The organism is Nocardioides pocheonensis, from assembly GCF_003725535.1.
Classification (GTDB): domain Bacteria; phylum Actinomycetota; class Actinomycetes; order Propionibacteriales; family Nocardioidaceae; genus Marmoricola; species Marmoricola pocheonensis.
In genome coordinates this window covers 843507-901177 of the sequence record NZ_RJSF01000040.1, presented here as the reverse complement: position 1 = coordinate 901177, position 57671 = coordinate 843507, and the positions used below count along the sequence as shown (strand labels likewise).

Here is a 57671-nt window from a genome sequence, read left to right as displayed (position 1 = left end):
TCTTGGTGAAGATCACCTCGTCGCGCGACGGCGCGTTGAGGAACGCCGCCACCTTGTCGCGCGCACCCTCGAAGGCGGCGGTCGACTCCGCCCCCAGCTGGTGCATGGCGCGGGCGATGTTCGCGTTGTGGTGCTCGAGGTGGTCGACCATCGCGTCGATCACCACCTGCGGCTTCTGGGAGGTGTTCGCGCTGTCGAGGTACACCAGCGGCTGCCCGCCCGCGAGCGTGCGCTCGAGGATCGGGAAGTCCTTGCGGATGACCTCCAGGTCGGTCAGCAGACCGTCCGGAACGGCGCGGGTCATGATCAGACCGCCGCGCTCACGAAGCGGTCGTACCCGTTGGCCTCCAGCTCCTCGGCGAGCTCGGGGCCGCCCTCCTCGACCATCCGGCCGTCGACGAAGACGTGCACGAAGTCGGGGGTGATGTAGCGCAGGATCCGGGTGTAGTGCGTGATCAGCAGCACGCCCTTGTCGCCGTTCTCCTTGAAGCGGTTCACGCCCTCCGAGACGATCTTCAGCGCGTCGATGTCCAGGCCGGAGTCGGTCTCGTCGAGCACCGCGACCTTCGGGTCGAGCAGCTCGAGCTGCACGATCTCGTGGCGCTTCTTCTCACCACCGGAGAAGCCCTCGTTGACGTTGCGGGTGGCGAAGGCGGTGTCCATCTTGACCCGGTCCATCGCGGTGTTGACGTCCTTGACCCACGTGCGCAGCTTCGGCGCCTCGCCGTCGATCGCGGTCTTCGCGGTGCGCAGGAAGTTCGACACCGACACGCCCGGCACCTCGACGGGGTACTGCATGGCGAGGAACAGCCCGGCCCGCGCGCGCTCGTCGACGGTCATCGCGAGCACGTCGGCGCCGTCGAGGGTCACCGAACCCGACGTGACCTCGTACTTCGGGTGCCCGGCGATGGAGTACGCGAGGGTCGACTTGCCCGAGCCGTTCGGACCCATGATCGCGTGCGTCTCGCCGTCCCGGATGGTCAGGTTGACGCCCTTGAGGATCTCCTTGGGGCCGTCCTCGGTCTGCACCTGGACGTGCAGGTCCTTGATCTCCAGCGTTGCCATGTCAGTCTCTCCTTCAGCCCGCGCGCAGCGGGGAGTCGATGTCTACGAGTACGTCGGCGCCGTCGAGGCGCACCGGGAAGATGGGGACGGGCTCGGTGGCCGGCGGGCCGGTCGGCTTGCCGGTGCGAAGGTCGAACCGCGACCCGTGCATCCAGCACTCGATCTCGCAGCCCTCCACCTCGCCCTCGGACAGCGCGACGGCAGCGTGGCTGCACTCGTCCTCGATGGCGTAGAAGTCGTCGCCGCTGCGGACGATCGCCACGTCGAGGCCGTCGACCTCGACGCGGATCGCCTGCCCGTCGGCGACCTCGCTGGCCGCGCAGGCTCGTTCCCAGCCCATCAGGCAGGACCCTCCCTGAGGACGTTCTTGGCCAGCTCGGCCTCGACCGTCGCGGTCAGCTGCTCCTCCAGCGACGGCACGCCGACCTTGCGGATCAGGTCGTTGAAGAAGCCGTGCACCACGAGCCGGCGGGCCTCGTGCTCCTCGATGCCGCGCGAGCGCAGGTAGAACAGCTGCTCGTCGTCGAAGCGCCCGGTGGCCGAGGCGTGCCCGGCACCCTCGATCTCGCCGGTCTCGATCTCGAGGTTGGGCACCGAGTCGGCCTGGCAGCCGTCGGTGAGCACGAGGTTGCGGTTCTCCTCGTAGGTCTCGATGCCCTCGGCGACCTTGCGGATCAGCACGTTGCCGATCCAGACCGTGTGGGCACCCTCGCCCTGGAGCGCACCCTTGTAGCTCACGTGGCTGCGCGTGCGGGGCGCGTTGTGGTCGACGAAGAGCCGGTGCTCGATGTGCTGGCCCTCGTCGGCGAAGTACAGGCCGAGCATCTCGACCTCGCCACCCGGACCGGCGTACTCGGCCGTGGTGTCGTGGCGCACGAGGTCGCCGCCGAAGCTCACGTCGATGTGCCGGAAGGTCGCGTCGCGCCCGACCTTCGCGTGGCGGTGGCCGACGTGGACGGCGTCGTCGTCCCAGTCGTCGATGGACACCACGGTGAGGTGGGCGCCGTCGCCGACGACGTACTCGACGTTGTCGGCCAGCGTGCCCGAGCCCACGAACCGGAGCACCAGGGTCGCCTTGCTGTGCGCGCCCGCGCTCACGACCAGGTGGCTGGCCGTGGCGCTCTCGCTGTCCTTGCCGGTCAGCGTGACGACCACGGGCTCCTCCGGAGCAGCCTCGGCGGGGATCGTCACCGCCCAGGCACGGGTCGCCTCGGCCCACACGCGCGCCGCGATCCGGTCGCTCGGCACGAAGCCGCTGGACCCGCGCAGCGGGCTGTCCGGGGCGATCAGCTCGATGCTCACACCGGCGGGAGCATCTGCCTCCGCGCCGACGCCGTCGCCGTCGAGCGGGGCGTCGTCGTGCAGGCCACGCAGGCGCTTGAGCGGCGTGAACCGCCAGATCTCCTCACGACCGGTCGGCACGGCGTGATCGGCGACGTCGAACGACCGGTGCGGGTGCAGGTGGGAGTCGACGTCCTCCACCTCGAGGGCATGGGACAAGGTCTCAGCCGTCACCCCACGGCTCCTTCCATCTGCAGCTCGATGAGGCGGTTCAGCTCGAGGGCGTACTCCATCGGGAGCTCCTTGGCGATCGGCTCGACGAACCCGCGCACGATCATCGCCATCGCCTCGTCCTCGGCCATGCCCCTCGACATCAGGTAGAAGAGCTGGTCCTCGGAGACCTTGGAGACGCTCGCCTCGTGGCCCATCGACACGTCGTCCTCGCGGATGTCGACGTACGGGTAGGTGTCGGAGCGGCTGATCTGGTCGACCAGCAGCGCGTCGCAGAGCACGTTGCTCTTCGACCCGTGGGCGCCCTCGTTGATCTGGATCAGCCCGCGGTACGACGTGCGACCACCGCCGCGCGCCACCGACTTCGACAGGATGCTGGACGAGGTGTGCGGCGCGGCGTGCACCATCTTCGCGCCTGCGTCCTGGTGCTGGCCCTCGCCCGCGAACGCGATCGACAGCGTCTCGCCCTTCGCGTGCTCACCCATCAGGTAGATCGCGGGGTACTTCATGGTCACCTTGGAGCCGATGTTGCCGTCGACCCACTCCATCGTGGCGCCGGCCTCGCAGGTCGCCCGCTTGGTCACCAGGTTGTAGACGTTGTTCGACCAGTTCTGGATCGTCGTGTAGCGGCACCGGCCGCCCTTCTTCACGATGATCTCGACGACCGCGGAGTGCAGCGAGTCGCTGGAGTAGATCGGCGCCGTGCAGCCCTCGACGTAGTGCACGTAGGCGTCCTCGTCGACGATGATCAGGGTGCGCTCGAACTGGCCCATGTTCTCGGTGTTGATCCGGAAGTAGGCCTGCAGCGGGATGTCCACGTGGACGCCCTTGGGCACGTAGATGAACGAGCCACCCGACCAGACGCTGGTGTTCAGCGCGGCGAACTTGTTGTCGCCCACCGGGATCACCGTGCCGAAGTACTCCTTGAAGATGTCCTCGTGCTCGCGCAGCGCGGTGTCGGTGTCGACGAAGATCACGCCCTGCTGCTCGAGGTCCTCGCGGATCGAGTGGTAGACGACCTCGGACTCGTACTGGGCCGCGACGCCGGAGACCAGGCGCTGCTTCTCGGCCTCGGGGATGCCGAGCTTGTCGTAGGTGTTCTTGATGTCGGCCGGGAGGTCGTCCCAGGTCGCCGCCTGCTTCTCGCTGGAGCGGACGAAGTACTTGATGTTCTCGAAGTCGATGCCGGAGAGGTCGGAGCCCCAGGTCGGCATCGGCTTGCGGTGGAAGAGCTTGAGGCCCTTCAGGCGCAGGTCGAGCATCCACTGCGGCTCGCTCTTCTTGGCGGAGATGTCGCGCACGACCTCCTCGTTGAGGCCGCGGCGCGCCGCGGCGCCGGCCACGTCCGAATCGGCCCAGCCGAACTCGTAGCGCCCGATGCCCTTCAGCTCCGGGTTCAGCTCCTCGATGGAGGTCATGTCGAGACCGTCCTCTCCTTGGGGGTGGTCGAGCGTCCGGCGGCCGAGCCGACCGGATGGGGGATGCAGGTGGTGCACACGCCGTCGCCGTGGGCGATCGTGGCGAGACGCTGCACGTGGCTGCCGAGGACGCGACTGATCGCCTCGGTCTCGGCCTCGCACAGCTGGGGGAACTCGTGGGCGACGTGGGAGACCGGGCAGTGCTGCTGGCACAGCTGCTCCCCCGCGCTCTGCTGGTTGACCAGCGGCAGGTGTCGTGCGGTGGCCGCGTAGCCCTCGCGCGTGAAGATCCTTGCGAGCGCCTCGGCCGGCGACAGGTGCGGGTCGTCGGCGAGCACGTCGGCGAACTGCGCCTCGATGAACGCCACCCGCCGCTCCGCGAAAGCCTTCACCGCCTCCTCGCCACCGGTCTCGGCGAGGAACCGGAGCGCCTGGACGGCGAGGTCGTCGTACTGCTGGTCGAAGTATGTGTGGCCACTCTCGGTCAACGCGAACACCTTCGCCGGCCTTCCGCGACCGCGGACCTTGGTCGAGCGGGGCTCGCGCGCCTCGACGGCACCCTCGGCCAGGAGGTGGTCCAGGTGCCGGCGTACGGCGGCGGGCGTCAGGTCGAGCCGCTCACCCAGCGCTGCGGCGGTCGACGGGCCGTTCTCCAGGATCGACCGGACCACCCGCTCGCGGGTGGGCGCGTCGCCGGCGTCGGGGCGGGGCGCCGTGACGGCGCCCAGCCCTGCTTCGCCGAGCCTGGGGTGGATTTCCACAACACCAGTGTGCCGTTAATGCTCCGGGGCTTTCAAATAAGGCTGCCCTAACCACCCGCACCGGGGTATCTGCCCGGGCCGGCGGACCTCCTGACGGGCGTCACGGTCCGCACGTCCTGACCGTCGCCGTCTCGCCAGGAGGAAGACCATGCGTCCCCTGTTCGCCGACACCATCGCGACCGCCCGGGCCGACGAGCTGCCGGACTGGCCGCAGGCTCCGGCCGCGCCCGCTCCCGCCTCGCCGACAGGTCCGGCGACGGGGCCGGCCGTGCCGACGCAGCGGCGTCCCGCCGACCGCGTCCGCGCGCCGCACACGTTCGAGGCCCAGCGCCTCCGCCGCACCGCGGGCTGACCCGCGGGGCACGGGCGCCGGCGCGGACTCCCTCCCGTTCGCCGGCGCCCGTGCCGCACGATCTCCCGTCCAACATTTGAGCGAAATGTCCGAAACGGGACCAAAGTCGCGGTTCTGATGGTTCACTCGTTCCACCACGGAGCCCTTGCCGTGGTCTCCGAGGAGGACCGGATGTCGCTGCGTGCCGTTCTGCACTCTCGCGTCCTGCTCCTGGTCTGCCTCGCCGTCACGATCGCGGTGCCGGTGTTCACCATGCCGCACCTGCAGCGGGTCAGCCTCTGGCCGATCGTCCTGGGCCTGGTGCCGTGGGTCGTCGGGAAGTACCTGCTCTGCCCGCTCCGGTGGCGCACGCTCACGCCGGCCGGCGAGGACGGGCGCCGCGGACACCGCTGGTTCCTGCGCGCGTACGCCGAGTCGGAGCTGCTCGGCCTGGTCACCCCCGGGCACATCGGGGCCGACGTCTGGCGGGTCCACCGGCTCACCCACGACGGACTCGCCCGGGGTGACGCCTTGATGAGCGTCGGGGCCGACCGGCTCGTCGGAGCCGTCGGCCTGGCCGTCTTCGTCGCGTTCGCCGCGACCACGCTCCCGGCCCGGATGCTCGTCGCCGCCGCCGCGCTCGGTCTCCTGCTCGTGGTGGCCGCCCTCGTCGTGCACCGCGTCCGGCCCGACCTGCTCCCCCGCGGCCCTCTACCCCGGCCCCGGGCGCTGCTGATCGGGCTCGTCCTCTCCGCCGGCTACCAGCTGACCATCGCGGGCCTGCTGCTGGGCACGATCGCGGCCACCGGCCACATGCTCTCGCCGCTCGCGCTGCTCGGCGCGTTCGGGGCGAGCCAGCTGGCGGCCGCCGTACCGGGTCCGAACGGCGCGAGCCCTCGCGACGGTGCGCTGGTGCTGGCCCTGGTCGCGCTCGGCCTTCCCTGGATCGCGGCGACCGCCGCGGTGGCGCTCAAGGCCGTGCTGGCCTGGCTGCCGGCGCTCGCACTCGGCGGGGTCAGCCTCCTGATCCGCCGTCGCCAGCTGCGCCTGGCCCAGGCCACCGCCTGACCCGGTCCGACGGAGGGCACTCCTCGGGACCTTCGCCTCACCACGCGCCCGCACGCAGGACGCAGGATGGAGGCATGGTGCTCGCGATCGCCCACCGCGCCGGCAACTCCCTGGCCGGCATGCACGCCGCCAACGAGCTCGGCGTCGACGTGATCGAGTGCGACGTGCACACCTACCGCGGCCGCCTGGAGGTCCGGCACCTGAGGACCGCGGGACCGTTGCCCTTCCTCTGGGACAAGGGCGAGCTCGTGTCCGCGTCGGCACCCCGGCTGGGCCTGCAGGAGCTGCTCGAGGCCGACCAGCACGGCACCCTCTTCATGCTCGACGTCAAGGGCCCGTGGACGTGGGCCGGGCGCAACGTCGCCCGGATGCTGCACGACGGCGGCCACCACCGCCCCGTGCTGGCGTGCGGGCGGTGGTGGCCCTCGATCGACGCGATGGCGCACCTGCCGTACGTGCGGCCGGTGCTGTCGGCGCGCAACCGCCTCGAGATGGCCCGCCTCCGCCGCCGGCTGTCCCGCGGCCCGCGGCCCTATGGCGTGTCCGTCCACTGCAGCCTGCTCGACCGCGACGTGGTGCGCTGGCTGCACGAGCACGTCAGCGTGGTGATGACGTGGCCGGTGAACGACCTCGACGTGCTGGACCACGTGCTCGACCTCGGCGTGACCGGGGTGATCAGCGACGAGGACCACGTGCTGGCCGTGGTCAAGACCAGGGCCGAGTGAGGGGGTTGACGAGCGGTGATGACGGGATGAGCACCGGCGCAGGACCTCTCAGCGTCGTCTCAGCGGGCGCCTTCTAGAATCCGCTGGTGCCGACCATCCCCGCCGTCGAGGTCTCCGGCCTCGTGATGAGGTACGGCGACAAGGTGGCCGTCGACGGCCTGGACCTCGCGGTCGCCGAGCACACCATCACCGCGGTCCTGGGCCCCAACGGCGCGGGGAAGACCACGACGCTCGAGACCTGCGAGGGCTACCGCCGCCCCCAGCAGGGCGCCGTGCGGGTGCTCGGGCTGGACCCGACGGCCGACCAGCGCGCGCTCCTGCCGCGGATCGGCGTGATGCTCCAGGGCTCCGGGGCCTGGTCCGGCGTCCGCGCGATGGAGATGCTGCGCCACATCGCGCGGCTCCACGCCCATCCGCTCGACGTCGACCTGCTCGCCGACCGCCTCGGCCTGCACGACTGCGGGCGCACGCCGTACCGGCGCCTCTCGGGGGGCCAGCAGCAGCGCCTCGGCCTGGCGACGGCCGTGGTCGGCCGCCCGGAGGTGGTCTTCGTCGACGAGCCCACGGCCGGCATGGACCCGCTCGCCCGACGCACCACCTGGGAGCTGCTCGAGGAGCTCCGCGCCGACGGCGTGACCGTGGTGCTCACGACCCACTACATGGACGAGGCCGAGCGCCTGGCCGACCAGATCCACATCATCGACCAGGGCCGGATGATCGCCTCCGGCACGCCCGCCGACCTGACCCGCGGCGGCACGGCGACGATCCGGCTGGTGGTGACCAAGCCGTTCCCGCCCGGCGCGCCGGCGTCGCTGCAGGAGGCGCTCGGACCGCAGGTGAGCGTCACCCCGATCAGCGACGTGAGCCTGCTCATCGCCGGACCGGCCGACAGCACGACCCTCGCGACGGTGGCCGGCTGGTGCGAGCTGCAGGGCGTCCTGCCCGAGTCCCTGAACCTCGGCCAGCGCAACCTCGAGGACGTCTTCCTCGAGCTCACCGGAAAGGACCTGCCCCGTGACTGAGGTGCGGGCCGAGGGCCGCGGCACGTTCGCACCCAGGCCCGGCGCGGCGCCGCTGACCCGGCAGGTGCTCGCCCAGGCGTCGATGGAGGCACGGCTCATGGTCCGCAACGGCGAGCAGCTGCTGCTGGCCGTCGTGATCCCGGTGCTCGTGCTGGTCGGCGGCGTCGCCGGCGCGCACCGGATCGGCATCCACTTCCACGAGCGGGCGGTCGACGCCCTCACCCCCGGCGTCCTGGCCCTCGCGGTGATGTCGACCGCGTTCACCTCGCTGGCGATCGCCACCGGCTTCGAGCGTCGCTACGGCGTGATCAAGCGCCTCGGCGCGTCCCCGCTCCCCCGCTCCGGGCTGCTCATGGGCAAGATCGGCGGCCTCCTGGTCGTGGAGCTGATGCAGGTCGTCGTCATCAGTGGCGTCGGCCTGGTGCTGGGCTGGCGACCGCACACGTCGGTGGTCGCGATCGCGGGTGCCTTCCTGGCCCTGCTGGTGGGCACCTTCGCCTTCGCGTCGCTGGGACTCTTCCTGGCCGGTGCGCTGCGGGCCGAGGCGACGCTCGCGGCCGCGAACCTCGTCTACCTGCTGCTGATGGCCGGCGGTGCCGTCGTGCTCCCGGCCGACGCGTACGGCGGCGCCGGGCACGCGCTGGGCTGGCTGCCGTCGGGCGCGCTGGGCGAGGCGATGCGCACCGCGCTCACGCACGGCAACCTGGCCGTCGGCGACCTGCTCGTGCTCGCTGCCTGGGGCGCGCTGGGCACCGTGCTCACCGCCAAGACCTTCACCTGGGAGTGACCCCTTGACCGTCCTGCCGCGTCTCGACGCGTACCTGCGCCCGCTCGCCTGGGCGACCCTCGTCGCCAACTGCGTACTGGTGGTCACGGGCGGGGCCGTCCGGCTCACCTCCTCGGGGCTCGGCTGCCCCACCTGGCCGCGGTGCCACGGCGGCGACTTCACGCCCCGGCACGCGTGGTCGGTGCACTCGGCGATCGAGTTCGGCAACCGCACGCTCACGTTCGTCCTGGTCGCGATCGCGGTCGCCACGCTGGTCGCGGCCTGGCAGTCCGGGCGTCGCGACCTCCGGATGATCGCGCTGGCGATCGCCCTGGGCATCCCGGCCCAGGCGGTGATCGGCGGGATCACCGTGAAGACCGACCTCAACCCGTGGGTCGTCTCGCTGCACCTGGTCGCCTCGCTGCTGATCATCGCGCTCTCGGTGCTGTTCCTCCGCCGGCTCGACGGACCGATGCCGGCGTACGCCGGTGGCCCGCTGGCGCTGCTCGCCTCGCTGAACTCCGCCGTCGGCTGGGTCGTGCTCTACCTCGGCACCGCGGTCACCGGTTCGGGACCCCACGCGGGCGACGCCAAGGCGCCCCGCAACGGGCTCGACCCGCTGCAGATCTCGCAGGTCCACGCGGACCTGGTGTTCCTGTTCGTCGGCCTCACGGTCGCGATGGTCCTGCTGCTGCCCGCGACCGGCCCCTCCGCCGAGCCCGCGCGTGCCGCGCGGGTGCTGCTCGGGCTCCAGGTGGCGCAGGGGGTGCTCGGGTTCGTGCAGTACTTCACCGGGCTCCCGGTCGTGCTCGTGGGCCTGCACATGCTGGGTGCGGCCCTGGTCACCGCCGCGATGACCTGGCTGCTGCTCGCAGTCCGCGAGCGACCGGCGACCCGGACGGCCGCCGCCTGAGGTTCAGAGCGCCTTCTCGCCCCACCAGCTCGCGGCCGGGTTGGCGTTGAAGTTCCCGATCGGTGTGTACCCCTCGGCCTCGTAGAACGCCATCGCGTGCTGCTGTCGCGGACCGGTGTCCATCCGGGCGACCGCGAATCCGAGCGCCCGGGCGGCGTCCTCGAGCGCGTGCAACAGCTGCCGAGCCACCCCCTGCCGGCGGGCAGCCGGCACGACGTACATCCGCTTGAGCTCGCACGCGCCGTCGGGCAACCGCTTGACGCCGCCGCAGCACACCGGAGCCTCGTCGCGGTAGCCGACCAGGAAGGCCCCGTGCGGCGGGCCGAGGTCGCGCGGCCCCGCGGTCGGCATCCCCGGCGCCTCGAGGTCGAGGCCGTCGTACAGGGCGTCCATCTCGGCGGCGAACGCCGCGAGCAGCAGCGCTCCGTCGCCCTCGTCGACGCGACCCGGACGGAAGACGACGGACATCAACGGGTGAGCAGCGGATCCAGCGCGACGGCGACGAACAGCAGCGAGAGGTACATGTTCGACCAGTGGAAGAGCCGCATCGGCTTGATCCGGCTGAGCTCGTCGCTGCGTCGGGCGCGCAGCCACATCAGGTGCGCCTCGACGAGGAACGCGCCGCCGAGCACGACGGCAGCGACCGGGTAGACCGGACCGGTGTCGGCCACCGGCCACAGGGCCAGCGACATCGCCACCATCGCCCAGGAGTAGGCGACGATCTGGCGCGCGACCGCCTCGCCGGAGCGGCGTACGGGCAGCATCGGCACGTCCACCGCGGCGTAGTCCTCGCGGTAGCGCATCGCCAGCGCCCAGGTGTGCGGCGGCGTCCAGAGGAACACCACCAGGAACAGCACGACCGGCGGCCAGGCGAGCGAGTCGGTGACGGCCGTCCAGCCGATCAGGGCCGGGAAGCAGCCGGCGAGGCCGCCCCACACGATGTTCTGCGTCGTGCGACGCTTGAGCACCATCGTGTAGACGAACAGGTAGAACGCCGAGGCCGCGAGCGCGAGGCCCGAGGACAGCCAGTTCACGAAGAAGCCGAGCACGAGGGTCGAGATCACGGCGAGCGCGATGCCGAACACGAAGGCCGCGCGGGGCGAGACCATGTGGCGGGGCAGGGCCCGGCGGCGCGTGCGACGCATCTGCTCGTCGATGTCGCGGTCGTAGACGCAGTTCAGCGCGTTGGCGCTGCCTGCGGAGAGCGTGCCGCCGACGACCGTGGCGACCACGAGCCCGAGGGCGGGCACGCCGCGCTGGGCGTAGAACATGACCGGGACGGTGGTCAGCAGGAGCAGCTCGATCACGCGAGGCTTCATCAGGCCGACGTACGCGGCGACGACGTCCTTCAGGGTCGCCCAGCCGCCGAGGTGTGCCGGGTCCACGGACGTGGTGCTCACCTGGGAGTCGACCGCGGTCACGCAGGGCCTCGATTCGGGTCGGCGGGGGCGCGCATGGCGAGGGCGCAGCAGTGGTACTGGCTCGCTGAGTCTAACGGTCCCTGAGTAGGCTCGTGGGCGGTGACCACAGGGTCACCTCTGAGCCACCTGTCCCCGTACGACCCGCGCTCGTCCGACCCCGTCCCGAGAGGACCGCCTTGAGCAAGACCCGCACCCCGTTGGAGTGGACCGAACTCGACCAGCGGGCGGTGGACACCGCACGCTGCCTGGCGATGGACGCGGTCCAGAAGGTCGGCAACGGCCACCCGGGGACGGCGATGAGCCTGGCCCCCGCGGCGTACCTGCTCTTCCAGAAGCGGATGCGGCACAACCCGGCCGATCCCGCGTGGCCTGGCCGCGACCGGTTCGTGCTCTCCTGCGGGCACTCCTCGATCACGCTCTACACCGAGCTCTACCTGGGTGGGTTCGGTCTCGAGATCGAGGACCTCAAGGCGCTGCGCACCTGGGGCAGCAAGACGCCCGGCCACCCGGAGCACGGGCACACCGCCGGCGTCGAGACGACCACCGGCCCGCTCGGGCAGGGCGTCGGCAACGCCGTCGGCATGGCGATGGCCGCGCGCCGCGAGCGCGGACTGTTCGACCCTGAGGCTGCGGAGGGCGAGAGCCCGTTCGACCACCACGTCTACGCGATCTGCTCCGACGGTGACCTCGAGGAGGGCGTGAGCGCGGAGGCCTCGAGCATCGCCGGCCACCAGCAGCTCGGCAACCTCACCCTGATCTACGACGACAACCGGATCAGCATCGAGGGCGACACCCGGATCGCGTTCACCGAGGACGTCGGGAAGCGCTACGAGGCCTACGGCTGGCACGTCCAGGTGGTCGACTGGACCCACAACGGCGACCGCACCGACGGGAAGAACTACCACGAGGACGTGCCCGCGCTGTGGGCCGCGCTCGAGGCGGCCGAGGACGTCACCGACCGGCCCAGCCTGATCATCCTGCGCACGATCATCGCCTGGCCCTCGCCGCAGGCGCAGAACACCGGAGCCGCCCACGGCTCGGCGCTCGGCGCCGACGAGGTCGCCGCGACCAAGAAGGTGCTCGGCTTCGACCCCGACCGGACCTTCGAGGTCTCCGACGAGGTGATCAGCCACACCCGCGCCCTCGTCGACCGCGGCAAGGTCCTCCAGGCGGCGTGGGAGGAGGAGTTCGAGGCGTGGGCCCAGGCCAACCCGGACCGCGCGAACCTCTTCACCCGGATGTCCACGCGCACGCTCCCCGCGGGCTGGACCGATGCGCTCCCGTCCTTCCCGGCCGACGAGAAGGGGATGGCGACCCGCAAGGCGTCCGGCTCCGTGCTCAAGGCGATCGCTCCCGTGCTGCCGGAGCTGTGGGGCGGCTCGGCCGACCTCGCGGAGTCCAACAACACCACGCCGGAGGGTGAGCCCAGCTTCACCCCCGAGGAGTTCCAGACCTCGTCGTGGAGCGGCAACAAGTACGGCCGTGTGCTGCACTTCGGCATCCGCGAGCACGGCATGGGCTCGATCATGAACGGCATCACGCTGCACGGCGGCACCCGCGTGTACGGCGGCACCTTCCTGGTGTTCTCGGACTACATGCGCCCGGCCGTGCGGCTCGCGGCCCTGATGGGGCTGCCGACCATCTACGTGTGGACCCACGACTCGATCGGCCTCGGCGAGGACGGCCCGACCCACCAGCCGGTCGAGCACCTCGCGGCCCTGCGGGCGATCCCGGGGCTGGACGTCGTACGTCCGGCCGACGCCAACGAGACCGTCGCTGCGTGGCACGCGATCCTCGAGCAGACCGACCGTCCCGCCGCGCTCGCCCTCACCCGGCAGAACGTCCCCACGTTCGCCCGCGGCGAGGACGCCGGTGAGCAGTGGGGTGGCGCCGAGGGCGTGGCCCGCGGTGCCTACGTGCTGGTCGATTCCGACGGTCTCCCCGACGTCGTGCTGATCGGCACCGGCTCCGAGGTCCAGCTCGCCGTCGCCGCGCGGGAGCAGCTCGCCGCCAAGGGGATCAGGGCGCGCGTGGTCTCCATGCCCTGCCGCGAGTGGTTCGACCGGCAGGACCAGGCCTACCGCGACACCGTGATCCCGCCCAACGTCCGCGCTCGGGTGAGCGTCGAGGCCGGGGTGGCCCAGGGCTGGCGCGAGGTGGTCGGCGACGCCGGCCGGATGGTCTCGCTGGAGCACTTCGGCGCGTCCGCGGACTACGACACGATCTACCGCCAGTTCCACATCACCGCCGAGGCCGTCACCCTGGCCGCGGAGGAGAGCCTGCGGGCGCTGGAGGCAACCACCCGCTAGGACCGCACCGCTCAGCGCGACCCGCCTGACCGGCCGAGCGCACGCAACCGAAGGAGTCTTCATGTCCGAACGTCTGAAGAAGCTGTCCGAGGCCGGTGTGTCGATCTGGCTCGACGACCTGTCCCGCGAGCGGATCGAGACCGGCAACCTCGCCGACCTCGTCAAGAACTCGTCCGTGGTGGGCATCACGTCCAACCCGACGATCTTCGCCGGCGCCCTCGCCGACGGTGAGCGGTACGACGAGCAGGTGCGCCGGCTCGCGGCCGACGGCGCTGACGTCGAGCGCACCGTGTTCGAGCTGACCACCACCGACGTGCGCGACGCGTGCGACATCATGCGCCCGGTCTGGGAGGCCACCGGCGGCGTCGACGGCCGGGTCTCGATCGAGGTCACCCCCGACGTCGCCCACGACACCGAGGCCACGGTCGCGCAGGCCAGCGAGCTCTGGGCGGCGGTCGACCGTCCCAACGCCTACATCAAGATCCCGGGCACCCCGGAGGGGCTGCCCGCGATCACCGAGACCCTCGCTGCCGGCATCGACGTGAACGTCACGCTGATCTTCGGCCTCGACCAGTACCAGGGCGTGATGGAGGCCTTCGTCGCCGGCATCGAGAAGGCCCGTGACAACGGGCACGACATCTCGAAGCTGCACTCGGTCGCGTCGTTCTTCGTCTCGCGGGTCGACACCGAGATCGACAAGCGGCTGGAAGCGGCCGGGGCAGACAAGTCCTTGTTCGGCCGCGCAGGCGTCGCGAACGCGCGCCTGGCCTACAAGGCGTTCGAGGAGTTCTTCGCGTCCGACCGCTGGGCCGCTCTCGAGGCCGCCGGCGCCCGCCGGCAACGTCCGCTGTGGGCGTCCACCGGCGTGAAGAACCCCGACTACGACGACACCATGTACGTCGTCCGCCTCGTCGTCGACGACACCGTCAACACGATGCCGGAGAAGACCCTCGAGGCGGTCGCCGACCACGGCGAGATCGCCGGCGACCAGGTCCGCCCGAACTACGCCGACGCGCAGGCCACCATGGACGAGCTGGCGGCGGCGGGCATCGACTACGACGACGTGATCGCAGTGCTGATCCGCGAGGGCGTCGAGAAGTTCGTGAAGTCCTGGCAGGAGCTGGGCGAGACGGTCCGCGGGAGCCTGGAGCAGGCCAAGGCATGACCTCGGCGGCCTCCAGCGACCCGGTGGACGCCACCAGCACGGCGGCGTGGGCGCGGCTGACGGAGCGCGCAGACGGCTTCGAGCCCGACCTCCGGGGCTGGTTCGCAGCAGACCCCGGCCGCGCCGAGCGGCTCACCTTCGACGCGGCCGACCTCCACGTCGACCTGTCCAAGGGGCTGGTCGACGACGAGATCCTCGCCACCCTGGTGGGGCTCGCCGACGAGGTCGGCCTGGAGGCCCGGCGCGAGGCGATGTTCCGCGGCGAGCGGATCAACGTGACCGAGGGCCGCCCGGTCCTCCACACCGCGCTGAGGCTGCCCGAGGACGCCGTCCTCGAGGTCGACGGGCACGACGTGGTCGCCGACGTGCACGAGGTGCTGCGCCGGGTCTACGCGTTCGCCGATCAGGTGCGGTCCGGCGCGTGGACCGGCGTCACCGGAGATCGGATCCGGACCGTCGTCAACATCGGCATCGGCGGCTCCGACCTCGGCCCCGTGATGGCCTACGAGGCGCTGAGGCCGTACGTCGCTGCCGACCTCGAGTGCCGCTTCATCAGCAACATCGACCCGACCGACTGCGCCACCACCCTGGCCGACCTCGATCCGGCCACGACGCTGTTCATCGTGTCCAGCAAGACCTTCGGGACCCTCGAGACCCTCACCAACGCCCGCCTGTGCCGCGCCTGGCTGCTCGACGGACTTGCCGATGCCGACCGGTCGGCCGCGGTCGCGAAGCACTTCGTGGCGGTGTCGACCGCGCTGGACAAGGTGGCCGACTTCGGGATCGACCCGGCCAACGCGTTCGGGTTCTGGGACTGGGTCGGCGGTCGCTACTCGGTCGACTCCGCGATCGGCACGTCGTTGGTGGTGGCGATCGGGCCGGAGCGGTTCGCCGAGTTCCTCGCCGGCATGCACGCGATGGACGAGCACTTCCGGACCACGCCGACCGAGAGCAACGTGCCCGTGCTGATGGGCCTCCTGAACGTCTGGTACACCGACTTCCTGGATGCGCAGACCCACGCGGTGCTCCCCTACGCGCAGCTGCTGCACCGGTTCCCGGCGTACCTGCAGCAGCTGACCATGGAGTCCAACGGCAAGGGCGTGCGCTGGGACGGCAGCCCGGTCACCACCGACACCGGCGAGGTCTTCTGGGGTGAGCCCGGCACGAACGGGCAGCACGCGTTCTACCAGCTGATCCACCAGGGCACCCGGTTGATCCCGGCGGACTTCATCGCGTTCGCCAACCCGGCGTACCCGCTGCAGGACAGCCACGACGGGGAGAGCACGGACGTCCACGAGCTGTTCCTGGCGAACTTCTTCGCGCAGACGCGTGCCCTCGCGTTCGGGAAGACCGCGGAGGAGGTCCGTGCGGAGGGCACGGCGGAGGCCGTGGTGCCGGCCCGGGTGTTCACCGGCAACCGGCCGACCGCCTCGATCATGGCGCCGGCCCTGACCCCGGGGGTGCTGGGCCAGCTGATCGCGCTGTACGAGCACATCACCTTCACCCAGGGCGTCGTGTGGGGCATCGACAGCTTCGACCAGTGGGGAGTCGAGCTGGGCAAGCAGCTCGCGCTCGAGATCGCCCCCGCCGTCGCGGGCGACACCCGTGCGGCGGAGCACCAGGACCCGTCCACGCGTTCGCTGATCGACTACTACCGGAGGCACCGCCGATGACCGGGCACGTCAACCCGCTGCGCGATCCCGAGGACCGCCGCCTTCCGCGCATCGCCGGGCCGTGCGGCATGGTGCTGTTCGGCGTGACCGGCGACCTGTCCCGCAAGAAGATCATGCCGGCGATCTACGACCTGGCGAACCGTGGCCTGCTGCCCCCCGGCTTCAGCCTGGTCGGCTTCGCCCGGCGCGACTGGGAGGACCAGGACTTCGCCCAGATCGTGCACGACTCGGTGCGCGACCACGCGCGCACGGAGTTCCGGGAGGAGGTCTGGAAGCAGCTCGCCGAGGGCTTCCGGTTCGTCCCCGGCGACTTCAACGACGACCACGCCTTCGACCAGCTGCGGCGGACGATCGAGGAGCTCGACGAGGTGCGCGGCACCGGCGGGAACCACGCCTTCTACCTCGCCATCCCGCCGTCGTTCTTCGGCGACGTCGCCGACCAGCTCAAGGAGCACGGTCTCGCCCAGCCGAAGGAGGGCTCCTGGCGGCGGGTCGTGGTGGAGAAGCCGTTCGGCCACGACCTCGAGTCGGCGCGGCACCTCAACCACATCCTCGACGAGGTCTTCCCGTCCGGGTCGATCTTCCGGATCGACCACTACCTCGGCAAGGAGACGGTCCAGAACATCCTGGCGATGCGGTTCGCCAACAACCTCTTCGAGCCGATCTGGAACGGCAACTACGTCGACCACGTGCAGATCACCATGGCCGAGGACGTCGGCATCGGCGGGCGCGCGGGCTACTACGACGGCGTCGGCGCGGCCCGCGACGTCATCCAGAACCACCTGATGCAGCTGCTGGCGCTCGTGGCCATGGAGGAGCCGGTCTCGTTCGACGCCGAGAGCCTGCGCGCCGAGAAGCTCAAGGTGCTCTCCTCGGTGGTGCTGCCCGACCGGCTCGACCTGAGCACGGCGCGCGGGCAGTACACCGCCGGCTGGGCCGGCGGGCAGAAGGTCCTCGGCTTCTGCGAGGAGGACGGCATCTCGAAGCGCTCGAAGACCGAGACGTACGCTGCTGTGCGGTTGAACGTCGAGACGCGGCGCTGGGCCGGCGTACCGTTCTACCTCCGCACCGGCAAGCGGCTCGGCCGTCGGGTCACCGAGGTGGCCGTGGTGTTCAAGCGGGCGCCGCACCTGCCCTTCAACGCCACCGCGACCGAGGAGCTCACCCCGAACACCCTGGTGATCCGGGTGCAGCCCGACGAGGGCATGACCATCCGGTTCGGCGCCAAGGTCCCCGGCACCGCGATGGAGATCCGCGATGTGAACATGGACTTCGCCTACGGCGGGTCGTTCACCGAGTCCTCCCCCGAGGCCTACGAGCGCCTGATCCTCGACGTGCTGCTCGGCGACCCGCCACTGTTCCCGCGCCACGAGGAGGTCGAGCTGTCCTGGAAGATCCTCGACCCCGTCCTCGCGTACTGGGCGAGCAAGGGAACGCCCGACCCGTACGGCCCCGGCACCTGGGGCCCGAAGTCGGCCGACGAGATGCTCGCCCGCGACGGCCGCACCTGGCGCAGGCCCTGATGAGGAGACGGTTGCCGTGATCGAGCTGACCCAGACCAATTCCTCGGAGATCGCCTCCGAGTTCGTCCGCGCCCGGATCCGCGCGGGCAGCCCGGCGATGGGCATGGTGATGACGCTGATCATCGTCGTCGACGAGAGCGGCGCCCACGACGCGATGGAGGCCGCCCGGAAGGCGTCCCGCGAGCACCCCGCCCGCGTGCTCGGCGTGATCCCGCGCGACGCACGCGGCGAGGCGGCGATCAACGCCCAGGTGGGCATCGGCGAGTCGTGGAGCGGTGAGACGGCGCTGATCCGGCTCAAGGGCGAGGTGGTCAAGCACGCCGAGTCGGTCGTGCTGCCGCTCCTCCTGCCCGACTCCCCCGTGGCGATCTGGTGGCCGGAGAACCCTCCCGACGACCCGGCCGCCGATCCTCTGGGCGCACTGGCGCAGCGGCGGATCACCGACGCGGCCGCGGTCACCCGCGGGAAGAGCAAGGCCATGCACACGCTGTGCGCGAACTACGCGAAGGGCAACACCGACCTCGCCTGGACACGGATCACCCCATGGCGCGCCCTCCTGGCCGCGGCGCTCGACCAGCAGCCGCTGAAGGTGCGGAGCGCCTCGGTGACCGCCGAGCGGATCAGCCCCAGTGCCGACCTGCTGCGCGCCTGGCTCAGCGACCGGCTGCACGTGCAGGTCGAGCGCGAGAACAGCCGCGGACCCGGCATCACCGAGGTCGTCCTGGACACCAAGGAGGGCCCGATCCGGATCAGCCGCCCGGACGGCAAGCTGGCGACGTTCAGCTCGCCCGGACGACCCGACCGGCCCGTCGCGCTGAAGCGCCGCGAGCTGCCCGACCTGCTCGCCGAGGAGCTGCGCCGCCTCGACGAGGACGACATCTACCGCGACACCACCCGCCGGCTGATGAAGCTCAACGGAGAGGCGTGACCGTGCCCCTGGAGCTCAGGGTCCTCGCCGAACCCGCACAGGTGGCGGCGGCCGCCGCGGAGCGCTTCCTGCAGCGCATGGCGGCGGCGCAGGGCCGCGGCGAGGAGCCGCACGTCGCGCTGACCGGCGGCACGATCGCGCACGCCCTGCACCAGCAGATCGCGCTGCAGGCGCCGGCGTACGACGTCGACTGGAGCCGCGTGGTGTTCTGGTGGGGCGACGAGCGCTACGTCACCCCGGACAGCTCGGAGCGCAACGCGCTGGACGCCCGTCAGGTCTTCCTCGACGTCGTCGGTGCCACCCAGGTGCACGAGATGCCGTCCACGGCCGGCGCGCCCGACGTCCAGGCTGCCGCGACGGCGTACGGCGACCTGATGCGCTCCTCGGGCGGAGGCGAGTTCGACCTGGTGATGCTCGGCCTCGGGCCCGACGGGCACGTGGCGTCGCTGTTCCCCGGGTTCCCCCAGCTCGACGTCGACGACACCATCGCGGTCCCGGTGACCGGCTCGCCGAAGCCGCCGCCGGAGCGGGTCAGCCTGACCTTCCCGGCCCTGAACCGCACCCGGGCGGTGTGGTTCCTGGTGACCGGTGACGGCAAGGCCGACGCCGTCCACCGGGCCCTGGCCGACGAGGGTGACGTGCACGAGACGCCCGCGCGCGGCATCAAGCCGGCGCCGCTCAGCGGAGCCGGCGAGACGGTCTGGTTCCTCGACGCGCCCGCAGCCAACCAGCTCTGAAGCCGCCGAGCGGGCGGTGCGGCTGCGCTCGAGTACGCCGAGCGGGCGATGCGGCTGCGCTCGAGTACGCCGAGCGGGCAGTGCGGCTGCGCTCGAGCACGCCGAGCGGGCAGTGCGACTCAGGGCACCCAGAAGCTGACCGAGCGCCTGGCTGCCGTGAACCCGACCCTCAGCCGGCGGGTGATGTCCGTCGTCCGGCCGTACACGTCGTCCTTGCCGAAGGCGGCGACCGTCCAGTGTCGTTCCCGGCTGATCCATTCCCGACGCTCCAGGTCGTGCGCGCGATCTGCCTCCTTGCTGTGGAACTCCTCGCCGTCGTACTCCGCCGCGTACCTCACCTCGGGTGCCGGTACGTCGAGCCGGTAGATCTCGCGCCCGTCGTCGTCACGGATCGCGAACTGCGGCTCCGGTGGAGGCAGCCCGGCGTCGTACCAGTGCAACCGCAGCGCCGACTCGCCCGGTGACTCGGCTCGGCCGTCGCCGAGCGGCGCGATCCACCGCAGCTGGCGGACCCCGCGGTGACCTCGGAACCGCTCGATCTGCTCCAGGAGATGATCCTGATCGACGCCGAGTCGCAGGACGCCATCGATGGCGGCCAACGCATCGAAGCGCCACAAGCGCCGCCCGAGGTCGAGCCCGGTCCTCATCGGGGTGGTGACGATCAGGCCGTGCAGGCTCATGACGTCAGAGTCGCGCAGCTGGCGTCGGCGACCGTCGACGCCTGCCCGGCGTACCCGGCTGTCGACTCTCTCGCACACGCTGATCGGCGGCGCTTCGAGGTGTGCGCCCCGTTCCAGCACCGGAGCTCCGTGGAGCCAGGCCGCGGTGCGGTCGGTGATCACGGCACACTCAGGTACGACGAGACCGAGGGCTCGCGCGCGGAACAGCACCGAACCGGGCGCCTGAGCTGCCGCGTAGACGCCCATCAGCACGCGGCGAAGAAGCCCCTCGCGCACCAATGTCCTGAGGTGGTTCTTGCTCACGCCGGCGTCATCCGCCATCGCCGCCGTGAACGGCGCGTCGAGGGGCAACGGAAACGTGCTTCCCAGCAGCTGCGCGTCGCCCATCCACTCCGAGGCTCTCATCGCCTCAGGATCGAGGACACCGTCCCGCTCGCGCGGACGTCCTCCACAGGCAGCAGCGCTGCCCGCTCGCCGTACAGCTAGCCAGCCGCCCTGCCCTGTCAGCGCACAGCAACGAAGCAGCAGTGCCCGCTCGGCGTCGTTGTGCGCAGCAGCAGTGCCCGCTCGGCGGTCAGAAGATGACTTCGCCGTTCTTGCGGCGGGTGCGCAGCGTCTGCAGGGCCTCTTCGAGGATGTCCTTCGCCTCGGCGTCCGAGCGACGCTCCTTCACGTAGGCGAGGTGGGTCTTGTACGGCTCGATCTTCACCGGCGGGGGCGGGTTGTCCGAGTCGAGGCTGGCCGGCAGGCCGCACCGGGGGCAGTCCCAGGAGTCCGGGACCTGCGCCTCGACGGCGAACGCGATCAGCGTGCGGTGCTCGCGGGAGCAGAAGTACGTGACGTTCTGACGAGGCGCGGCCTCACCGCGCTCGGCCTCGCCCATGGGCCCTGCACCCACACGGCTGCCACGAATGGCGTTTCCTCCGCCGGCCACCAGGTCTCCTTCTCAGTCCGCGCGAGTGCGCTTCGGGGGGTCAGTTGCTGGTCTTGAGCAGGAGCCCGAGACCGATCACGCACGCGAACCAGACCAGGCCGATGCCGATCGTGATCCGGTCGAGGTTCCGCTCGGCGACGGACGAGCCACCGAGGCCGCTCGAAACTCCGCCCCCGAACATGTCGGACAGGCCGCCCCCACGGCCCTTGTGCAGCAGCACGAGCAGGATCATCAGCAGGCTGCTGATGACGAGCAGGATCTCGAAAACGGTGATCACGCCGGGAATCCTAACTGACGCAGTGCTGAATGAGGCACTGGGCCGTCAGAGCACAGGCATGTCGTAGAACCGGCAGATCCCGCCGAACTCGTCCGCCTGGAGGCTGGCACCGCCGACGAGGGCGCCGTCGACGTCGGCCTTCTGCATGATGCCCGCGACGTTGCTCGCCTTGACCGACCCGCCGTACAGCACGCGTACGCCGTCCGCGGCGTCGGCACCGTGGACCTCGCCGATCCGCGCACGGATCGCCGCGCAGACCTCCTGCGCGTCCTCGGGGGTCGCGACCTCGCCGGTGCCGATCGCCCACACCGGTTCGTAGGCGATCACCAAGCCGGCGACCTGCTCGGCGGTGAACTCGGCGAGCGAGCCGTCGAGCTGCGCGAGCGTGTGCTCGACGTGCCGGCCCTCCTTGCGGATCTCGAGGCCCTCGCCGACGCACACGATCGGCGTCATGCCCGCGGCAAGCGCCTTGTGCGCCTTCGCGTTCACCAGCGCGTCGTCCTCGTGGTGGTACTCGCGGCGCTCCGAGTGGCCGACCACCACGTAGCTGCAGCCGAGCTTGGCCAGCATCGACGCGGCGATCTCGCCGGTGTAGGCGCCACCGTCGTGCTCGGACACGTCCTGGGCGCCGTACCGGATCTGGAGCCGGTCGCCGTCGACGAGCGTCTGCACCGAGCGCAGGTCGGTGAACGGCGGCACGACGACCACCTCGACCTTGCCGAAGTCGTGCTTCTTGTCGGCCAGCGTGAGCGCCAGCTTCTGCACGAGGTGCACGGCCTCGAGATGGTTCAAGTTGCTCTTCCAGTTGCCGGCCATCAGGGGCACGCGCGAGTTCTTCGCCATTCAGGGTCTGCTTTCAGGTCGAGGTGGTGTCGACAGGATCGACCACCCGGCGGGTGTTTCAGGCGTCGAGGACGTCGATGCCCGGGAGGGTCTTGCCCTCGAGGTACTCCAGGCTCGCGCCGCCCCCGGTGGAGATGTGGCCGAACGCGTCGTCGGCGAAACCGAGTCGGCGCACCGCCGCTGCGGAGTCACCACCGCCGACGACCGAGAGCCCGTCGACCTCGGTCAGCGCCTGGGCGACCGCCCGCGTGCCCTCGGCGAAGGCCGGGAACTCGAACACGCCCATGGGGCCGTTCCAGAAGACGGTGCGCGCACCGCGGATCGCCTCCGCGAACGCAGCGCCTGAGTCGGGACCGATGTCGAGGCCCATCATGTCGTCCGGAATCGCGTCGGCGGGGACCACCTTCGGCTCCGAATCCGCCTTGAACTCGGCGGCCACCACGATGTCGGTCGGAAGCACGATGTCGACGCCGGAGTCCTCCGCGCGGCGGAGGTACTCGCGACAGATGTCGACCTGGTCGTCCTCGAGGAGGCTCGACCCGACGCCGTGACCGAGCGCCTTGAGGAAGGTGAAGACCATCCCGCCGCCGATCAGCAGCCGGTCGGCCTTGCCGAGCAGGTTGTCGATCACCGCGAGCTTGTCGGACACCTTGGAGCCGCCGAGGACGACGACGTACGGCCGCTCGGGCGACTCGGTCAGCCGGCGCAGCACGTCGATCTCCCGGGCCACCAGCCCGCCCATCGCGTGCGGGAGGCGCTGCGCGACGTCGTACACGGACGCCTGCTTGCGGTGCACGACCCCGAAGCCGTCGCTGACGAACGCGTCACCGAGGGCGGCGAGCTGGTCGGCGAACGCACCACGCTCGGCGTCGTCCTTGCTGGTCTCGCCGGCGTTGAACCGCACGTTCTCCAGCAGGGTGACCTGCCCGTCCTCGAGTCCGGCCACGGCGGCCCGGGCCGACTCCCCCACCGTGTCGGGGGCGAAGACGACCGTGGTGCCGAGCAGCTCGCCGAGGCGGACCGCCACCGGCTTCAGGGAGTACGCCGGGTCGGGCGCTCCCTTCGGCCGGCCGAGGTGCGCCATCACGACCACGCGCGCGCCCTGGTCGAGCAGCTGCCGGATCGTGGGCAGGCTGGCGCGGATGCGTCCGTCGTCGGTGATCTGCTCACCGTCCAGCGGCACGTTCAGGTCCGAGCGGACCAGCACCCGCTTGCCTCGAAGATCGCCCAGACCGCTCAGATCAGATGCAGCGATCCCCGCCATCTCAGAGCGTGGAACCGACGTGGAGGATCAGGTCGGCGAGGCGGTTGGAGTAGCCCCACTCGTTGTCGTACCAGCCGAGCACCTTGACCTGGTTGCCGATGACCTTGGTCAGCGGCGCGTCGAAGATGCACGACGCCGGGTCGGTGACGATGTCGGTCGACACCAGCGGGTCGGTGGAGTACTTGAGGTACCGGCCGTCGGCGCGACGCTCGATCGCGGCGTTGACCTCCTCGACGGTGGTCTCCCGGGCGGCCTCGAAGGTCAGGTCGGTCGCAGAGCCGGTCGGCACCGGGACGCGCATGGCGTAGCCGTCCAGCTTGCCCTTCAGCTCCGGCAGCACCAGGCCGATCGCCTTCGCTGCACCGGTCGAGGTCGGCACCATGTTGAGCGCCGCGGCCCGGGCCCGACGCGGGTCCTTGTGGATGTTGTCCTGCAGGTTCTGGTCGGCGGTGTAGGCGTGGATCGTGGTCATCAGGCCCTTCACGATGCCGAACTCCTCGTGGAGCGCCTTCGCCATCGGCGCCAGGCAGTTCGTCGTGCAGGACGCGTTCGAGATCACCGTGTGGGCGGCCGGGTCGTAGAGCTCGTGGTTCACACCCATCACGACCGTGATGTCCTCGTTCGAGGCCGGAGCGGAGATGATCACCTTCTTCGCGCCCGCGTCGACGTGGGCCCGCGCCTTGGTGGCGTCGGTGAAGAAGCCGGTGGACTCCACCACGACGTCCACACCGAGGTCGGCCCACTTCAGCGCCGACGGGTCACGCTCGGCAGAGACCGCGATGTCCTGGTCACCGACCCGCAGCGAGGACTCGGTCGCGGTGACGTCGGCGTCGAGCCGGCCCAGGATCGAGTCGAACTTCAGCAGGTTCGCCAGCGCCTTCGGGTCGGTGAGGTCGTTCACGCCGACGATCTCGATGTCGGCACCCGAGGCGCGAACGGCCCGGAAGAAGTTGCGCCCGATGCGGCCGAAGCCATTGATTCCCACGCGGACAGTCACTGCGATCCACTCCTGAATTTGATCGTTAACACAAGTCGGTCACTCGACCCTATCGCGGACGTGCGCCAGCGCGAACGGGCTGTCCGGCCTACGTGCGAGTAACAGTCGAAGGTCCCGCGGACCGGGGTCTCAAGCCTCCTCGGCGAGCATCTCCGGGGTCAGGGACGCCTCCGTGTCGGGGATGCCGAGCTCCTCCGCACGCTTGTCGGCCATGGCGAGCAGCCGCCGGATCCGACCGGCGATCGCATCCTTGGTGAGCACGGGTTCGTGCAGCTGACCGAGCTCCTCGAGCGAGGCCTGCTTGTGCTCGAGCCGGAGCCGGCCGGCGAGCTGGAGGTGGTCGGGAATGTCGTCGCCGAGGATCTCCAGGGCGCGCTCGACCCGGGCCCCGGCGGCCACCGCCGCACGCGCCGACCGGCGCAGGTTGGCGTCGTCGAAGTTCGCGAGCCGGTTGGCGGTCGCCCGGACCTCGCGGCGCATCCGCCGCTCCTCCCAGGCGAGCAGGGACTCGTGGGCGCCCAGGCGGGTGAGCAGCTGACCGATCGCGTCGCCGTCACGGATCACCACCCGGTCGACGCCGCGGACCTCGCGCGCCTTGGCCGAGATGCCGAGCCGGCGGGCCGACCCGACCAGGGCGAGCGCGGCCTCGGGCCCCGGGCAGGTCACCTCGAGCGAGCTGGAGCGCCCCGGCTCGGTCAGGGACCCGTGGGCGAGGAAGGCACCGCGCCAGGCCGCGACCGCGTCGCACCCCGAGCCCGAGACCACCTGCGGCGGGAGGCCGCGCACCGGCCGGTTGCGCTGGTCGATGAGGCCGGTCTGGCGCGCCAGCGACTCACCGTCGCGCGCGACCCGGACGATGTAGTGGGTGCCGCGGCGCAGGCCGTTGCTCTTGAGCATGACCACCTCGGAGTCGTGGCCGAAGACCTCGGCGATGTCCTTGCGGAGACGGCGCGCCGCGGCCCCGGTGTCCAGCTCGGCCTCGACGACGATGCCGCCGTTGACCAGGTGGAGCGAGTCGGCGAAGCGCAGCATCGACGAAACCTCGGACTTTCGGCAGCAGGTCTTCGTCACCGCTGTGTTGGCCAGTTCCGCCTTCACCTGCGCCGTCATCGCCATGCGCGCCACCTTAGTTCGCCCTGGTGACGCGCGCATACGCTCGGGCAAGTTTCTCGGGATCGTGCTGCCCTGGTACGCCGTCGAGCGCGACGTCGGCGAGGACCAGGCGCGCCCCGAGCTCGCGAGTCATGGTCTCGAGCGAGGCGGCGTCCGGCACCGACGCGGGGTCGGCGAGCACGGTGTGGATCCGCAGGTCGGGCGCGGTGCGGTGCAGGACGGCGAGGTGGTCGTCGGGGGTGTACCCCTCGGTCTCGCCGGGCTGGGCCTCCAGGTTGAGCGTCACGACGACGTTCCCCGGGGTCGTGGCAAGGGCCGCGCGGAGGTCGGGGACCAGCAGGTGCGGGATCACCGAGGAGTACCACGAGCCCGGCCCGAGCACGACCCAGTCGGCCTCGCCGATGGCGCGGGTCGCCTCGGGGCAGGCCTTCGGGTCGGCGGGCTCCAGGCTCACCTCGAGGACCTCCCCGGGCGTGGTGGCGACCGCGACCTGGCCCTGGACCGTGCTGACCTCGTCGGGGGCGTCCGGGCTCACGCCGCGGACCCTGGCCATGATGTCGAGCGGGGTGACCGCCATCGGCAGCACGCGTCCCCGGGCTCCGAGCAGGCTGCCCACCCAGTCGAGGCCGACCACGTGGTCGCCGAGCAGCTGCCAGAGCGCCACGATCAGCAGGTTGCCGACGGAGTGCCCGTCCATCTCACCGTCGGACTCGAAGCGGTGCTGCAGCACGCGGGCCCAGGTCTGGCCCCACCGGTCGTCGCCGCACAACGCGGCGAGCGCCATGCGCAGGTCGCCCGGTGGAAGGACGCCGAACTCCTCGCGGAGCCGGCCCGAGGAGCCGCCGTTGTCGGCCACGGTGACGACCGCGGTGAGGTCGGGGGTGAGCCGGCGCAGCGCGGCCAGCGAGGCGGCCAGGCCGTGGCCGCCGCCGAGGGCCACCACCGCCGGCTCGGAGGTCCAGGTCACGAGGTCACCGTCCCGTCATGCGCGGTCATTCCCGGCCGAGATCGCGGTGGGTGGCCTGCGCGTCGAGACCGAGCGTCCGCAGCCTCGCGGCGATCTCCTCGGCCATCGCGACGCTGCGGTGCTTGCCGCCGGTGCAGCCGATCGCGATCGTCATGAACCGCTTGCCCTCGCGCAGGTAGCCCTCCCCCACGGTCTGCACCACGGGGACGTAGCGCTCCAGGAAGGTCTGGGTGTCCTCGCGGTCGAGGACGTACTTGGCGACGTCGTCGTCGCGCCCGGTGAAGTCGCGCAGCTCGGGGACCCAGTACGGGTTGGGCAGGAACCGCATGTCGGCGAGGAGGTCGGCGTCGACCGGCACGCCGTACTTGAACCCGAAGCTCACCACCGTGACCTTGAGCGCCGTCGTGCCGGGGTCGCCGAACGCCTGCGCGACCTTGTCCTTGAGCTGGTGGACGTTGAGCGGGGTGGTGTCGATGACGACGTCGGCGTCACCGCGCAGCTGGGTCATCACGCTGCGCTCGCGATCGATGCCCTCGATCAGCCGGCCGCCCGCCTGCAGCGGGTGCGGCCGCCGGGCCGCCTCCTGCCGGCGGACGAGGATGTCGTCGTCGGCCTCGAGGAACAGCATGGAGGTACGCCGGGTCGGCAGGTGCTGCGCCAACTGCTCGCGCAACGAGTGGAAGGACGTGCCGCCGCGGACGTCGACGACCACGGCGATCGGCTGGTCGCGGCCCTTCTGCTCGTCGACGAGCCGGACCACCTCGGTGACCAGCTCGGGCGGCAGGTTGTCGACGACGAAGTAGCCGAGGTCCTCGAGCTCCTTGGCCGCGGTGCTCCGGCCCGCTCCCGTCATGCCGGTGACCACGACGAGCTCGCCGAGCTGGTCGCTGGACCCGACCGCAGGGAACTCGCCGGTGTCCTCGACCCCGGGACCCAACTGTGCGGCCATGTCAGCCTTCCTCGATCTCTCCGGTGGCGGTGTTGACGCTGACAGTCTTGCGGGCGGCCCCGTCCGGTGCGACCGCTTCGGCGATCGCGGTGGCGGTGGCGGGTCCGATGCCCGGCACCTGGGCGATCTCGTCGACCGTCGCGGCCCGGAGCTTCTTCAGCGACCCGAAGTGCTTGATCAGGGTCTTGCGGCGGACCTCGCCCAGGCCGGGGACGTCGTCGAGCAGGCTCTCCACCATCGACTTCGACCGTCGCGAGCGGTGGTGCGTGATCGCGAAGCGGTGCGCCTCGTCGCGGATCCGCTGGAGCAGGTAGAGGCCCTCGCTGGTGCGCGGGAGGATCACCGGATCGGCCTCGCCCGGCACCCAGACCTCCTCGAGCCGCTTTGCCAGGCCGCAGACCGGGATGTCGTCGATGCCGAGCTCGTCGAGGGCACGCTGGGCCGCCGCGACCTGCGGTGGACCGCCGTCGACGACCACCAGGCCCGGGGTGTAGGCGAACTTGCGCGGCTTGCCGGTCTCGGGGTCGACCAGCAGCGGACCCGACTGGGCGTCCACCTCGCCACCCCAGCGCTCACCCTCGCCCAGGTCACCGCCCGGCACGGCGCCGTGCTCGATGCGCTCGTCCAGGAGCCGCCGGAACCGGCGCGTGATCACCTCGTGCATGGACGCGACGTCGTTCTGCCCCTCCACGCTGCGGATCACGAACCTGCGGTACTCGCTCTTGCGCGCCAGACCGTCCTCGAACACCACCATCGAGGCGACCACCTCGGTGCCCTGCAGGTTGGAGATGTCGTAGCACTCGATCCGCAGCGGGGCCGACGGAAGGTCCAGCGCGCGCTGGATCTCCTCGAGCGCCTGGTTGCGCGCGGTGAGGTCGCTGGCCCGGCGGGTCTTGTGCAGCGCGAGGGACTGCCCGGCGTTCTGCGCCACGGTCTTCTGCAGCTGCCGCTTGTCACCGCGGAGCGGCACCCGGATCTGGACGCGGCTCCCCCGGGTCTCGCTGAGCAGCTGCTCGAAGGTCGCGGTGTCCTCGGGCAGGGCGGGCACGAGGATCTCGCGCGGGATCGCGTCGCCCTCCTCGCCGGCGTACAGCTGGAGGAGGAACTCGCCGACCAGTCCGCCGGTGTCCAGGTCCTCCACGCGGTCGGCGACCCACCCGCGCTGGCCCCGGATGCGGCCCGACCGGACGTGGAAGATCTGCACGGCGACCTCGAGGGGGTCCTCCGCCAGGGCGATCACGTCGGCGTCGGTGCCGTCGCCGAAGACGACCGCCTGCTTCTCCAGCGCCTTGTTGAGCGCACCGAGGTCGTCACGCAGCCGGGCGGCGCGTTCGTACTCCTGGGCCTGGGACGCGGCGTACATCTCGCGCTCGACCCGGCGGACGAAGGCGTCGGTGCGGCCGCCGAGGAAGTCGCAGAAGTCCTCGGCGATGCGGCGGTGCTCCTCGGCGTCGATCCGGCCCACGCAGGGCGCCGCGCACTTGTCGATGTAGCCGAGCAGGCACGGCCGCCCGATCTGCGAGGACCGCTTGAACACGCCGTTGCTGCACGAGCGCATCGGGAACACCCGGAGCAGCAGGTCGACGGTCTCGCGGATCGCCCACGCGTGGGAGTAGGGCCCGAAGTACTTCACGCCCTTCTTCTTCGCCCCGCGCCCGACCATCACGCGGGGGAACTCCTCGTTGAGGGTGACCGCCAGCCACGGGTAGGACTTGTCGTCGCGGTACTTCACGTTGAAGCGCGGGTCGAACTCCTTGATCCAGGAGTACTCCAGCTGGAGCGCCTCGACCTCGGTGGCGACCACCGTCCACTCGACGCTGGCGGCCGTGGTCACCATCGTCGCCGTGCGCGGGTGCAGGTTGGCGATGTCCTGGAAGTACGACGACAGCCGGGCGCGGAGGTTCTTCGCCTTGCCGACGTAGACGACGCGGCCGTCCTTGTCGCGGAAGCGGTAGACCCCGGGCCGGGTGGGGATCGACCCCTGCCTCGGCTTGTACGTCGACGGATCTGCCACGTGGCAACCCTACGGGCGGGCGGCGACAGGCCCGACAGGCCTCACGTGACGGTCAGGGTGTCCCCGGTGACCTTCACGGTCTTCTCGGGCAGCGGCCTCTGCGCGAGACCGCCCTTGACCGAGCCGTCCACGATCGAGAACTGGCTGCCGTGGCACGGGCAGTCGATGGTGCCGCCGGCGACCCGGTTCACCGGGCAGCCCTGGTGGGTGCAGATCGCCGAGAACGCCTTGAACTGGCCGGCCGTGGGCTGGGTGACGACGATGTTCTGCGCAGGGAAGATCTTGCCGCCGCCGACCGGGATCTCCGAGGTCTTGATCCCGCCGCCGCCTCCTCCGCCCGAGGCCGGCGTACCCGCGGCGGTCGGCGAGGTGCCGGTGGACGGCACCGTTCCGGTGGAGTCGCTGCCGCTGCTGCCGCAGGCCGCGACCAGCGGGAGGGCGACACCGGCGGCGGCCAGGCCGGTGAGGAGGTTCCTGCGGCTTGCTTCGGCCTCGGTCACGAGGAGCACCTTTCGTCGGGAGTCGAGGTCACCACGCGTCGCGGCAACGGTCGACGCGAGCGTAGGCAGTGATTCTTGGAACTGTCTGAGACCACGGACGACGTGCGCTGAAGGTTCAGCCGAGCAGCGGCTTGAGGAACTCGCCGGTGAAGCTCTCCGGCACCGCCGCGACGTCCTCGGGGGTGCCCTCGGCGACGACGGTGCCGCCGCGGTTGCCGCCCGCGGGACCCATGTCGACGATCCAGTCCGCGGTCTTGATCACGTCGAGGTTGTGCTCGATCACCAGCACGGTGTTGCCCTGGTCGACCAGGCGTCCGAGGACCAGCAGCAGCTTGCGGATGTCCTCGAAGTGCAGACCGGTGGTCGGCTCGTCGAGCACGTAGACCGTGCGGCCGGTGGAGCGCTTCTGCAGTTCCGAGGCGAGCTTCACCCGCTGGGCCTCACCGCCGGACAGGGTGGTGGCGGGCTGACCGAGCCGGACGTAGCCGAGACCCACCTCGACGAGAGTCTTGAGGTGTCGCGAGATCGCCGGGATCGCGGCGAAGAAGTCGACGGCCTCCTCGATCGGCATGTCGAGCACGTCGGCGATGGTCTTGCCCTTGTAGTGCACCTCGAGCGTCTCGCGGTTGTACCGCGCCCCGTGGCATACCTCGCACGGCACGTAGACGTCCGGCAGGAAGTTCATCTCGATCTTGATCGTGCCGTCACCGGCGCAGGCCTCGCAGCGGCCGCCCTTGACGTTGAAGGAGAACCGGCCCTGCAGATAGCCGCGCATCTTCGCCTCGGGGGTCGAGGCGAAGAGCTTGCGGACGTGGTCGAAGACCCCGGTGTACGTCGCCGGGTTGCTCCGGGGCGTGCGGCCGATCGGGGACTGGTCGACGTGGATCACCTTGTCGACGTGCTCAACCCCGGTGATGCGGGTGTGCCGGCCCGGCACCGTGCGGGCGTTGTAGATCTGCTTGGCCAGCGCCGTGTAGAGGATGTCGTTGACCAGCGTGGACTTGCCCGAGCCGGACACGCCCGTGACCGCGACGAACAGGCCGAGCGGGAACGCGACGTCGATGTCCTTGAGGTTGTTCTCCTTCGCACCCTTCACGACGAGCTCGCGGCCCTTCGTGCGCGGCCGGCGTACGTCGGGCAGCGGGATCGACTTGCGGCCGGAGAGGTACATGCCGGTCTCGGAGTCGCGGTGCTTGAGCAGCTGCTTGACCGTGCCCGAGTGCACCACCTGGCCACCGTGCTCGCCGGCGCCCGGGCCGATGTCGACCACCCAGTCGGCGGTGCGGATGGTGTCCTCGTCGTGCTCCACCACGATCAGCGTGTTGCCGAGGTCCTTGAGCCGGACCAGCGTCTCGATCAACCGGTGGTTGTCGCGCTGGTGGAGCCCGATGCTGGGCTCGTCGAGGACGTAGAGCACACCGACCAGGCCGGCGCCGATCTGCGTGGCCAGCCGGATCCGCTGGGCCTCGCCGCCGGAGAGCGTCGCGGAGGCCCGGTCGAGCGACAGGTAGTCGAGCCCGACGTCCAGCAGGAACCGCAGCCGCTCCTGGATCTCCTTGAGCACGCGCTCGCCGATCTGCCGCTCGCGCGCAGAGAGCTCGAGGTCGTTGAGGAACTCGGCCGCCTCGTTGATCGGCAGCGCGCAGACCTCGGCGATGTTGCGTCCACCCACGGTGACCGCCATCGACACGGGCTTGAGCCGGCTGCCGCCGCAGGCCGGGCACGGGACCTCGCGCATGAAGCCCTCGAACCGCTCCCGGCTGGTGTCGGACTCCGCCTCGCGGTGCCGGCGCTCGATGTAGGGCCGGACGCCCTCGAAGTTCGTGTAGTAGGACCGCTCGCGGCCGTAGCGGTTGGTGTGCCGCACGTGCACCTTGGTCGCGTGGCCCTCGAGGATCGCGGTCTGCGCCTTCTTCGAGAGCTTCGCCCACGGGGTGTTCAGGTCGAAACCGAGCTCGTCGCCGAGGGCACCCAGCAGCCGGGTGAAGTAGTCGGCGACGTGGGCACCCGACCACGGGCCGATCACGCCCTCGCCCAGCGTGGCCTGCGGGTCGGAGACGACCAGGTCGGGGTCCACCTCCATGCGGGTGCCGAGGCCGTGGCAGTCGGGGCACGCGCCGAACGGTGAGTTGAACGAGAACGACCGCGGCTCGAGCTCGTCGGTCTCGATGTCGTGCTCGTTGGGGCAGGCCATCCGCTCGGAGAACTTCAGCTCGCGGTGCGGGTCCTTCGGGTCTGCGTCGACGAGGTCGAAGATCACCAGCCCGGACGCCAGGCTCAGCGCGGTCTCGACGGAGTCGGTCAGCCGTCGCTTCGAGGTCGGCTTGGCCGAGAGCCGGTCGACGACCACCTCGATCGTGTGCTTCTTCTGCTTGTCGAGCTTGGGCGGCTCCGCGAGCGGGTGCGTCTCGCCGTTGACCCGGGCCCGGCTGAAGCCCTGGGACTGGAGGCTGCGGAACAGCTCGACGTACTCCCCCTTGCGCCCGCGGATCACCGGCGCCAGCACCTGGAAGCGGGTGCCCTCGGGCAGCTGCATCACGCGGTCGACGATCTGCTGCGGGGTCTGGCGCTCGATCGGGGCCCCGCACTCGGGGCAGTGCGGCCGGCCCGCGCGCGCGTAGAGCAGACGGAGGTAGTCGTAGACCTCGGTGATCGTGCCGACCGTGGAGCGAGGGTTCTTCGACGTGGACTTCTGGTCGATCGACACCGCCGGGCTGAGGCCCTCGATGAAGTCGACGTCGGGCTTGTCCATCTGGCCGAGGAACTGGCGCGCGTACGCCGACAGCGACTCGACGTACCGGCGCTGGCCCTCGGCGAAGATCGTGTCGAACGCCAGCGAGGACTTGCCGGAACCGGACAGGCCGGTGAAGACGATGAGGGAGTCCCGGGGCAGGTCGAGGGAGACGTCCTTGAGGTTGTGCTCCCGCGCGCCGCGGATGACGATCTGTTCGGTCACTGCTTCCCTTGCTGTCCGGGCCGTCCCCCGACCTCGTCGTTGCCTACCTGTCGCATTCCCTGAGCCGTTGCCGCACGGTCCGGGCGTCCCGTTCCGGCGATGAGTCGAACACATGTTCGCACATCGCCGTGGCGGTTTCGAGCATCCCTGACCCCGCGGGGCGGGACCTCGGGAGACGCCGTACCCGACACCGCGTCACCTTCTCACGCACCTCCGACACAATCCGATCGGGACCGGGTCGGGCCCAGACGGCAGACTGGTTGCATGACCTCGGACCCGACCCCGCACCCGGATCTCACCGCCGCGCTCGACGCACTGCACCAGTCGGAGCAACACCTGCTCCGCACCGTCGATTCCCTGTCGCCCGACGCCTGGGGCGAACCGTCCGTGCTTCCGGGCTGGAGCCGCGCCCACGTGGCCGCCCACCTGGCGCTGAACGCCGAGGGCCTGGCGGGCGCGGTGAACGGCCTGGCACACGACGTGGAGGTGCCCGTCTACGAGTCCGGCGAGAAGCGGGACGCCGACATCGAGGAGCTCAGCCAGGCCGGGCCCGCCGAGATCCGGGAGCGGCTCTTCGGCGCCGGCCAGGCGCTGCGGGACGCGCTGTCGACGCTCGACGCGGCGCACTGGGGCGGGAGCATCGCCCGGGTCCCCGACGGTCCGCAGTGGTCCGTGGTCGAGGTCCCGGCGACCCGGCGGCGCGAGGTGGAGATCCACCACGCCGACCTCGACGCCGGCTACTCCCACCGCGACTGGCCGGGCGACTTCGCCGTCGAGCTGCTCGACCTCGCCACCGAGGACCACGCGGCGTCCCCCGACTCCCCCGTCTTCACGATCCGTGCGACCGACACGATCCGCACGTGGAGCGTCGGCGCGGAGCAGCCGGTCGTCGAGGGCACCGCAGCGGACCTGGGCTGGTGGCTGGTCGGCCGCGGACGGGGCGAGGGCCTGGCCTGCGACTCCGGACTCCCTAGGCTGGGCCCATGGCGACGTACACCGGCCCCTACACGGGCTCCGTGACCCCGGGGTCGACCCCCGACATCCGCGAGCTCAGCAAGCTGATCATCACGAAGGTCGCGGTCGACCCCCAGATGTCCAACAACTGCTACGTGCTGCGCTGCCGGGCCACCGACGAGCAGGTGCTCATCGACGCCGCCGACGACGGCCCGACGCTCCTGAAGCTGCTCGGCGAGGCGGGCGCCTCCAAGGTGATCACCACGCACCAGCACTGGGACCACCACCGCGCGCTGCGCGAGATCGCGGAGGCGACCGGTGCGGTGGTCGTGGCGGGAGAGCCGGACGCCGACGCGATCACCGAGCAGACCGGCGTGCCGGTGGACGACCGCGTGCGGGACGGCGACATCGTCGAGATCGGCGAGGTCCGGCTCGAGGTGATCCACCTCGTCGGCCACACCCCGGGCTCGATCGCGCTGCTGTACGACGACCCCGACGGCACTCCCCACCTCTTCACCGGCGACTCGCTCTTCCCGGGCGGCGTCGGCAACACGTTCGGCGACGCGGCCGCCTTCCGGTCGCTGCTGCACGACGTGCGCACGAAGCTCTTCGACCGCCTCCCCGACGAGACCTGGTTCTACCCCGGTCACGGCGACGACTCGACGCTCGGCGCAGAGCGGCCGCACCTGGCGGAGTGGGAGGAGCGCGGCTGGTAGCCGCACCGGGTCGAGCGGTCCAGGCCCTGGCCCGGCCCCTGCGCGAGCGGTCGGGCCGGCACCGTGGCGCGCGTTGCACGCATTGCCGACGAGCGTGGGCGTTTCGTACCGAACCGTCCGATCCGACTACGTTTGTCCGTTCTGCCCCGACCGCCGGCGACCGCACCTAGCGTTCCCAGCACTCGGGTACGGCGCTTCCTACGACAGGCCCTCTACCTACCTCCCATCAATGAAGGGCCTTGCCTTGATACGTCCTGTCCCGCTGCGCCTCGGCTTGAGCGCATGCCTCGTCCTCGTTCCCCTGGTGATGGGTGCGGCTCCGGCCAACGCCGTCGTCTCCTCGAACACCGCTCCCGACTGCTCGTACACCGCGCAGAACGACTTTCCCGCCGATGCGATCGAGGTGGGCGGGAACCAGAGCCCCAGCGCCCTCGACTTCGTCTGGTCGTGCAACGACGCCGAGGGCGATGCTCTGACCATCACCGCCACGACGGACGGCGCTCACGGCACGACCGTGGTCATGCCCGCCGACACGGACCATCCCGACGGATACCTGCAGTACACCCCCGTCGAAGGTTTCCACGGCCGGGACGAGCTCCAGGCCACCGTGAGCGACGGCAGCCTGACGGCGCCGGCCACGATCTACGTGCACGTGGTCCGGCCCACTGACTTCGTCGACTGCGGACCCACCACGGTGTCTGCCTGGAAGTGGCTCGGAGACGCGTACGACTACACCTACCTCCCCTGCTACACCAGCGCACCGGACAGCACCGTCACCTACGCGATCGACTCGGTCACGCCGAACACCGAGGCCGGCAACGTGCTCCTGCACGACGTCGACCCCGGCGACGGCTCCGGCACCCCGATCCCGACGATCACCTTCAGCGACCAGGTCGACGCGTCGCAGGTGACGGTCCAGGTGACCGGGACCGACGGCACCGGCGCCTCCGACACGTTCTCGATCGTGCTGGACAACCGCCACGACCCCGTCTGCACCACCGCGGCCGACGCCAACGGATACGTGAACCTCGAGCAGCGCTCCAGCAACCACGGCGCGTTGACCCAGGATCTCGGGTGCAGCGATCCCGACGGAACTCCCCTCACCTACAGCGCCCCCACCTACTACCCGCCGAACTCCGGGGACACCGCGCCCGGGACGCTGAGCGTCAGCAGCACCGGCGTCGTCACCTTCGTACCGACCGACCCGAACTGGACCGGTTGGGCGTACTTCACCGGGGGCGAGGTCACGGACGGCAACGAGGGCTGGCACGGCCTGGACATCCTCGTCCAGCGCTACCAGCAGGCGGACCTGTCGGCGTCCTTCACCGTCACGCCGGCCTCGGTGACGATCGGCTCGTCGTACACGGCCACCATGCACGTGGCCAACGCCGGCCCGGACGCCGTCTCGGGCGCCTACTTCGACATCGGTCTTCCCACCGGTTCGGTGATCGGCGCGCTCCCGAGCGGCTGCACTGCCGCGAACGGCTATCCGTACGTCGGGTGCTCCTACACCACGATCGCATCGGGCACGAGCTTCGACGTCTCGATCCCGATCACGGCCGGTCCGGGCTCGACAGCGGGTGTGAACCAGATCGGCACCCAGTTCGCGGCGGCCAACCTGCGCAACACCAATCCGGCCGGCGGCGTGGCCTCGGCCACCGTGACGCTCGGATCCGGGACTGCCGTGGTGCCCGGGAACCAGGTCGTCCGCGGATCGGCAGCGGGCACGACCATCACCACCGGCGCGGGCAACGACGGCGTCGACGCTGGGCCGGGCAACGACCTGCTCCTGCTGGGTGCGGGCGACGACTGCGGCCAGGGCGGCGCCGGCAACGACACCGCTCACGGTCAGGACGGCAACGACGCGCTGTACGGCGATGCCGGACCCTGCGTGACCGGCAAGGCATCGACGAGCCGGATGACGGCCGCGGTCTCGGGCAACGACCGCATCTTCGGGGATGCCGGCAACGACCGGCTCTTCGGTGGCCCCGGCGCTGACTTCCTCAAGGGTGGCTCCGGCAAGGACACGTACGTCGGCGGCCCCGGGAACGACATCATCCGGGCCCGTGACCACGTCCGCGGCGAGCGGATCAACTGCGGCGCCGGGCGGGACACCGTCTACGCCGACAAGGGCGACGTCGTGGCCCGGAACTGCGAGAGGGTCCACCGCGGCTGACCCCCCGCGGTGTGATCCAGTCACGCCCCCGCTCCACCGGCCCCGTCCCGTGATCAGCACGATCACGGGACGGGGCCGCGGGCGTTCGTGGGGTCGCCAGCGAGTCGTCGAGCACGTGATCTCCGCCTCGTCCGTGCGCTGACACGAGGTCCGAAGCCGTGCGGAAGCGGCTAGTTTGGGCCGAGCACTCACCCCCCGAAAGGGTCTGCATGGCGACCACGATCGACCGCGAGGCCTGGCCGGCTGCCGCGGTGGGCTCGGCCCCCGCGCTCCTGGCGGCCGCGCTCGGCCGTCGACGGGCGGCTGCCGCGCTGCTGGCGCTCCCCGTCGGCATCGTGGCCTTCTTCCGCGACCCCGACCGCCGGATCGATGCGACCCCGGTCGACGAGGACACCGTGGTGGCACCCGCGGACGGCAAGGTCATGCACGCCGGTCCCGGCCAGCCCGGTGTCGCGCCGCCTGCGACGGCGCAGGGCGAGTGGCAGCAGGTGAGCATCTTCCTCTCGGTCTTCGACGTGCACATCAACCGCGCGCCGTACGGCGGCCGGATCACGGACGTGACCTACCGGCCGGGCAAGTGGCTGGCGGCGTACAAGTTCGAGAGCGCGACCGAGAACGAGCGCAGCGACATCACCGTCGAGCGAGAGGTGGGAGGGCGCACCCGCGTCGTCGTGTTCCGCCAGATCGTCGGCGCCGTCGCGCGGCGCGTCGTGACCCGGGTCCGGCCCGGTGACGACGTGGCCACCGGTGAGCGGATCGGGCTGATGAAGTTCGGCTCGCGGATGGACGTGTTCGTCCCCCCCGACGTCGAGCTCACCGTCGCGCGCGGTGACCGGACCGTTGCCGGCGAGACCGTGCTCGGTCGCTGGCGGGCGCCCCGGGAGACCGACGGTGCCTGACGAGGCGCTGCCGACCCACGCAGCGGCCCGCCGCCGACGGCGCCGGATCCTCCGCCGGCGCCGGTTCCGGATCGCGTCGCACTCGGGCGCCGAGGTCGTCTCCCTGCGCCAGCTGCCGAACAAGGAGAAGCTGCGGGTCACCGCGCCGAGCATGTTCACGGCCGCGAACATGGCCTGCGGGTTCTCAGCGGTCCCCCTGGCCTTCAACGACCACAGCCACTGGGCCGCCGCGCTGATGACCCTGGCGATCGTGATGGACATCTGCGACGGCGCGGTCGCGCGCATGATCGGTGCCACGTCGCCGTTCGGGGTCCAGCTGGACTCCCTGGCCGACCTCATCTCCTTCGGGCTCGCGCCGGCCGTGCTGGTCTACACCCGGGTGCTGCCCGAGTGGCCGGTGGTCGCGTGGGTCGCGGCGTACCTGTGGCTCGCCTGCGCGGCCTTCCGGCTGGCCCGCTTCAACTTCACGATCGACCCGACCGCGGACAAGCGCTACTTCGTGGGGATGCCCAGCCCCGGTGCCGCGGCCGTCGTGATCGCCACCGTGATCGCCCTGGACCGGCCCGAGCTGGCCGTCGGTCCACGGATCCTGCTCCCGGCGTGCATCAGCGTCGTCCCGGCGCTCCTGATGGTGAGCACGATCCGGTTCCGGTCGTTCCGCGACCTGGTCACGCCCCGCACGCGCCAGGCGCGGGTGACGACCGCGCTGGTGGCCGTCGCGTTCGTGGCCGGCCTCGCCGTCGCGCCCGCGGCGACGATGCTGGTCGTGGCCTACTCCTACGTGCTGACCGCTCCGCTCGGCGTGCTCACCGGACCGGCGCGGGCGAGGATCTTCGGACCGCAGTCGGTCGCCCCGCCCCGCCGTCGCCAGCAGTCGGTGTTCCTGCCGATCACCGGCGACGACACCGTCGACGACGAGGACGCTCAGCCGTTGTAGCTGATCCGGATCCGGTCGGTCACCGGCTTCGCCTGGCAGACCAGGCGGATCCCGTCGGCGAGGTCGTCCTGGTCGAGCACCTCGTTGTGCTGGAGCCGGACATCGCCCTCGAGCATCACGCACGCGCACGCGCTGCACTGGCCCTCGCGGCAGCTGAACGGCGCGTCCACGCCCTTCTCCTCGAGGTACTCCAGCAGCACCTTGTCGCCCTGCCAGTCGTCGAAGGAGTACTGCTCGCCGTCCAGCTCGACCTCGACCGCGATCGGACCGGTGACGGCCGGCTCGCTCGCATCGTCGGTGTCTTCGTGGTCGTCGGCCTCCTTGAGCTCCTTCTGTGCGGCCAGCACCTCCTCGACGTCACCGAAGGGGTTGCCCCCGAGCGAGACGAACTTCTCCTGGTGGCGCCGGTCGCGCGGGAAGCCCAGCTCCTTGAGCGCGTCGGTGGTCGCCTTCATGAACGGCCCCGGGCCGCACACGAAGGCGGTGTAGGAGGAGAAGTACGTCGCGAAGGTGGCCAGCTTCTGCTGCGAGGGGAGCCCCTGGACGGACACGAGCCAGTGCACGACCGTGAAGCGGTCGGCGTACTCCTCGGCGAGCTCGCGGAGCTGAGCCGCGAAGATCACCGACGACTCGTTCTCGTTGGCGTAGAACAGCACCACCTTGCCGGTGCCCTTCTCGAGCGCCGTGCGGGCGATCGACATCACCGGGGTGATCCCGGAGCCGGCCGCGAACAGGAGGAAGTCGGCGTCGACGTCCTTCGGGGTGAAGATCCCGCTCGGGGGCAGGACGCGCAGGGTGTCCCCCGGCTTGAGGTTCTGCACGAGCCAGTTGGACGCGTAGCCGTCGACCGTGCGCTTGACCGTGATCTGGTGACGGCCGCTGTGCGGGGCACTGGACAGCGAGTAGCAGCGTGCCGCGAGGCCGGTCTGCTCGCTCGGCACGGCCACGGTCAGGAACTGCCCGGGCGTGTAGGCGAACGTCTCCTGGAGCTCCGAGGGCACCTCGAAGACGATCGACCGGGCGTCCTCCGTCTCCTCGATCACGTCCGCGACGCGAAGCTGGTAGGACTCAGTTGTCATGCTCAGTAACCATCCTCGGCGCCGACCTCCAGCTCGCCCTCGGTGACCGCCCGGTCGATGGAGGCCATCAGCCGGGGGCAGGACTCGTAGACCGGCCGACCGCCGGGCTGCCCGGACAGTCTGGCGAACTCGGTGCAGTGCCCCAGTGCCTCGTCCGACCACTGGACCGCGGTGTGGTGCTCGCTGTTCTTCTTGACCTTCACCTTGGCCAGGCAGTCCAGGCAGGCGATCTCGCGCAGTCGCCCGTCGAGGTACAGCTTCTGGTCCTCGATGGTCTCCTGGCGGGTCGGGGTGAAGGCGCCCATCACGCGTCCGCGGTCGCCGCGGCCTCCGCGTCCGCCGTGCTTCCTTCCTCCGCGCGCCGGCGGAGGTTCTCGGCCACCTCGGCCTGCCAGTACTCGTTGGCCTTGGTCGTGTCGACCTCGAACTCGAACCGGTCGACCATCTCCGGCTTGATCTCGGCCTGGTCGACGTAGAACTGCTCGTACCAGCGACGCAGCTGGTAGACCGGGCCGTCCTCCTCGCACAGCAGCGGGTTCTGCACGGGCGCCTTGTTCTCCCAGATCGCGACGTCCTGGAGGAACCCGGTGCCGAAGGACTCCGTGTAGCGCTCGGCGATGTAGTTCACGGTCTTCTCGTCGAGGCCCTCGGGCTTCTTCACCGCGATGCCGTACTGCAGCGTGAACGAGCTCTGGCTGGTGGGGAGGTGGCAGTTGATGAGGATGACCTCGGTGACGTAGCCCTTGTAGTCCACCTCGAGCCAGTTGATCATGTACGCCGGTCCGTAGTACGTGGCCACCGACTTCAGCGTGGAGTTCTCGTCCCCGTACCCGCCGGAGCCCATGTCCGGGCGCCCCTTCGACGACATGTACTGCGTCGCGGTGTGTCCCTCGAAGACGTTGCGGAAGCTGGTCGGGAACGCGAAGTGCACGTAGTAGAAGTGCGCCATGTCCGCGACGTTGTCGATCAGCTCGCGGCAGTGCGAGCCGTTGATCTCCTTGGTGTGCCAGGACCAGGGGGTGTAGGCGTCGGTGAGCACGTCCGGGATCTCGGGCGGCAGGATGTCGAGGTCGGCCGCGGAGCCCTCGGGGTCGTGCCAGATGAACAGCTGGCCGTTGCGCTCGGCGGTCTCGAACCGGACCGTGCGCGCGCGCATCGGGACGCGGCGCGCATAGGGGATCTCCTTGCACTTGCCGTCGCCGCCCCAGCGCCAGTCGTGGAACGGGCAGGCGATCTGGTCGCCCTTGACCTCACCCTGGGTCAGGTCGCCGCCCATGTGCCGGCAGTAGCCGTCGAGCGCGTTGAGCTTGCCCTCGCTGTCGGCCCAGACCACGAGCTTGCGCTCGAAGGCCTCCACCCGGTGCGGCTTTCCGTCGCGGAAGGTGTCCGCGAGCCCGAGGCAGTGCCATCCGCGGGCGTACCGGGCCGGCGGAAGACCGTGGTCCAGGGCCCGGGCTTCGGTGGTGGCGGTGCTCATCGGTGCCTCCCAAGGCTGTGACTGAAAACGAGAACAGGTTATAGTTTTGCGAGGGACAAATCCAGCCCCGCCGCCCGTCACGGGCCCCAGACCTGCGTGAGGATGACTTCATGAGGATCGCACTGAACGACGAGCAGGAGCGGCTCCGCGCCGAGCTGCGCAGCTACTTCGCGGAGCTCGTCACCCCGGAGATCCGGGCCGGGCTGTCCCAGGCCACGGGTGCCCACTTCCATGAGGATGGCGGGGAGTTCGGGGACGCCAGCGTCTACAAGTCGGTGATCCGCCAGATCGGCCAGGACGGCTGGCTCGGCATCGGCTGGCCCGAGGAGTACGGCGGTCAGAACCGCTCGATGATGGAGCAGCTGATCTTCACCGACGAGGCCGCGATCGCCGGCGTGCCGATCCCCTACCTCACGCTCAACACGGTCGGCCCCACGATCATGCGGTTCGGCACCGACGCGCAGAAGGAGGAGATCCTCCCGAAGATCCTCCAGGGCGAGATGCACTTCTCGATCGGCTACTCCGAGCCCGGGTCCGGCACCGATCTCGCCAGCCTCCAGACCCGCGCGGTGCTGGAGGGCGACGAGTGGGTGATCAACGGCCAGAAGATGTGGACCTCGCTGATCCAGTACGCCGACTACGTCTGGCTCGCCTGCCGCACCGATCCCGACCTCCCCCGGCACAAGGGCCTCTCGATGATCCTGGTGCCGACCAGCGCCGAGGGCTTCTCCTACACGCCGGTGCACACCGTCGCCGGTGTCAGCACCAGCGCGACGTACTACGACAACGTGCGCGTGCCGAAGGAGAACCTCGTCGGCGACCTCAACGGCGGCTGGGCCCTGATGACCAACCAGCTCAACCACGAGCGGGTCGCGCTGACCTCGGCCGCCCCGCTCGAGCACTCCCTGCACCTGGTGCAGGAATGGGCCCAGCAGACCAAGAACGCCGACGGCAGCCGCGTCATCGACGCCGAGTGGGTCCAGGTCCTGCTCGGCCGCGCGCACGCCCGGGCCGAGATGCTGAAGCTGCTGAACTGGAAGCTGGCCTCCGCGACCGAGGACCTCTCCCCCGCGCACGCGTCGGCGACCAAGGTCTACGGCTCGGAGCTGGCCACCGAGGTCTACCGGTCGCTGATGGAGATCGTCGGTCCCGAGGCCGTGGTGGCCGCCGACTCGCCCGGCGCCGTGCTGCGCGGGCGGCTGGAGCGGTTCTACCGGTCGTCCCTGGTGATGACCTTCGGCGGCGGCACCAACGAGATCCAGCGAGACATCATCGGCTACGTCGGCCTCGGCCTGCCCGCCGCGAAGCGCTGACCCGACCACCCACCGGTGGTTGAGCCTGCCGAAACCACCTCGATCGAGGAAGAACCCCATGGACTTCAGCTTGAGCGAGACCCAGACCGACGCCGCCGCGCTCGCCGCGATGGTGTTCAAGAACGAGTGCACGCCCGACCGGCTCAAGGCCGCCGTCGGCCCCGACGGCCGGTTCGACGCCGACCTGTGGGCCCGGCTCGGTGACGCCGGCCTGCTCGGGCTCTGCCTGCCCGAGAGCCTCGCCGGCTCCGGGCTGGGCCTGATGGAGCTGTGCAGCGTGCTCGTCGAGGCCGGCCGCTACGTCGCACCGGTGCCGCTGGCCAGCCACCTCCCCACCGCGATGGCGATCGCGAAGTTCGGCGACGCCGCGGCCAAGGGGATGTGGCTCGAGGGCGCCAGCAGCGGCCACGCCATCCTCACCACGGCTGTCGCCGAGGAGCGGGAGCACCTGCCCGCCCACCCCACGACGCAGGCGGACTTCGACGGCCAGCAATGGCTGCTCACCGGCGTGAAGACCGTCGTGCCGGCCGGCACGCTGGCCGAGCTGTTCGTCGTACCGGCGCAGACGGCGGACGGCGTCACCGCCTTCCTGGTCCACCCCGACGACGCGGGTGTGACGGTCACGCCGCAGCGGGTCAGCGACGGCGACGTGACGGCGCGCCTCGAGCTCGACCGCGCGGCCGTGCCGGCCGGTCGTGTCCTGGGCGGGATCGGCGCCGGCACCGAGGTGGTCGACTGGCTCCAGCAGAGGCTCACCGTCGCGGCCTGCGCGATGCAGCTCGGCATCGTGAAGGGTGCCCTCGACCTCACCGCGCAGTACGCCCGGACCCGTGAGCAGTTCGGCCGCGCGATCGGCACGTTCCAGGCGGTCTCCCAGCGGCTCGCGGACGGCTACATCGACGTCCTCGGTGCCGAGCTCACCCTGTGGCAGGCCGCCTGGCGGCTCGAGGAGGGGCTGCCCGCGGAGAAGGAGATCGCGACCGCCAAGCTGTGGGCCGCCGACGCCGGGCACCGGATCGCGCACACCACGGTGCACGTGCACGGTGGCGTCGGCATCGACCTCGACGGGGAGGCGCACCGGTACTTCACCGAGGCCAAGCTGTACGAGTTCGTGCTCGGCGGGACGACCGACCAGGCGCGCAAGGTGGGCCGGCTGCTCGCGGCCGAGCCCGTCTGACCGCTGCCGATGGTCGACGCGCCCGCAACGCTCCGGGACCTGCTGCTCGCGCGTGCCGACGACGACGCACCGGCGCTGCTGGCCGGTGACCGGCGCTGGTCGTGGCGGGAGTACGTCGCCACCGCCGCCGCCCGGGCGGCCGCGCTCGCCGACCTGCTGGACCCGGCAAGGCCACCCCACGTCGGCGTCCTGCTGGACAACACGCCGGAGATGGCCTTCCAGCTCGCCGCGGCCGGGCTCGGCGCGCACGTCGTGGTCGGGCTCAACACCACGCGCCGCGGCGCCGGCCTGCTGGCCGACATCCGGAAGGCCGACGCGCAGGTGGTCGTGGTCGAGCCCGCCCACGCCGGCCTGCTGGACGGGCTGGACCTGGCCGGGGTGCGAGTGGTCGACGCCGCGTGGTTTCGGCAGGCTCGACCACCGGTGGTTGAGCCTGCCGAAACCACAGGTCCGCCACTCCCACACGCCGAGCCCACCCCGGACAGCCTGTTCATGCTGATCTTCACCAGCGGCACCAGCGGCGAGCCGAAGGCCGTCCGGATCACAGACGAGAAGGTCTCCCATCCCGGCCGGTACCTCACCGAGCGGCTCGGGCTCACGCGCGACGACGTGCACTACGTCGCGATGCCGCTGTTCCACTCCAACGCCGTGATGGCCGGGTGGGCCCCCGCGCTGGTCACCGGCGCGACGATCGCGCTCGCGGAGCGGTTCAGCGCCTCGGGCTTCCTCCCGGACGTGCGCCGGTACGCCGCGACGTACGCGAACTACGTGGGCAAGCCGCTCGCCTACGTCCTGGCCACGCCCGAGCAGCCCGACGACGCGGACAACCCGCTGCGCATCGTCTTCGGCAACGAGGCCGGCGAGCGCGACACGATCGAGTTCGCGCGCCGCTTCGGGTGCGTGGTGATCGACGGCTTCGGCTCGACCGAGAACGCCGTCGTGGTCAGCCGGGTCGAGGGCACCCCGCCCGGCTCGCTCGGGCAGCCGTTCCCCGGCGTCGCGGTGCTCGACCCGGAGACCGGAGCCGAGTGCCCGCGCGCCGAGATCGACGCACAGGGGCGTGTGACGAACCTGGACGACTGCGTCGGCGAGCTGGTGAACACGCAGGGCACCGGGCAGTTCGCCGGCTACTACAACGACGAGGCCGCGACCGCCGAGCGGATGCGCGGTGGCATGTACTGGAGCGGCGACCTGGCCTACCGCGACGCCGAGGGCTGGGTGTACTACGCCGGCCGCACCGCCGACTGGCTCCGGGTCGACGGCGAGAACCTCGCGGCCGCGCCGATCGAGCGGATCCTGCTGCGGCACCCGTCGGTCAGCGAGGCGGCCGTGTACGCCGTGCCCGACCCGCACGCCGGGGACCAGCTGGTCGCCGCCCTGGTGACGACCGGGACGATCACGCCGGAGGAGTGGGAGGCGTTCCTCGCGGCGCAGGCCGACCTCGGCACCAAGGCCTGGCCGCGGTTCGTGCGCATCCTGGACGCACTCCCCCGCACGGCCACCAACAAGGTGCTCAAGCGCGAGCTGCAGGCGACCGGGATCGACGCCGGCCCCGACACGACCACCTGGGAGCGGGAGGAGCGCGGCACGGCGTACGGGCATCTGCAAGCATCGGCGCCATGACCCAGATCCCGGCCGGCTGGTACCCCGACCCCGCGCAGACCCATCCCGCGCGCCAGCGCTACTGGGACGGCACCGGCTGGACCGAGCACACCCACGACCCTGCGCCGCCGGCTCCGGCCGTCCCTCCGGCCGTCCCTCCGGCCCCGTCGCCTGCAGCGGCGCCGCCGCCCTACCCGTCGTACGCGGCGTACGCACCCGCACCGCCGCTGTACATCGCTCCGCTCGCGACGACTCCCGACGGCGTGCCGCTGGCCGGCTGGTGGTGGCGCGTCCTCGCGCGCGTGCTCGACGGCTTCATCATGGTCCCGCTCTACGCCCTGGCGGTCGTCCCGGTGATCGCCTCGCAGTGGGACTCGCTGCGACAGTGGGCGGACGACGTCAACTACGCGGCGGACCACGGCCTTCCGGCGCCGCCCACCCCGGACGTCTTCAATGTCACCAGCGGCCCGGGGATCGCACTCTGGCTGTCGGTGCTCGGCATCGCGGTCCTCTACGAGATCGTCTTCCTGCTCTGGAAGCAGGCGACGCCCGGCAAGCTGCTCGTCGGCCTGCGGGTCCGCCGGCGCGAGTCGCCCGACCTGCCGGCGGGGGCGATCTTCGCGCGCGTCGGGATCGTGCTGCTCGGCCAGCTCTGCGGGGTGTTCACGCTGCTCGACGACCTGTGGCCGCTCTGGGACGACAAGAAGCAGGCCCTCCACGACAAGGTCGCGCGCACGAACGTGGTCCGGTTTCGGCAGGCTCAACCACCGGGGGGTGGGCCCGGCCCGTCGGGGGTCGGCCCTGCCGACTCCCAGGCGGCTATCGAAGCAGCCGTTCCACCCCGTTGGTGAGGCGCACGACGTAGAACCCGGAGTTCGAGTCGGTGTACCAGACCGAGTCGTGCGCCGGGTCCCAGGCCGGCTGCGACATCGCGTAGGCGCCGCTGCCGAGGAAGGTCGGCTTTGTCGGCCTCACGACCGGCTGGTTGAAGTACGCGACCTCGCGCGGGTGCCGCACGTCGCGGATGTCGAACAGCCGAAGCCCGGACAGGATCATCGAGCACCCGGCGATCTTCGGGTTGTCGCGGGTGGGCACGCCGCAGTAGTGGGCGGCGTACCCCTGTGCCGGGAACGCGGCGCCCGGGTCCTTCATCTGCTCGCCCGCGTGCACGTCGGGCTGGTGCACGGCGAGCCGGACGTCGGAGACGATCACCGGGTGGCGCGGGTCGTCGACGTCGATGATCCGGGCGGCACCGACCGGCGAGTGCTTCAGGTCGGTGACCGCCTTCGCCGTGAACAGGTCGACGAACTCGTCGACCTCGAAGAGGTACTGGTGGCCGGCCCGCGTGAAGGGCTCGGCAACCTGCGGGATCGAGACGCCGTGCCAGGTGAGCGTCGAGAGCGTCGGGACCTTCGGGTGCGGGACGCGGTCCTGGATCTGGCTCACGTCGATGATCCGGAGCCCGCCGCCGGTGATGCCGGTCGGCCCCGGCGTGCCGAGGTTCGCGGCGTACAGCGTGCGGCCGTCGTCGGAGAGCCGCATGCCGTGGTACTGCACGCCCAGGCGCTGGAACAGCGTCCGCGGGTGCCGCGGGTCGGACAGGTCGATCGCCGCGAACCCGGCGGCCGTGCCCGAGGCGTAGAAGGTGCGCCCGTCCGGGGCGAACCCGCTCTCGTGGCCGAACAGCGCCGACCACGTCGTCGACAGCCGCCGTGGGTGCCGGCAGTCGGTCTTGACGTCGTACACGTCGAGGATGCCGGGCAGGGTGGCTGCGGTGCCCATCTCCGCGACCAGCAGGCCGCGCGGCTGGTTCACCAGCAGCGACTCGTGCGGGGTGAGCATCGCCGGCGTCGTCAGGTTCGCGGTACGCCGCGGATGGGCCGGGTCGCTCATGTCCAGGACGACCACGCCCTGCCCGTCACCCGACAGCAGGTTGGCCACCACGTCGCGCCCGATCAGCAGCGTGGAGTCGTAGAACGCACAGGTGTCGCCCTGCGCGTCGGTGTAGCGCAGCGTCTTGAAGCCGCCCGAGCTGCCCTGGTGCGCGACCTCCGCAGTGTTGCACCGGTAGCCCTGGGCGGCTCGGCCGGACAGGTAGTCGGCCTTCGGCACGCGCCCCTGGATCGAGGTCTCGGGGAGTGACCCGGGTCCGCAGCGGGCGGTGGGGACCGACGGCGCCGTCGCGGGACCCGCGGCACCGACGCTCCCGGTCGTGGCCCAGCCGGCGCCGAGGACGAGGAGGAGAGCGAGGACGACGAGCAGACGACGGGCAGCCTGCCGCGACGGTGCCTGGGAGGGGACGACCATGGCGTGACCGTACTCACGCCGGGGTTTTCCTGCTACCGGCGGTTTCAGCAAATGGGCGTCATCACCGGAACCCTCGGAAGACGCCGTCCGGATCCGCGTTGTCGGCGAACTCGAAGAAGTCCATGTTGGCGATCGAGAGGTTCGCCACGATCGCCTCGACCTCGCGCGGGACCGCCCGGAAGGTGCGACCGACCTGCTCGTTGAACTCGTTCAGGTCGACGAAGAGCACCGTCTGGTCGCGCATGGTGCGTGCGTCGGCGACCGCCAGCTCGCCGAGGTAGTCCTGGCGAGGAAGGCGCACCAGCTGCTCCGGGGTGAGGTCGGCCAGCTCGGGGGACTCGACGGGCTGGAGGTTCGCTCCCAGGCGCTCGAAGGCGTCACCGGGATACACGGCTGTCACCGCGGCCACCGCCCGCTGCCAGGCGGCGTCGTCGGAGTAGTCCGTGCGCACGAGCAACAGGCCGAGGTCAGGCGCCTTCGGCAGGAGCATGCGGCGAGCGTACGACCTTCGAGATTCCGAGGTTCGGGGCGGGGCGTGGGCTACTCGGTGGCGAGCCGCAGCCCGAACCCGACCAGCACGGCCGCGGTCGCCGCGTCCAGGCGCCGTCGGATCGCCGGGGTGTTCATCCAGGCCGTGACGCGGCCGGCGAGCCCGAGCAGGAGCACCCAGTACAGCGCGGTCAGCAGGATGAAGATCCCGCCGAAGAGCAGCGTCGTCCAGAGCACCGAGGCACCCTGGGGCACGAACCCGGGCAGGAAGGTCACGAAGAACACGCCGACCTTGGGGTTGAGCAGGTTCGTCAGGACCCCGGCCCGGAAGCCGGTGCCCAGGATCCCGCGCCGGGCCGACTCCGGCTGGGCCACCCGGCCGCGCGACCGCCATGCCTGGACCCCGAGGAGGACCAGGTAGCAGGCGCCGACGATCCTCAGCACGGCGTACCCGACCTCGCTGGCCTCGAGCATCGCGGCGAGGCCGAACGCCGCCGCGGCCACCCACACGGACAGGCCGCACAGGTTGCCCAGCGCGGTGAGGGTCCCCTGCCGTCGGCCGCCCTTGAGGATGCTGCGCACCACCACCAACGTGTCCGGCCCCGGAAGCAGGACGATCAGCGTCGCGGCGCCGACGAAGGCAAGGAAGGTGAGCAGCACCGCACCAGCCTAGGCGGCGGCAGCTGGTTTCGGCAGGCTCAACCACCACCCAGGTGGTTGAGCCTGCCGAAACCACGAGGAGCCCAGCTACCCCCGGATCTTCTCCAGGCGCGCGACGGTTTCCTCGTACTCCGAGACCAGCTCGGCCATGATCTGCTCGACCGGCCGGACCTCGTTGGTGCGCCCGACGATCTGGCCCGCGGGCATCGAGATGGTGTCCGGGTCGTCGCCACTGTTCATCCGGTTGTGCGCGTCGGCGACGAGGAGGTTCTGCAGCGGCATCGGCAGGGGGGTAGGAGCGTCCTCGGCCTCCCAGGCATCGGTCCACTTCGTCTTGAGCAGTCGGGCCGGCTTGCCGGTGTAGACCCGCGTACGCACGGTGTCGCCCGAGCCGGCGCGCAGGAGCGCGTCGCGGATGCCCGTGCCCTGGGAGAGGTCGTACTCCGCCGCAGTGAGCCAGATCGAGCCGGTCCACACGCCCTGCGCGCCCAGCGCCAGCGAGGCGGCGACCTGACGGCCGCAGCCGATGCCGCCGGCACCGAGCACCGGCACGTCCGGTCCGACGGCGTCCACGATCTCGGGAGTCAGCACCATGCTGGCGATCTCACCGGTGTGGCCGCCGGCCTCGTAGCCCTGGGCGACGATGATGTCGACGCCGTTGGCGACGTGGGAGGCCGCGTGCTTGGCGGCGCCGGCCAGGGCGGCGACGAGGACGCCGGCGTCGTGCGCCTGCTCGATCACGTCGACCGGCGGAGAGCCGAGCGCGTTCGCGATCAGGACGGGCCGGTGGTTCAGCGCGACATCGACGTGCGACCGCGCCACCGAGTGCAGCCAGCCGAGCACGCCCTCGCGACCCTCACCCTCCGGCAGCGGGGGTACGCCGAGCTTCTGCAGCGTCCGCTCCACGAAGGAGATGTGCTCCTCGGGGATCATCGCCTTCAGGTCGACGGCCTTGCCCTCGGTGGGGATCTTCATCGGCATCACGACGTCCACGCCGTACGGCTTGCCGTCGGTGTTGTCGTCGAGCCAGCTGAGGGTCTCCTCCAGCTCTTCGGTGTCGTTGAAGCGGACGCAGCCGAGCACGCCGAGGCCACCAGCCCGGGACACCGCGGCCGCGACCTTCTCCGACGGGGTGAACGCGAAGATCGGGTACTCGATCCCGAGCCGTTCGCAGATGTCGGTGCGCATCAGGCGGGCGCCCCTTCCTCGATCGATGCGGACTGTGCCCGCGCCGCCAGCAGCAGCTCCTTGGCCTTGGGGTACTGCGCCTTGCCGGTGGCGTTGCGCGGGATCTCGGGCACCAGGGTCAGCGCGCGCGGGAGCTTGTAGCCGGACAGGAACTCGCGGAGGTACTCGCGCAGCTCGTCGAGCTCGATGGTCGCCCCCTCGCGCGGCTGGATCACGGCAGCGACGGCCTGGCCGTACTTCTCGTCGGGGATGCCGACCACCAGCACGTCGTAGACGGCCGGGTGGCGCTTGATCGCCATCTCGACCTCCTCGGGGTAGACCTTCTCGCCACCGGTGTTCACGCAGTTGGAGCCGCGGCCGAGCAGCGTCACCCGGCCCTCCTCCTCGATCCGGGCGAAGTCACCGGGCACGGAGTAGCGCTTGCCCTCGATCTCGATGAACGTCGCCGCCGACTTCTCCGGGTCCTTGTAGTAGCCCACGGGCACGGAGCCGCCGCGGGCGAGCCGGCCGACCTTGCCGACGTTGGTGGCCAGGTCGAGCACGTTGTTCCGCTCGTCGAGGATCACGCTGTTCGGGCCGAGGCCGACGACCGGGCCGTCGCTGGAGATGTGGGTCTTGTCCTGCATCCCCATGCCCTGGAAGCCGGTCTCCGAGGCGCCGACCGAGTCGGTGTAGACGGGGTTCGGAAGGGCCGCGATCCAGCGCTCCTTCACCTCCGGGGAGAAGATCGCCGCGCTGCTGGAGACCGCGAACAGGCTGGCTCCGCTGTACGGCGACCCGGTGGCCGCCTTGCGCTCGAACTCCTCGATCAGCGGCCGCGCCATGGCGTCGCCGGTCATGAAGATCAGCATCACGCCGTTCTCGTCGATGATCTCCCAGGTGCGCCTCGGGTCGAACTTCGGCTCGAGGATCGTCAGGTGCCCGGCGAACAGGTGCATCAGCAGGCCGGCCTGGGCACCGCCGTGCATCAGCGGGCTCAGCGGGAAGGTGACCATGCGGCCGTGCTGCTTGGCCTGCTCGGACTGGTCGTACTCGGAGAGCTGCTCGCCGGTGTAGAAGTCGATGCCGCCGCCGAGCGTGCGCCAGAAGTCCTCGTGGCGCCACATCACGCCCTTGGGGAAGCCGGTCGTGCCGCCCGTGTAGATGATGTGCAGGTCGTCGCCGCTGCGCTCGGGGAAGTCACGTGCGTCGGACTGGTCGGCGATCGCGTCGGCGTACAGGACCCCGCCGAAGGCGGAGATGTCCGACTGGTCGTCGGGCTCGATGACGTCGGGGATCACCACGATCGTGTGCAGCTGGGGGTGGTTCGGCGCCGTCTTTGCCACCAGCGGTGCGTAGGTGCGCTCGACGATCAGGGCGACGACGTCGGCGTTGTCGAACAGGTAGTTCAGCTCGCCCTCGACGTACCGGTAGTTCACGTTGATGTTGACCGCACGGATCTTCACGACGGCCAGCACGGCGACGACGTGCTCGATGCTGTTCTTGGAGTACACCGCGACGTGGTCGCCCGGCTTCACGCCCTGCGCCTGCAGGTAGTGCGCGAGACGGTTCGACTCCGCCTCCAACTCGGCGAAGGTCACGGTGCGGTCTCCCACCTTCACGGCGGGCTTGTCGGGGGCCGCGTCGACGGCGTGCTCGAACAGGTCGGCGATGTTCAGGGCCATGCGCCCGAGACTAGAACACGTTCTTGTTTTTGGCTAGCATCGCCCCCATGACGGACACCGCTGCGCCCGAGACCGCCGCCCCGCACTGCCTCGTCGAGCAGGACGGCCACAAGCTCGTCGTGACCATGAACCGGCCCGAAGCGCGCAACGCGCTGTCCGGAGAGATGCTCGCGATCATGGAGCAGGCCTGGGAGCGGGCCGACAGCGATCCCGAGATCCGGGTGGTCATCCTGACCGGGGCCGGCGGCTACTTCTGTGCCGGGGCCGACCTCAAGTCCATGAACCAGAAGCCGCCCTCGGAGTCGTTCGAGTCCGGCGCGTACGACCCGACGGTGATCAAGTCGCTGCTCAAGGGCTACCGGCTCAAGAAGCCGCTCATCGCCGCCGTCGAGGGCCCGGCGATCGCGGGGGGCACCGAGATCCTCACCGCCACCGACATCCGGATCGCCGGGGAGTCCGCGAAGTTCGGCATCTCCGAGGCCCGCTGGAGCCTCTACCCGCTCGGCGGCTCGGTCGTGCGCCTCCCCCGCCAGATCCCGCAGACGGTGGCGATGGACCTGCTGCTCACCGGCCGGCACATCAAGGCCCCCGAGGCCAAGGAGCTGGGACTGATCGGCCACGTCGTCCCCGACGGCGAGGCGCTGGCCAAGGCCCACGAGATCGCCGACCTGATCTGCGCGAACGGCCCGCTCGCGGTCCAGGCGATCCTCAAGACCGTGCGCGACTCCGAGGGCAAGCACGAGAACGAGTGCTGGGCCGAGGACGCCAAGGTCGGCGCCGCGGTGTTCGCCTCGAACGACGCCAAGGAGGGCCCGCGCGCCTTCGCCGAGAAGCGCACGCCGAACTTCACCGGCAGCTGAGAGCAGGTTTCGGCAGGCTCAACCACCGGTGGTTGAGCCTGCCGAAACCCTCCTCACTACGGTGGCGGCATGGACACCGAGACGCGCCCCTACCGCACCGGCGACCGGGAGGCGGTCCTCGACCTGACTCGTGACGCCGCGGCGTACGTCGCGGACAAGGGCGACGGGCTGCTCCACGTGTTCGTGCCGCACGCGACCGCCGGCATCGCGATCATCGAGACCGGCGCCGGGAGCGACGACGACCTGCTCTCCGCTCTCGCCGACCTGTTGCCGGCCGACGACCGGTGGCGGCACCGCCACGGCAGCCGCGGGCACGGGCGCTCGCACGTGATGCCGGCCCTCGTCCCGCCGTACGCGACCGTGCCGGTCGTGGGCGGACGACTCCTCCTCGGGACGTGGCAGAGCATCTGCCTGGTCGACCTCAACGTCGACAACAGCGAGCGTGAGGTGCGGTTCTCGTTCCTCGCCGGGTGACCCGAACGGGCTAGTGCACCCGGGACCGGGCCGACCTACGGTGATTCGAGGGGGGCGCGGACAAGGGGGTCATGTCTCGTGACGAACGCAACGACGCAGCTGCTGGAGCGCGAGGTCTTCCTCGACGCGCTGGCCGAGTACGCCGCGGACGCCGCCTCGGGACACGGTCGCCTGGTGGTCGTCGCCGGAGAGGCCGGCATCGGGAAGACGTCCCTGGTCGACTCCTTCCGCGCACAGCGTCCCGAGCTGCGCTGGCTCTGGGGTGCCTGCGACGGCGGGTTCACGCCGCGACCGCTCGGCCCGCTGCACGACATGGCCTTCGACGTCGGCGGCCGGCTCCGCGAGCTGTGCGTGGCAGGGAACGATCGCAACGAGCTCTTCGCGGCCTTCCTGGAGGTCCTGGAGGCAGGCAGTGACGGGAACCACCCGGTGGGTGTCGTCGTCGAGGACCTGCACTGGGCCGACGAGGCCACGCTCGACTGGCTCTGCCACCTCTCCCGCCGTCTTTCCGGGATGCCGGCACTGGTGCTGCTCACCCATCGCGACGACGAACCCGGTGAGGACCATCTGCTCACCGACGTGATGGGACGACTCGCGGCGCACTCCTCGACGCGCAGGATCTCCCTTCCGCGCCTCTCCCCCGGCGGCGTCGCGGAGCTCGCCGACGGGCACGACGCGGCTCACATCCACGCCCTGACCGGAGGCAACCCGTTCTACGTCGGAGAGCTGCTGGCCCTCGGGGCCGACGAGGTGCCGCCGTCGGTCGCCGACGTCGTCCGGGCACGCCTGCAGCGCCACTCTCCCGCGGGCCAGCGCATCCTCGCCGCGGCCGCGGTGATCGGACGGCCGGCACCGGCCGCGCTGCTCGCCGCCGTGAGCGGAGTCGCCGCGGCCGCCGTGGACGAGTGCGTCTCCTCGGGCACCCTCGTGCCGGTGGGGCACGACTTCGGGTTCCGGCACGAGCTGACTCGGCGTGCGGTCGAGGAAGCCGTCCCGCACGTGCAGGCCGAGGAGCTCCACCGGATCGCGCTGCTCGCGCTCGAGCAGGCCGACGCCGACGCCGCCGAGCTCACCCACCACGCGCTGGGCGCGGGTGACGTCGACGCCATCCTGCGTCACGCCCCGCGCGCAGGACGAGCGGCGGCGCAGGCGAGTGCCCACCGCGAGGCGATCGTCCAGTTCCGCCGGGCACTCGAGCATGCCGACCGGATGTCACCGCAGGAACGGGCCGATCTCGAGGAGGCGGCGGCCGAGTCGCTGTCGACCCGTGACCAGTGGAAGGAGGCGGAGCCGCACTGGCAGCGCGCCATCGAGATCCGCCGCACCCTCCATGAGCCCGCCGACCTCGCCCGGTGCCTGCGGCGCTACGGAGTCTGCCTCTGGCGCTTGTGCCGGACGGCCGACTTCCGGGCGGCGCACGACGAGGCCTTCGAGCTCATGCGCGACGCGGACGACAGCGCCGAGCGCGCCCTCGCGTTCTACAACCGCGCCACCGACGAGATCACTCCGCTCGCCGAGCGCCGACTCGCCCTCGACGAGTGCACGCGGATCTCCAAGGACCTCGGCGACGAAGCGCTCGTCGGACGCAGCTGCATGGCCCAGGCGTTCGTCGAGGCGGACCGCGGCATCATCGACTTCGACGCGCTCGAGGAGGCCCTCGAGCACGGGCTGCGCAGCGGGGACACCCTGCTCGCGGCGGCGGCGTACACGAACCTCTACGAGACCTCGATCGACATGCTCCGGTTCGCCGCGGCGGAACGGTACGACGAGTCGCTCTCCTACTGTCTCGAGCACGAGCAGCACACCTACAGCCTGTGCCTGAGGGGGTCGCGCGTCACGGAGCTGTTGCGTCGCGGCGCCAACGAGCAGGCTGTGGCGCTCGCCCAGGAGACCCTGGAGGAGCCCACGTCTCCGGTGAACCGGATGCACATCATGCTCGGGCTCGCGCGGGCCGCCTACCGCCTCGGACGACCCGAGGCGCGCGCGTGGCTCGAGGAGACGTGGGAGCTCGGTGTGGGCAACGACCAGACCTTCTGGCTGGTCCACATCGCCACCTGTGCTGCCGAAGGTTCGTGGCTCACCGGAGACCCCACGCTCGTGGATGAACGGGTCCTCGACGCCTACCGTCGGGGGTTCACCGACGACCCGTGGGCCCACGGTGAGCTGATGGCGTGGCTCGGACGGCTCGGTCACGACGTCGACCTCGGTCGCGAGCTGGTGCCTCCCTGCTCGCTCGAGGTCGAGGGTCGGTACGCCGAGGCGGCCGACGCCTGGCACGCGCTGGGCTGCCCGTTCGAGGAGGCCGTCGCGCTGACCTGGACCGGCGATCCCGAAGCGATGAAGCGGGCGCTGGACCTCTTCACCCGCCTCGGTGCGGCACCGGCCGCCCGGAACCTCCGCACGCTGCTGCAGGAGCAGGGCATCCACGTCCCGACCCAACGCGGCCCACGGGCCACCACCGCCGCGCACCCCGCAGGCCTGACCGCCCGCGAGGCCGAGGTGCTCGACCTCCTGCGCGAGGGCCTCACCAACGCCGAGATCGCCAAGCGCCTGTACCTCTCCCCGCGCACCGTCGACCACCACGTCTCCTCCATCCTGGGCAAGCTGGGAGTCGACAACCGGGCTGAGGCAGCCCGAGCCGGCGCGGCCAGGACAGGAACGTGAGCGGCATCCCGCCGCCGGCCACCGAACCGGAGCTGCTCGAGCGAGCACCGTTCCTGGACGCGCTGACCGACTACGCCGCCGACGCAGCCCAGGGCCACGGCCGGTTCGTCCTCGTCGCCGGCGAGGCCGGGATCGGCAAGACCTCCCTCGTCGACGCGTTCCGGGCGAGCCGCCCGGACATCGCCTGGCTCTGGGGTGCCTGCGACGGTGGTTTCACGCCGCGTCCCCTGGGGCCGCTCCACGACATCGCGGCGGCCGTCGGTGGACGGCTGCGCGACCTGTGCGCGCCGGAGACCGACCGGAACGAGCTCTTCGCCGCGTTCGTCGAGCTGCTCGGCCAGGGTGTCGACGGTCGGCGCATCGGCGTGGTCGTCGAGGACCTGCACTGGGCCGACGAGGCCACCCTGGACTGGCTCAACCACGTCTCCCGGCGGCTCGCCGGGCTGCCTGCCCTGGTGCTGGTGACCGCGCGCGACGACGAACCCGGCGACGACGGCCTGCTCGCCGACGTGATGGGCCGCCTCGCCGCCCATTCGTCCACCCGCCGGATCGCGCTGCCGCACCTGTCGGCCTCAGCGGTCGCGCGGCTCGCGGACGGCCACGACGCGGACGACCTGCACGCACTGACCGGGGGCAACCCCTTCTACGTCGGCGAAGTGGTCGCCCTCGGTGGGCGCGAGGTGCCTCCGTCGGTCTCCGACATCGTCCGGGCCCGCGTACGCCGGCACTCACCGGAGGCCCAGCGCATCCTGGCGGCTGCGGCGGTGCTCGGCCGGCCGGCTCCCGCCTCGTTGCTCGCCGCGGTCAGCGGCGTTGCCGCCATCGCCGTTGACGAGTGCATCAGCTCCGGCACGCTCGTCCCGGCCGGTCCTGACTTCGCCTTCCGGCACGAGCTGACTCGACGAGCCGTCGAGGACGCCCTCCCCCGCGTGCACGCCGCCGAGCTGCACCGGATCGCGCTCCTCGTCCTCGAGCGCGAAGGTGCCGACGCCGCCGAGCTCACCCATCACGCCGTCGCCGCCGGGGACACGGCGGCCGTGCTCCGTCACGCGCCCCGAGCCGGTCGAGCCGCCGCCGAAGCCAGCGCCCACCGCGAGGCGATCGTCCAGTTCCGCCGTGCGCTCACGCACACCGGGCAGATGGCGACCGCCGAGCAAGCCGACCTCGAGGAGGCGCTTGCGGAGTCGCTCCTGGTCCGCAACCAGAGTGGCGAGGCGGAGGGGCACTGGCGCCGGACGATCGAGCTCCGGCGGGGGCTCGGCGACGCGGTCGCCCTGAGTCGGTGCCTGCGCCGCTACGGCATGTGCCTGTCGCGGCTGTGCCGCAACGAGGAGAGCCGGGCTGCCGAGGAAGAGGCCTACGAGCTCATGCGCGTGGCCGACGACAGCGCGGAACGCGCGATCGTCTTCTGGGTCCGAGGCGTGTCCGACCACATCCCGGTGGAGGACCGGCGCGCAGCGATCGAGGAGTGCGCCCGGATCGGCAAGGACCTCGGCGACGACGCGCTCGTCGGCAAGGCACTCCTGGCCGGTGTCTTCGCCGAGAGCGATTCGGGCGTGATCGACTTCAGCGCACTCGAGGAGGCCCTCGCTCACGGGAAGCGCTCCGGCGAGCCATGGCTGACGGCTTGCGCGTACGCGAACATCTACGACGCGAAGGTCGACCAGCTGCGGTTCGACCTCTTCCCAGACGTCTACGAGGAGGGCCTCGCCTACTGCCTCGACCACGAGCAGCACACGTACGCCCTCTTCCTGCGCGGGTCACGTGTGAAGGAGCTGGTGCGGCGCGGCGCCAACGACGGGGCCATCGACCTCGCGCTCGAGTGCTTCGCCGAGAACATCGCCCCGCTCAACAAGATGCAGGTGATGGTCGGGCTCGTGCGCGCGGGGTTCCGCGTGGGCCGACCCGAGGCACGCGCGTGGCTGGACGAGCTGTGGGCTCTGGGCCGGGCGAACAACCAAGCGTACTGGCTCGTGTCGGTGGCGGCCGCCGCCGCCGAAGCCGCCTGGCTGCTCGGAGATCAGAGCGTGCTGACCGAGCAGGTGGACGAGCTCTATCGGCGCGGCCTGGACGACCATCCGTCCTTGGCCACGGGCGTGGGGACCTGGGCGCTGGGCGACCTGACCGGCTGGTTCATCCGGCTCGGTCGCCCGGTGGATCGCGAACATCCGCTGCCGGCGCCGTACTCGCTCGAGGTCGAGGGC

The 57671-nt window shown here is 71.0% G+C and carries 53 protein-coding genes (1 of these 53 only partly in view); 25 read left to right on the top strand and 28 right to left on the bottom strand.

Annotation, left to right across the window (positions count from 1 at the left end):
* The 6 genes in view from EFL26_RS15135 to EFL26_RS15110 are tightly spaced (at most 13 nt apart) and all read right to left on the bottom strand, a layout consistent with a single transcriptional unit that may run on beyond the window.
* A protein-coding gene (locus EFL26_RS15135; RefSeq protein ID WP_123223660.1) for an aminotransferase class V-fold PLP-dependent enzyme crosses the window boundary here: on the bottom strand, positions 1-304 show its 5' portion. Its footprint begins 947 nt before the window's first position; 304 of the gene's 1251 nt are visible here — the first part of the coding sequence; the start codon lies at positions 302-304; its stop codon lies off the left edge, out of view.
* A 2-nt stretch (positions 305-306) separates the two neighbouring features.
* Positions 307-1065: a Fe-S cluster assembly ATPase SufC gene (gene sufC, locus EFL26_RS15130; RefSeq protein ID WP_123223659.1), complete on the bottom strand. Its 759-nt coding sequence runs from the start codon at positions 1063-1065 to the stop codon at positions 307-309.
* A 13-nt stretch (positions 1066-1078) separates the two neighbouring features.
* Positions 1079-1405, bottom strand: a complete 327-nt coding sequence (locus EFL26_RS15125; protein ID WP_123223658.1) for a non-heme iron oxygenase ferredoxin subunit — start codon at positions 1403-1405, stop codon at positions 1079-1081.
* Positions 1405-2580, bottom strand: coding sequence for a Fe-S cluster assembly protein SufD (gene sufD / locus EFL26_RS15120; protein ID WP_123223657.1), 1176 nt, complete (start codon positions 2578-2580; stop codon positions 1405-1407). Before sufD ends, EFL26_RS15125 begins: the two co-directional genes overlap by 1 nt.
* On the bottom strand, positions 2577-3995 hold the full coding sequence (gene sufB / locus EFL26_RS15115) for a Fe-S cluster assembly protein SufB (RefSeq protein WP_123223656.1): 1419 nt from the start codon (positions 3993-3995) through the stop codon (positions 2577-2579). The genes sufD and sufB overlap by 4 nt, the downstream gene beginning before the upstream one ends.
* Positions 3992-4750 (bottom strand): helix-turn-helix transcriptional regulator, encoded by a 759-nt coding sequence (locus EFL26_RS15110; protein ID WP_123223843.1) that lies wholly within the window; start codon positions 4748-4750, stop codon positions 3992-3994. The genes sufB and EFL26_RS15110 overlap by 4 nt, the downstream gene beginning before the upstream one ends.
* 154 nt (positions 4751-4904) lie before the next feature.
* Between EFL26_RS15110 and EFL26_RS15105 the strand changes: the two genes are divergently transcribed.
* The 6 genes from EFL26_RS15105 (at position 4905) to EFL26_RS15080 (ending at position 9581) form a co-directional block, all read left to right on the top strand.
* The gene (locus tag EFL26_RS15105; RefSeq protein WP_123223655.1) at positions 4905-5108 is read left to right on the top strand and encodes a hypothetical protein; all 204 of its coding nucleotides are present in this window, start codon (positions 4905-4907) and stop codon (positions 5106-5108) included.
* A gap of 117 nt (positions 5109-5225) precedes the next feature.
* Positions 5226-6155: a lysylphosphatidylglycerol synthase domain-containing protein gene (locus EFL26_RS15100; protein WP_123223654.1), complete on the top strand. Its 930-nt coding sequence runs from the start codon at positions 5226-5228 to the stop codon at positions 6153-6155.
* Between the two features lie 74 nt (positions 6156-6229).
* A complete protein-coding gene (locus EFL26_RS15095) occupies positions 6230-6880 on the top strand; it encodes a glycerophosphodiester phosphodiesterase (RefSeq protein WP_123223653.1) in 651 nt (216 codons plus the stop codon).
* An 86-nt stretch (positions 6881-6966) separates the two neighbouring features.
* Positions 6967-7902, top strand: coding sequence for an ABC transporter ATP-binding protein (locus EFL26_RS15090; RefSeq protein WP_123223652.1), 936 nt, complete (start codon positions 6967-6969; stop codon positions 7900-7902).
* Positions 7895-8689: an ABC transporter permease gene (locus EFL26_RS15085; RefSeq protein ID WP_246000206.1), complete on the top strand. Its 795-nt coding sequence runs from the start codon at positions 7895-7897 to the stop codon at positions 8687-8689. The genes EFL26_RS15090 and EFL26_RS15085 overlap by 8 nt, the downstream gene beginning before the upstream one ends.
* Positions 8690-8693: 4 nt before the next feature.
* Positions 8694-9581 carry a COX15/CtaA family protein gene (locus tag EFL26_RS15080; protein ID WP_123223651.1) on the top strand — a complete coding sequence of 296 codons (888 nt, stop codon included), beginning with the start codon at positions 8694-8696 and terminating at the stop codon, positions 9579-9581.
* A 3-nt stretch (positions 9582-9584) separates the two neighbouring features.
* On the opposite strand, the gene EFL26_RS15075 is transcribed toward EFL26_RS15080, so the two are convergent.
* Together EFL26_RS15075 and EFL26_RS15070 are read right to left on the bottom strand one after the other, a co-directional pair.
* Positions 9585-10049 (bottom strand): GNAT family N-acetyltransferase, encoded by a 465-nt coding sequence (locus EFL26_RS15075; protein ID WP_123223650.1) that lies wholly within the window; start codon positions 10047-10049, stop codon positions 9585-9587.
* Positions 10049-10981 (bottom strand): heme o synthase, encoded by a 933-nt coding sequence (locus tag EFL26_RS15070; protein WP_246000228.1) that lies wholly within the window; start codon positions 10979-10981, stop codon positions 10049-10051. Before EFL26_RS15070 ends, EFL26_RS15075 begins: the two co-directional genes overlap by 1 nt.
* A gap of 197 nt (positions 10982-11178) precedes the next feature.
* Between EFL26_RS15070 and tkt the strand changes: the two genes are divergently transcribed.
* From tkt to pgl, 6 genes are all read left to right on the top strand, one after another.
* Positions 11179-13311: a transketolase gene (gene tkt, locus EFL26_RS15065; RefSeq protein ID WP_123223648.1), complete on the top strand. Its 2133-nt coding sequence runs from the start codon at positions 11179-11181 to the stop codon at positions 13309-13311.
* A gap of 61 nt (positions 13312-13372) precedes the next feature.
* Positions 13373-14476, top strand: a complete 1104-nt coding sequence (tal, locus tag EFL26_RS15060; protein ID WP_123223647.1) for a transaldolase — start codon at positions 13373-13375, stop codon at positions 14474-14476.
* On the top strand, positions 14473-16149 hold the full coding sequence (pgi, locus tag EFL26_RS15055) for a glucose-6-phosphate isomerase (RefSeq protein WP_123223646.1): 1677 nt from the start codon (positions 14473-14475) through the stop codon (positions 16147-16149). Before tal ends, pgi begins: the two co-directional genes overlap by 4 nt.
* Positions 16146-17672 (top strand): glucose-6-phosphate dehydrogenase, encoded by a 1527-nt coding sequence (zwf, locus tag EFL26_RS15050; RefSeq protein ID WP_123223645.1) that lies wholly within the window; start codon positions 16146-16148, stop codon positions 17670-17672. Before pgi ends, zwf begins: the two co-directional genes overlap by 4 nt.
* A 16-nt stretch (positions 17673-17688) precedes the next feature.
* Positions 17689-18600 carry a glucose-6-phosphate dehydrogenase assembly protein OpcA gene (locus EFL26_RS24770; protein WP_246000205.1) on the top strand — a complete coding sequence of 304 codons (912 nt, stop codon included), beginning with the start codon at positions 17689-17691 and terminating at the stop codon, positions 18598-18600.
* On the top strand, positions 18597-19337 hold the full coding sequence (gene pgl / locus EFL26_RS15045; protein ID WP_246000204.1) for a 6-phosphogluconolactonase: 741 nt from the start codon (positions 18597-18599) through the stop codon (positions 19335-19337). Before EFL26_RS24770 ends, pgl begins: the two co-directional genes overlap by 4 nt.
* 119 nt (positions 19338-19456) lie before the next feature.
* On the opposite strand, the gene EFL26_RS15040 is transcribed toward pgl, so the two are convergent.
* From EFL26_RS15040 to uvrA, 12 genes are all read right to left on the bottom strand, one after another.
* Positions 19457-20422: a type IV toxin-antitoxin system AbiEi family antitoxin domain-containing protein gene (locus tag EFL26_RS15040; RefSeq protein WP_148046725.1), complete on the bottom strand. Its 966-nt coding sequence runs from the start codon at positions 20420-20422 to the stop codon at positions 19457-19459.
* A gap of 169 nt (positions 20423-20591) precedes the next feature.
* On the bottom strand, positions 20592-20951 hold the full coding sequence (locus EFL26_RS15035; RefSeq protein WP_123223642.1) for an RNA polymerase-binding protein RbpA: 360 nt from the start codon (positions 20949-20951) through the stop codon (positions 20592-20594).
* A 40-nt stretch (positions 20952-20991) separates the two neighbouring features.
* Positions 20992-21228, bottom strand: coding sequence for a preprotein translocase subunit SecG (gene secG, locus EFL26_RS15030; RefSeq protein WP_123223641.1), 237 nt, complete (start codon positions 21226-21228; stop codon positions 20992-20994).
* 45 nt (positions 21229-21273) lie between these two features.
* A complete protein-coding gene (tpiA, locus tag EFL26_RS15025; RefSeq protein WP_123223640.1) occupies positions 21274-22071 on the bottom strand; it encodes a triose-phosphate isomerase in 798 nt (265 codons plus the stop codon).
* Between the two features lie 58 nt (positions 22072-22129).
* Positions 22130-23335, bottom strand: coding sequence for a phosphoglycerate kinase (locus tag EFL26_RS15020; protein WP_123223639.1), 1206 nt, complete (start codon positions 23333-23335; stop codon positions 22130-22132).
* Position 23336: 1 nt separating this feature from the next.
* Positions 23337-24332, bottom strand: a complete 996-nt coding sequence (gap, locus tag EFL26_RS15015; RefSeq protein WP_123223638.1) for a type I glyceraldehyde-3-phosphate dehydrogenase — start codon at positions 24330-24332, stop codon at positions 23337-23339.
* A gap of 129 nt (positions 24333-24461) precedes the next feature.
* Positions 24462-25448: a DNA-binding protein WhiA gene (gene whiA / locus EFL26_RS15010; protein ID WP_123223637.1), complete on the bottom strand. Its 987-nt coding sequence runs from the start codon at positions 25446-25448 to the stop codon at positions 24462-24464.
* Between the two features lie 10 nt (positions 25449-25458).
* The gene (locus tag EFL26_RS15005) at positions 25459-26412 is read right to left on the bottom strand and encodes a gluconeogenesis factor YvcK family protein (protein WP_123223636.1); all 954 of its coding nucleotides are present in this window, start codon (positions 26410-26412) and stop codon (positions 25459-25461) included.
* 25 nt (positions 26413-26437) lie between these two features.
* The gene (gene rapZ, locus EFL26_RS15000; protein WP_183408197.1) at positions 26438-27361 is read right to left on the bottom strand and encodes an RNase adapter RapZ; all 924 of its coding nucleotides are present in this window, start codon (positions 27359-27361) and stop codon (positions 26438-26440) included.
* Between the two features lies 1 nt (position 27362).
* Positions 27363-29375, bottom strand: coding sequence for an excinuclease ABC subunit UvrC (gene uvrC / locus EFL26_RS14995; RefSeq protein ID WP_123223634.1), 2013 nt, complete (start codon positions 29373-29375; stop codon positions 27363-27365).
* Positions 29376-29416: 41 nt separating this feature from the next.
* The gene (locus EFL26_RS14990; protein WP_221176964.1) at positions 29417-29875 is read right to left on the bottom strand and encodes a Rieske (2Fe-2S) protein; all 459 of its coding nucleotides are present in this window, start codon (positions 29873-29875) and stop codon (positions 29417-29419) included.
* 115 nt (positions 29876-29990) lie between these two features.
* Entirely contained in the window at positions 29991-32831 is a 2841-nt protein-coding gene (uvrA, locus tag EFL26_RS14985; RefSeq protein WP_123223632.1) for an excinuclease ABC subunit UvrA, read from the bottom strand.
* 264 nt (positions 32832-33095) lie between these two features.
* Here uvrA and EFL26_RS14980 point away from each other — a divergent pair, with 264 nt between their 5' ends.
* The 5 genes from EFL26_RS14980 (at position 33096) to pssA (ending at position 38513) form a co-directional block, all read left to right on the top strand.
* The gene (locus tag EFL26_RS14980; protein ID WP_183408196.1) at positions 33096-33851 is read left to right on the top strand and encodes a maleylpyruvate isomerase family mycothiol-dependent enzyme; all 756 of its coding nucleotides are present in this window, start codon (positions 33096-33098) and stop codon (positions 33849-33851) included.
* The gene (locus EFL26_RS14975; RefSeq protein ID WP_123223630.1) at positions 33815-34501 is read left to right on the top strand and encodes an MBL fold metallo-hydrolase; all 687 of its coding nucleotides are present in this window, start codon (positions 33815-33817) and stop codon (positions 34499-34501) included. Before EFL26_RS14980 ends, EFL26_RS14975 begins: the two co-directional genes overlap by 37 nt.
* Positions 34502-34775: 274 nt before the next feature.
* Positions 34776-36677, top strand: coding sequence for an Ig-like domain-containing protein (locus EFL26_RS14970; protein ID WP_183408195.1), 1902 nt, complete (start codon positions 34776-34778; stop codon positions 36675-36677).
* Positions 36678-36886: 209 nt separating this feature from the next.
* Positions 36887-37576 (top strand): phosphatidylserine decarboxylase, encoded by a 690-nt coding sequence (locus EFL26_RS14965; RefSeq protein ID WP_123223628.1) that lies wholly within the window; start codon positions 36887-36889, stop codon positions 37574-37576.
* Entirely contained in the window at positions 37569-38513 is a 945-nt protein-coding gene (gene pssA, locus EFL26_RS14960; RefSeq protein WP_221176963.1) for a CDP-diacylglycerol--serine O-phosphatidyltransferase, read from the top strand. The genes EFL26_RS14965 and pssA overlap by 8 nt, the downstream gene beginning before the upstream one ends.
* On the opposite strand, the gene EFL26_RS14955 is transcribed toward pssA, so the two are convergent.
* From EFL26_RS14955 to EFL26_RS14945, 3 genes are read right to left on the bottom strand one after another with little or no spacing between them, the layout of a single operon-like run.
* Positions 38501-39592 carry a ferredoxin--NADP reductase gene (locus tag EFL26_RS14955; RefSeq protein ID WP_123223627.1) on the bottom strand — a complete coding sequence of 364 codons (1092 nt, stop codon included), beginning with the start codon at positions 39590-39592 and terminating at the stop codon, positions 38501-38503. The genes pssA and EFL26_RS14955 overlap by 13 nt on opposite strands.
* A gap of 2 nt (positions 39593-39594) precedes the next feature.
* Entirely contained in the window at positions 39595-39897 is a 303-nt protein-coding gene (locus tag EFL26_RS14950; RefSeq protein WP_123223626.1) for a hypothetical protein, read from the bottom strand.
* The gene (locus EFL26_RS14945) at positions 39897-41069 is read right to left on the bottom strand and encodes a 3-ketosteroid-9-alpha-monooxygenase, oxygenase component (protein WP_123223625.1); all 1173 of its coding nucleotides are present in this window, start codon (positions 41067-41069) and stop codon (positions 39897-39899) included. Before EFL26_RS14945 ends, EFL26_RS14950 begins: the two co-directional genes overlap by 1 nt.
* A gap of 110 nt (positions 41070-41179) precedes the next feature.
* On the opposite strand from EFL26_RS14945, the gene EFL26_RS14940 reads away from it, so the two are divergent.
* Genes EFL26_RS14940 through EFL26_RS14925 form a run of 4 tightly spaced genes read left to right on the top strand, consistent with a single transcriptional unit; the run spans position 41180 to position 46012 of the window.
* Entirely contained in the window at positions 41180-42382 is a 1203-nt protein-coding gene (locus EFL26_RS14940) for an acyl-CoA dehydrogenase family protein (protein WP_123223624.1), read from the top strand.
* A gap of 58 nt (positions 42383-42440) precedes the next feature.
* Positions 42441-43559, top strand: a complete 1119-nt coding sequence (locus EFL26_RS14935) for an acyl-CoA dehydrogenase family protein (protein ID WP_123223623.1) — start codon at positions 42441-42443, stop codon at positions 43557-43559.
* 9 nt (positions 43560-43568) lie between these two features.
* Positions 43569-45182, top strand: a complete 1614-nt coding sequence (locus tag EFL26_RS14930; RefSeq protein ID WP_123223622.1) for an AMP-binding protein — start codon at positions 43569-43571, stop codon at positions 45180-45182.
* Positions 45179-46012 (top strand): RDD family protein, encoded by an 834-nt coding sequence (locus tag EFL26_RS14925; RefSeq protein WP_123223621.1) that lies wholly within the window; start codon positions 45179-45181, stop codon positions 46010-46012. Before EFL26_RS14930 ends, EFL26_RS14925 begins: the two co-directional genes overlap by 4 nt.
* Here the strand turns inward: EFL26_RS14925 and EFL26_RS14920 are convergent.
* The 5 genes from EFL26_RS14920 to EFL26_RS14900 form a co-directional block, all read right to left on the bottom strand.
* On the bottom strand, positions 45981-47468 hold the full coding sequence (locus EFL26_RS14920; protein WP_123223620.1) for an LVIVD repeat-containing protein: 1488 nt from the start codon (positions 47466-47468) through the stop codon (positions 45981-45983). The two genes, EFL26_RS14925 and EFL26_RS14920, sit on opposite strands and share 32 nt — an antisense overlap.
* A gap of 61 nt (positions 47469-47529) precedes the next feature.
* Positions 47530-47958 (bottom strand): DUF6924 domain-containing protein, encoded by a 429-nt coding sequence (locus tag EFL26_RS14915; RefSeq protein WP_123223619.1) that lies wholly within the window; start codon positions 47956-47958, stop codon positions 47530-47532.
* Positions 47959-48008: 50 nt separating this feature from the next.
* Entirely contained in the window at positions 48009-48617 is a 609-nt protein-coding gene (locus tag EFL26_RS14910; RefSeq protein ID WP_123223618.1) for a LysE family translocator, read from the bottom strand.
* Positions 48618-48704: 87 nt separating this feature from the next.
* Positions 48705-49805, bottom strand: a complete 1101-nt coding sequence (locus EFL26_RS14905; RefSeq protein ID WP_123223617.1) for an NAD(P)H-dependent flavin oxidoreductase — start codon at positions 49803-49805, stop codon at positions 48705-48707.
* On the bottom strand, positions 49805-51469 hold the full coding sequence (locus EFL26_RS14900) for an acyl-CoA synthetase (RefSeq protein ID WP_123223616.1): 1665 nt from the start codon (positions 51467-51469) through the stop codon (positions 49805-49807). Before EFL26_RS14900 ends, EFL26_RS14905 begins: the two co-directional genes overlap by 1 nt.
* Before the next feature lie 47 nt (positions 51470-51516).
* Between EFL26_RS14900 and EFL26_RS14895 the strand changes: the two genes are divergently transcribed.
* The 4 genes from EFL26_RS14895 to EFL26_RS14880 form a co-directional block, all read left to right on the top strand.
* Positions 51517-52329 (top strand): crotonase/enoyl-CoA hydratase family protein, encoded by an 813-nt coding sequence (locus tag EFL26_RS14895; protein WP_123223615.1) that lies wholly within the window; start codon positions 51517-51519, stop codon positions 52327-52329.
* 69 nt (positions 52330-52398) lie between these two features.
* The gene (locus EFL26_RS14890) at positions 52399-52803 is read left to right on the top strand and encodes a secondary thiamine-phosphate synthase enzyme YjbQ (RefSeq protein WP_123223614.1); all 405 of its coding nucleotides are present in this window, start codon (positions 52399-52401) and stop codon (positions 52801-52803) included.
* Positions 52804-52881: 78 nt separating this feature from the next.
* On the top strand, positions 52882-55467 hold the full coding sequence (locus tag EFL26_RS14885) for a helix-turn-helix transcriptional regulator (RefSeq protein WP_123223613.1): 2586 nt from the start codon (positions 52882-52884) through the stop codon (positions 55465-55467).
* On the top strand, positions 55464-57671 hold a 2208-nt coding region (locus EFL26_RS14880; RefSeq protein ID WP_123223612.1), incomplete at its 3' end, for an ATP-binding protein. The genes EFL26_RS14885 and EFL26_RS14880, both read left to right, overlap by 4 nt.

What these genes read in the sequence shown, in the direction of transcription:
- EFL26_RS14900 (WP_123223616.1), bottom strand. Translation starts at nt 51,469, where the DNA reads ATGGCCCTGAACATCGCCGACCTGTTCGAGCACGCCGTCGACGCGGCC.
- EFL26_RS14975 (WP_123223630.1), top strand. Translation starts at nt 33,815, where the DNA reads ATGGCGACGTACACCGGCCCCTACACGGGCTCCGTGACCCCGGGGTCG.
- EFL26_RS15040 (WP_148046725.1), bottom strand. Translation starts at nt 20,422, where the DNA reads ATGAGAGCCTCGGAGTGGATGGGCGACGCGCAGCTGCTGGGAAGCACG.
- EFL26_RS14935 (WP_123223623.1), top strand. Translation starts at nt 42,441, where the DNA reads ATGGACTTCAGCTTGAGCGAGACCCAGACCGACGCCGCCGCGCTCGCC.
- EFL26_RS15125 (WP_123223658.1), bottom strand. Translation starts at nt 1,405, where the DNA reads ATGGGCTGGGAACGAGCCTGCGCGGCCAGCGAGGTCGCCGACGGGCAG.
- EFL26_RS14950 (WP_123223626.1), bottom strand. Translation starts at nt 39,897, where the DNA reads ATGGGCGCCTTCACCCCGACCCGCCAGGAGACCATCGAGGACCAGAAG.
- tpiA (WP_123223640.1), bottom strand. Translation starts at nt 22,071, where the DNA reads ATGGCGAAGAACTCGCGCGTGCCCCTGATGGCCGGCAACTGGAAGAGC.
- EFL26_RS15095 (WP_123223653.1), top strand. Translation starts at nt 6,230, where the DNA reads ATGGTGCTCGCGATCGCCCACCGCGCCGGCAACTCCCTGGCCGGCATG.
- pgi (WP_123223646.1), top strand. Translation starts at nt 14,473, where the DNA reads ATGACCTCGGCGGCCTCCAGCGACCCGGTGGACGCCACCAGCACGGCG.
- whiA (WP_123223637.1), bottom strand. Translation starts at nt 25,448, where the DNA reads ATGGCGATGACGGCGCAGGTGAAGGCGGAACTGGCCAACACAGCGGTG.
- EFL26_RS14915 (WP_123223619.1), bottom strand. Translation starts at nt 47,958, where the DNA reads ATGCTCCTGCCGAAGGCGCCTGACCTCGGCCTGTTGCTCGTGCGCACG.
- sufB (WP_123223656.1), bottom strand. Translation starts at nt 3,995, where the DNA reads ATGACCTCCATCGAGGAGCTGAACCCGGAGCTGAAGGGCATCGGGCGC.
- EFL26_RS15105 (WP_123223655.1), top strand. Translation starts at nt 4,905, where the DNA reads ATGCGTCCCCTGTTCGCCGACACCATCGCGACCGCCCGGGCCGACGAG.
- EFL26_RS14945 (WP_123223625.1), bottom strand. Translation starts at nt 41,069, where the DNA reads ATGAGCACCGCCACCACCGAAGCCCGGGCCCTGGACCACGGTCTTCCG.
- tal (WP_123223647.1), top strand. Translation starts at nt 13,373, where the DNA reads ATGTCCGAACGTCTGAAGAAGCTGTCCGAGGCCGGTGTGTCGATCTGG.
- sufC (WP_123223659.1), bottom strand. Translation starts at nt 1,065, where the DNA reads ATGGCAACGCTGGAGATCAAGGACCTGCACGTCCAGGTGCAGACCGAG.
- EFL26_RS14930 (WP_123223622.1), top strand. Translation starts at nt 43,569, where the DNA reads ATGGTCGACGCGCCCGCAACGCTCCGGGACCTGCTGCTCGCGCGTGCC.
- EFL26_RS14940 (WP_123223624.1), top strand. Translation starts at nt 41,180, where the DNA reads ATGAGGATCGCACTGAACGACGAGCAGGAGCGGCTCCGCGCCGAGCTG.
- EFL26_RS14895 (WP_123223615.1), top strand. Translation starts at nt 51,517, where the DNA reads ATGACGGACACCGCTGCGCCCGAGACCGCCGCCCCGCACTGCCTCGTC.
- EFL26_RS15100 (WP_123223654.1), top strand. Translation starts at nt 5,226, where the DNA reads ATGGTTCACTCGTTCCACCACGGAGCCCTTGCCGTGGTCTCCGAGGAG.
- rapZ (WP_183408197.1), bottom strand. Translation starts at nt 27,361, where the DNA reads ATGGCCGCACAGTTGGGTCCCGGGGTCGAGGACACCGGCGAGTTCCCT.
- EFL26_RS14920 (WP_123223620.1), bottom strand. Translation starts at nt 47,468, where the DNA reads ATGGTCGTCCCCTCCCAGGCACCGTCGCGGCAGGCTGCCCGTCGTCTG.
- EFL26_RS14955 (WP_123223627.1), bottom strand. Translation starts at nt 39,592, where the DNA reads ATGACAACTGAGTCCTACCAGCTTCGCGTCGCGGACGTGATCGAGGAG.
- EFL26_RS14980 (WP_183408196.1), top strand. Translation starts at nt 33,096, where the DNA reads ATGACCTCGGACCCGACCCCGCACCCGGATCTCACCGCCGCGCTCGAC.
- EFL26_RS14890 (WP_123223614.1), top strand. Translation starts at nt 52,399, where the DNA reads ATGGACACCGAGACGCGCCCCTACCGCACCGGCGACCGGGAGGCGGTC.
- EFL26_RS14905 (WP_123223617.1), bottom strand. Translation starts at nt 49,805, where the DNA reads ATGCGCACCGACATCTGCGAACGGCTCGGGATCGAGTACCCGATCTTC.
- EFL26_RS14925 (WP_123223621.1), top strand. Translation starts at nt 45,179, where the DNA reads ATGACCCAGATCCCGGCCGGCTGGTACCCCGACCCCGCGCAGACCCAT.
- EFL26_RS15020 (WP_123223639.1), bottom strand. Translation starts at nt 23,335, where the DNA reads ATGGCGGGGATCGCTGCATCTGATCTGAGCGGTCTGGGCGATCTTCGA.
- EFL26_RS15075 (WP_123223650.1), bottom strand. Translation starts at nt 10,049, where the DNA reads ATGTCCGTCGTCTTCCGTCCGGGTCGCGTCGACGAGGGCGACGGAGCG.
- zwf (WP_123223645.1), top strand. Translation starts at nt 16,146, where the DNA reads ATGACCGGGCACGTCAACCCGCTGCGCGATCCCGAGGACCGCCGCCTT.
- EFL26_RS14965 (WP_123223628.1), top strand. Translation starts at nt 36,887, where the DNA reads ATGGCGACCACGATCGACCGCGAGGCCTGGCCGGCTGCCGCGGTGGGC.